We start from the raw sequence: 57,671 nt of genomic DNA on the forward strand, positions 1-57,671 counted from the left end.
GAATGGTGCATCCAGGAGGATTCGAACCTCCGACCGCTCGGTTCGTAGCCGAGTACTCTATCCAGCTGAGCTATGGATGCATCGAGTTAATTCTTGTACAACGCAGGGTGCTGACAACTCACCATGAAAGGAACTGCTCGTTCACTCTTACTTCAGTTTTCCGAATGGTGCATCCAGGAGGATTCGAACCTCCGACCGCTCGGTTCGTAGCCGAGTACTCTATCCAGCTGAGCTATGGATGCATCGGAAATGGCGGTGAGGCGGGGATTCGAACCCCGGATGCAGCTTTTGACCGCATACTCCCTTAGCAGGGGAGCGCCTTCAGCCTCTCGGCCACCTCACCTTACGCGTTCTTCCGAACCGTGCTTCTGAACTTGTTTCTGCTCATCGGCACTGCGTGGCGCACATATTACTTTCCCGCACTTATAAGTCAAACAATTTTTCCCGACTTTTTCTGGATATCGTTCTGTTTGCACAAATGACGCGCAATTAGGATGTTTTGCCGACAAAAAGAGTGATTAATCAACAGCGAAAGCACGTTGCAGTTAACAAAATGGGAAGAAAGAAAATGAGGTTCAGGGCGGAAAAAATGAAGATGGGAGGATAAAAGCGGTAGCGCCTCGCAGGATGCGAGGCGCTGAATCCGTTAGTAACTCGTTTGCTGAGTTTTTTCGGCCTGGATACGCTGATAGATTTCTTCGCGATGCACCGAAACTTCTTTAGGCGCATTGACGCCAATACGGACCTGGTTACCTTTAACACCCAGCACCGTTACAGTCACCTCATCGCCAATCATGAGGGTTTCACCAACTCGACGAGTTAGAATAAGCATTCTTTGCTCCTTGAAAGATTAAAAGAGTCGGGCCTGTTCGGTCTCCCGGCCATATCCATCATATAACGCTGAACAATGTCTATGACAAATACACCATTGTGCATCGCCACGCCAATACATTCTGCTGATAGTTAGTTTAGCCGAAATACACTACATCAACCGGACTTTGTCATTATCGGGTGCACACCGCGTTAAAAAGCGCCAGAACACGGGGGTTCTGGCGCTATTCACGATGCTGAATTTTAATTCGTTACAGTCGGTTACTCACCCACTCCGACACGCCAGCCAGTGCGCCAGCCAGTGCCTCAGGGTTTGTACCACCCGCCTGAGCCATATCAGGACGACCGCCACCTTTTCCGCCAACCTGAGCGGCCAGTTCGCCGACCAGCTCACCCGCTTTGACGCGGTCAGTCAGGTCTTTAGTCACCCCAGCAATCAGTGAAACCTTACCTTCAGCGACCGTTGCCAGCACAATGATGGCCGAGCCGAGCTGATTCTTCAGGTCATCCATCATGGTGCGAAGCATCTTCGGCTCAACGTTGTTAAGCTCGCTGACCAGCAGTTTGGTCCCCTTCACGTCCATCGCTTTACTGCTCAGCGAGGCACTCTCTTGCGCCGCTTGCTGATCGCGTAGCTGCTGCAGTTCTTTTTCCAGCGCGCGGACATGATCAACCAGGCCGCGCACTTTCTCATTCAGATTACTGCTGTTGGCTTTAACCACCTGAGCAATCTCAGATATCTGATCGCTCTGCGCATGCAGCTGAGCAATCGCGCCTTCACCCGTCAGCGCTTCAATACGACGCACACCTGCCGCCGTGCCGGATTCAGACTGAATGCGGAACAGGCCAATGTCGCCAGTGCGCGCTGCGTGCGTACCACCGCACAGCTCAACGGAATATTCACCCATGCTAACCACGCGCACACGCTGTTCATACTTCTCACCGAACAACGCCGTTGCGCCGCGCGCTTTCGCTTCATCCAGATCCATTACTTCAGTCTGGATGAGTAAATTGCGACGAATCTGGGTATTAACGATATCTTCAACGGTGCGAATCTGCTCTGGCTTCATCGCTTCGGTATGAGAGAAGTCGAAGCGCAGGTATTTATCGTTGTTGAGTGAGCCTTTCTGACCGACATGATCGCCCAATACTTCACGTAACGCTTCATGCATCAGATGCGTTGCGGAGTGGTTGAGAATAATACGAGCACGGCGCTCTTCATCCACTTGTGCATTGAGGCGGTCACCCACACGTAGCTCACCGCTGTTGAGCTTACCGATATGACCAAAGGCTTTGCCATACTTCTGTGTATCCTGGACACTGAATTCAGCATTCTGCCCAGTTAGCACACCGGTATCGCCCACCTGGCCACCTGACTCGCCATAGAATGGTGTTTGATCCAGAATCACTACCGCTTCCTGGCCAGCCGCGATCTGCTCAACCTGCTGACCGCCAACGAACAGCGCCAGCACGGTGCCTTCAGCCTGCAGTTGGTCATAGCCTTTGAAGTCAGTGGCGGCATCAAAGCGAATCACACTGTTGTAGTCCGCGCCAAAACCACTGGCCTCACGCGCACGCTGGCGCTGCTGTTCCATGGCTGTTTCGAAACCCGCTTCATCAATCTTCAGATTGCGCTCGCGGCAGACGTCAGCGGTCAAATCCGCCGGGAAACCAAAGGTGTCATACAGACGGAAGACCGTTTCGCCATCCAGCGTATCACCTTGCAGATTGGCCAACTCTTCATCCAGTAAAGCCAGGCCGCGTTCCAGCGTTTTAGCGAACTGCTCTTCTTCATTTTTCAGGGCATTTTCAACATGCTTCTGCTGACGTTTCAGGTCTTCACCGGCATCACCCATGACATCGATCAATGGCGCAACCAGTTTGTAGAAGAAGGCTTCTTTAGCTCCCAACATATTGCCATGACGCACTGCACGACGAATGATACGGCGCAGCACGTAGCCACGGTTTTCATTCGACGGGATGACGCCATCAGCGATCAGGAATGCACAGGAACGGATGTGGTCAGCGATGACGCGCAACGATTTATTGTTGAGGTCGGTCGCACCGGTTACCTGAGCAACAGCCTTGATCAGCTTGGCAAACAGATCGATTTCATAGTTGGAGTTAACGTGCTGCAGTACCGCAGCGATGCGCTCCAGGCCCATACCGGTATCAACAGAAGGCTTCGGCAGAGGTTCCATGGTGCCGTCGGCCTGACGGTTGAACTGCATGAAGACGATGTTCCAGATCTCAATATAGCGATCGCCATCTTCTTCCGGGCTGCCCGGTGGGCCCCCCCAGATATGGTCGCCGTGATCGTAGAAAATTTCGGTGCACGGACCACAAGGACCGGTATCACCCATCTGCCAGAAGTTATCAGACGCGTAGGCGCTGCCTTTGTTATCGCCGATGCGAATGATGCGCTCGCGCGGCACACCGACATCGTTAGCCCAGATTTCGAAGGCTTCATCATCGGTTTCATAAACGGTGACCCACAGACGTTCTTTCGGCAGCTTGAACCACTGCTCACCCGTCAGCAGTTCCCAGGCATAAGCAATCGCTTCTTTCTTGAAGTAGTCGCCAAAGCTGAAGTTACCCAGCATTTCAAAGAAGGTGTGGTGACGAGCGGTGTAACCAACGTTCTCAAGATCGTTGTGCTTACCACCGGCACGCACGCAACGCTGAGACGTGGTTGCGCGTGCATAATCGCGTTTATCCTGACCGAGGAAAACGTCTTTAAACTGCACCATTCCCGCATTGGTAAACAGCAACGTTGGGTCGTTGTTCGGTACGAGGGAGCTGCTGGCTACAACCTGATGTCCCTTGCTATGAAAAAAGTCGAGAAACGCTTGACGGATCTCAGCAGTGCTCTTGCTCATATAATTCCTGGAATCACGCTAACGAACGTTCCCTTTCGCGGGCAAACCACATCTGCAGGTTTACCGCTGATTGAGGAACAAAAAGTGGGAATAAGATAAATTTTCTTCAGTGGGAAGTAAAATCCCATCGCCTTTCAGTCGTCAATATTTCTGAAAACTGCCTGAATATCTTCCATCATAAAGCCTTTAGACATTAAAAAGCGCTGTACTTTGCTTTTCTCAGCCCAGGTTTGCGGCAGAGGATCACCAAACTTACGCTTAGCCAAATCGGCCGCACATTGACTCCAGTCCACTTCAGTATCCATCATCGCCTGATTGATCTCATCGCGGCTGATGCCCTTCTGTTGCAATTCCATACGCACGCGCTGTGAGCCGTAACCTTTCCGTGCGCGACTTTGGATAAAGCGTTCGGTGAAGCGCTGGTCGTTGAGCCAGCCACTCTCCTGGCACCAGTCGAGGACCTTTTCCAGCAGCTCATCCGGTATCGGCACATTTTCTTCTTGCTTCAGATAAGCCGCACGCTGAGAAGAGAGTTGCAGCTTACGCTTCAATTCGTCACGGCTGTGGTCACGCTGCGATAGCACACGCATGGCACGATCCAGCAAACGGGAAAATGTCGGCACCGAAGCCGTTGAAGGTGATGATGACATGAATTTGACCTTGTTCTGACTGTTGCGCAGGGTAAAGCAAGAAGACGATCAGGGGAAGTGTTGACGGGGAAAAGCAAACGGGAGCATCGCTGCTCCCGTGGTGGGTATCTTAGAAATCTTCGTTGGTTTCGCTAGCTTCTTCGTAGTCATCAGCAGAGATTTCTGCTGCACCCGCTCCAGCCGTTGCACCCGTCAGCAGCAGATCGCGTAACTTCTTATCGATCTCGTTAGCAATCGCTGGGTTCTCTTTCAGGAAGTTGGTCGAGTTCGCTTTACCTTGACCAATCTTTTCGCCGTTGTAGCTGTACCACGCACCGGCTTTCTCAACCAGTTTGTGTTTCACGCCGAGATCCACCAACTCGCCAAAGGTGTTGATGCCTTCACCGTACATAATCTGGAATTCAGCCTGCTTAAATGGCGCAGCGATTTTGTTCTTCACCACTTTTACGCGGGTTTCGCTACCGACCACTTCATCGCCCTCTTTAATCGCACCGATACGGCGGATATCAAGACGAACAGAAGCATAGAATTTCAGCGCGTTACCACCGGTGGTGGTTTCTGGGTTACCAAACATCACACCAATTTTCATACGAATCTGGTTGATAAAGATCAGCAGCGTGTTGGACTGCTTCAGGTTACCCGCTAACTTACGCATCGCCTGGCTCATCATACGTGCGGCCAGACCCATGTGCGAATCACCGATTTCACCTTCGATTTCCGCTTTCGGCGTCAGTGCCGCAACGGAGTCCACGATGATCACATCAACGGCACCGGAGCGAGCTAACGCATCACAAATCTCCAGCGCTTGTTCACCGGTGTCCGGCTGCGAACACAGCAGATTGTCGATATCAACGCCGAGTTTTTTGGCATACACCGGATCAAGCGCATGTTCAGCATCGATAAAGGCACAGGTTTTACCTTTACGCTGTGCAGCGGCAATCACCTGCAGCGTCAGCGTGGTTTTACCGGAAGATTCTGGTCCGTAGATCTCAACGATACGCCCCATCGGCAAGCCACCAGCACCCAACGCGATATCCAGTGACAGTGAACCGGTTGAGATGGTTTCTACGTCCATTGAGCGGTCTTCACCCAGGCGCATGATCGAGCCTTTGCCAAATTGTTTCTCAATCTGGCCCAGCGCGGCAGCTAAAGCTTTCTGTTTGTTCTCGTCAATCGCCATTTCCACTCCTAATCATGCTGGGTAAGCCGACATCATTGTGTGCCTGCTCGTTCTGTTGCCGGTAATTATACTGTATGACCATACAGTATCAAGTTTAATTTGTCAGAAATTCATCAAGCAGTGTTTGCAGCGCCCAGCTGACGGATTGCCGACGCACCGCGTCACGGTCTCCGGCAAAGATCTGCCGCTGCGCCAGAACACGATCGCCAGGTCCGGCAATGGCAAACCACACTGTACCCACTGGCTTTTCTGCCGAACCACCATCTGGCCCCGCAATCCCGCTCACAGCAATGCCAAACTCGGCGGCGGCGGCATTGCAGGCACCTTGAGCCATCTCACGCACAGTTTGCTCACTGACCGCGCCATACTGCGCCAGAGTCGCTGCCTGCACGCCCACCATCTGCTGTTTGGCTTCGTTGCTGTAGGTCACGAAACCCCGCTCAAACCAGGCAGAGCTGCCACTGATATCGGTAAACACTTTGGCGATCCAGCCACCGGTGCAAGATTCCGCCGCGGTCACCGTTGCCTTGCGTTTCTTCAGCTGTTCGCCAATACGCTGGCTGAGCTGCTGCAACTGTTGGTCGTTCATCGCCTTCTCCTGTTTTGGCGCTGCGCGTTAGCCATAAATGGTGCAACAGAGCGCCCTTTTCAACCTCTGTCGCACCAATTTGCGCAACCGCTTCCAGCAATTTTAACGCGTTCTCACTGCCACCATGAATAAACGCGGGAAAGCCAGCAAAACCTGACCATTGCTGCGTGGGGGATAAGCCGGCATTAATGCCTGATGATAGTCATGCAGAAAATCCGCTTGTTGCTGTTCGGTCAATCCAGCGAGGAAAGGACGCAAGCCCGTGGCACGGAGCCAGGTAATGATGGCCTGCGCATCGGCCATCGGGTGATAGTACGTGGTACGCCAGATATCCACCTGACAGCCTGCATCACTCAGCAAGTCATAATACTGTTCCGTGCTCAGCAGGCGTTTGCGATCCGCGGCCTGTGGCGAGATATGTGCCTGCCAGCGTTCACTAGACGCAACCTTACGCATCAAGCTGTGAGAGGCTTCTTCAAGATTGTCCGGCATCTGAATCGCCAGAGCGCCACCGATATCCAGCTGTTCAACCAAATGCGGCAGCAGCGTGTAGTGATTGGTTAACCACTGCAGCGAAGCATTCGCATAGATGACCTGCTGTGGCTGGCTCGCCTGCCAGGTACGAATATCCGCCTGCAGAAAAGTGCAGGCAGGTAACCGCTCTTGCGCTTGTTCCAGCATGGCTGCAGAGCTATCGATGCCTGTAATCACCGCGCCTGGCCACGCTTGCGCCAGCAGCTCAGTGCTGTTGCCGGGACCGCATCCGAGGTCAGTCGCGAAATGCACGTCGGTAAGAGGAATACGTTCTAACAGTTCACGCGCAGGGCGCGTGCGTTCCGATTCAAATTGACGATACAGCTGTGGATTCCAGTCTTGCATGGCAACGCTCCTGTCTGGCTGAAGAGCATCACACTACCTGTTTTCTCAATCGCTAAGCGAAGAGAAAAGTGCGATGTCTCACCTTTTTACCCTTTGTCACTGGTTAATGTCAGTTACGAGCTCTAAGTTAAAACAATGTTTCATTTTTAAAAAACGAGGATCGCGTTATGGCTTCACAACCTGAATTAACCGGCGTCTGGTGTCCTTCACTTACCCCTTTCGATCAAGATAATAAGCTCGACATTGATGCGCTGGGCCGCCACTTTGCGCGCCTGAACGCCTCGGGGATTGATACGCTGTTGCTGATGGGCAGTATCGGGGAGTTTGCTTCGCTGACCCAACAGGAACGGCTGATGCTGATTCGCGAAGCTCGTCAGCTTTCGCCACTGACCATGGTCGCGAATATTTCAAGTACCTGCGTTCCCGACATGTTGCAGCTCGCTGAAGCCGCCTGGCAAAACGGTTATGACGCCGTGATGGTTTTGCCGCCCTACTACTATGGGCAAACGCAGAAACAGCTGTTGAGCTACTTTAAAGCACTGGATAAACAGTTAGGCGGCAAGTGGTTTGCCTACAACTTTCCGGCGCGTACCGGTTGCGATTTAACGCCGGCATTGGTAGCAGAATTAGCCGCTGAACTGCCGCAGTTTATCGGCATTAAAGACACCATGGATTGTCTTTCACACAATCGGGCCCTGATTGAAGAAACCAAAAAGGTTCGCCCTGATTTCACCGTGCTTTCAGGGTATGACGAATATCTTCTGCCTAATTTGCTGGCCGGCGGTGCCGGGGTGATTTCCGGCTTAAACAACATAGTGCCGGAGTTGTTTGCCGAGGCGATGCACGCATGGCGAGCGGGAGAGTTAGCGCAGTTGGCACAAATTCAACAGCGTATTGGTAAGCTGATGGCGATTTACACCATCGGCGATGACTTTGTCACGACCATCAAAACCGCAGTGGCGCGCAAATATGATTCTATGAGCAGCCATTCACGTAATTATGGCGGTGAACTCACGGTTGAGCAGTGCGCAGAGCTGGATCGTTTGCTGATGTGATCACATTAAGGGACGGCCGGGCAGCCGTCCCGTTCTCAGTTCTTTTTAACAAACTCAGATTTGAGTTTCATCGGGCCAAAACCATCGATTTTGCAATCAATGTTGTGGTCGCCTTCAACCAGACGAATGCTTTTCACTTTGGTGCCAATCTTCAGGGTTGAAGAACTGCCTTTCACCTTGAGATCTTTGACTACGGTAACGCTGTCCCCATCAGCCAGCAGATTGCCATTGGCATCCCGCACCACCAAACCATCCGATGCTGCATCAGCACTCGGTGACCAGATATGGCCACAAGATGGGCAGTTCAGGTTCTCACCATCCTGCCAGGTATAATCAGCCTGGCACACAGGGCAAGCAGGTAATGTTGTCATGAGCATTCCTCAGAAGTCGAAAGGCGGTGAAGATGGCACCGCAAAAGGGGCGCCATCTTATACCCTCACTCTTTATAAGGACAGCATTAAAGCATGTTGCCCTGACGCGCTTTCGCCACTGCCTGACCCAACTGCCATACCGCCATGGCATAGTGTGTGCTGTGGTTATAACGCGTGATGACATAGAAGTTAGGCAGGCCATACCAATATTGATAACTGGTGCCAAGATCAAGGCGCAGCAGACTCGCCTGGTTATTACCATCCAGCGATCCTTGCGGCGTCAGGCCACTCGCCATCAGCGTATTCACCGGATAAAGCGTTTTAAACCCATTTTCCAGTGCAGGAGCCTGCCCGCTCGCCGGTACGGCAACATTCTGCCCTGCCCGCCAGCCGTGCTCTTTAAAGTAATTTGCTACGCTACCAATCGCATCCACAGGATCCCACAGGTTAATGTGGCCATCACCATTGAAGTCGACCGCATACTCTTTATAGGAAGACGGCATAAACTGGCCATACCCCATTGCACCCGCAAAGGAACCGCGCAGATCCAGCGGATCATCCTGTTCAGTGCGCGCCATCAGCAGGAAGGTTTCCAGTTCGCCGCTGAAGTAGGCCGCGCGACGAGGATAGCTAAAGGATAAGGTGGCCAACGCATCCAGCAGACGCGTTTTGCCCATCACCCGACCCCAGCGTGTTTCCACACCAATGATTCCGACAATGATCTCCGGCGGCACACCATAAACCTGCTGAGCGCGTTGCAGCGCGTCCTGATATTGATCCCAGAACGCCACACCATTTTGCACATTATCTGGCGTGATGAATTTATTACGGTAGCGGATCCAGGCGCCGTTTGGCCCCGTCGGAGGCGTGTAGCTTGGTGCTTGTTGATCCATCAGGCGCAGCACGTAATCAAGACGCTTCGCCTGGCCAATCACGGCATGCAGTTGATCACGGTTAAAACCGTGTTTTGCCACCATTTGATCAATAAACTGCTCAGCCGCTGGATTCCCTGCGAAATCACCAAACATCGGCTGAACGGCGTGTGAAGGTTCCAGTAAAAAACCACCTTTTGGTGCAGGCACAACGGCGGTTTGTTGCTGGGTTGCAGGCTTACTGCTGCAGGCAGCAAGCAAGGCGATAAGTGGAAGAAAAGCAACCTTAAAACGCATTAGATATCCATAAGCCAGATGAAACCGGAAGCCAACATGGTAATCGTTCATCAAAGCGGGATACAGAGCAATATCTTAAATTTACGCCGCTATACCCTGGTTTCAGTGGGTTGCAGCGAAAATTTGCGGAACAGCTCCACACTTTATCTTTATCGCCCAATTTTACTTTTTACTGCTTATCGCAATTTGTTAAGGTCGGCAGCCAGAATCCATTGCAGCCGGATGAGGCGCGCAGGGCAAAATGTTAATATCTGCGCCTTGGTTATCCGTCTGTGAGATAACGCACCACACTGGCCTGCTCATATCGGGCAGCCATGATTGAACGAGTGAATTTTGAGCGAAAACGAGATGAAAGGAGCAGCGCAAATGGACTTTACTGGCCACACGCCCATGATGCAGCAATACCTGCGCCTGAAGGCTGACCATCCCGAAATCCTGCTGTTTTATCGCATGGGCGATTTTTACGAGCTGTTCTACGACGACGCCAGGCGAGCCTCACAACTGCTGGAGATTTCACTCACGAAACGCGGCGCGTCAGCGGGTGAACCCATCCCGATGGCGGGCGTGCCCTATCATGCTGTTGAAGGTTATCTGGCAAAACTGGTCCAGCTCGGTGAATCCGTGGCGATCTGCGAACAGATTGGCGACCCGGCACTGAGCAAAGGACCGGTTGAGCGTAAAGTCGTGCGCATTGTGACACCAGGCACCATCAGTGATGAAGCGCTGCTGCAGGAGCGTCAGGACAACTTACTGGCGGCCATCTTCCAGAGCCAGCGCGGGTTTGGTTATGCCACCCTCGATATCAGCTCGGGGCGTTTTCGCCTGAGCGAACCTGTCGACCAGGAGACCATGGCGGCAGAACTCCAACGCACTAATCCTGCTGAACTGCTCTATCCCGAAGATTTCCAGGCCATGGCGCTGATCGATCAGCGTCGTGGTCTGCGCCGTCGTCCGCTATGGGAATATGAAATCGACACCGCACGCCAGCAGTTAAACCTGCAATTCGGCACGCGTGATCTTAGCGGCTTTGGTGTTGAACAGGCTCATCTGGCGCTACGCGCTGCGGGTTGTCTGCTTCAATATGTTAAGGATACCCAACGCACCTCCCTGCCACATATTCGCTCGTTAAGTATGGAGCGCCAGCAGGACAGCGTCATCATGGATGCAGCCACTCGCCGCAACCTGGAAATCACGCAAAACCTGGCCGGGGGCACCGAAAATACCCTGGCGGCAGTGTTGGATAAAACCGTTACCCCGATGGGCAGCCGTATGCTGAAGCGCTGGCTGCATATGCCGCTGCGCGATGTCACCACCATCAGTCGTCGCCAGGAATCGATTGCCGAACTGCAATCTCTGAGTGAAGCATTACAGCCAGTACTGCGCCAGGTGGGCGATTTGGAACGCATCCTGGCGCGTCTGGCACTGCGCACCGCGCGCCCGCGTGATTTAGCTCGCATGCGGCATGCCTTCCAGCAGTTGCCGGAATTAAACCATCAGCTGGAAGGTGTCGAGGCGACTCAACTGGTCAATCTGCGTTCGCAGATGGGTGAATTTACTGAACTACGCGAGCTGCTGGAACTAGCCGTCATTGAATCCCCTCCCGTGCTGGTGCGTGACGGGGGTGTGATTGCGCCCGGCTATAACGCTGAATTAGATGAATGGCGTGCGCTGGCCGACGGTGCCACTGATTATCTCGACCGCCTGGAAATTCGCGAACGAGAGAAGCTAGGGCTGGATACTTTAAAGGTGGGTTTTAACGCAATTCATGGTTACTACATTCAGGTCAGCCGCGGCCAAAGCCACCTGGTGCCGATTCACTATGTACGCCGTCAGACGCTGAAGAACGCCGAGCGCTACATCATTCCTGAATTGAAAGAGTATGAAGACAAAGTACTGACCTCAAAAGGCAAAGCGCTGGCGCTGGAAAAAGGCCTGTACGAAGCGTTACTCGATCAGTTGCTGCCACATCTTGAAGCACTGCAGATCAGTGCCGCGGCGCTGGCTGAACTGGATGTGTTGGCTAACCTGGCAGAACGTGCCTGGACGCTGAATTACTGCCGCCCGGTACTGCAGGAAAAAGCCGGTATCCGCATCACCGCGGGTCGCCACCCTGTCGTGGAGCAGGTTCTGAAAGAACCGTTTATTGCTAACCCGCTATCGCTGTCAAATCAGCGCCGCATGTTGATCATCACCGGTCCGAATATGGGCGGTAAAAGTACCTACATGCGTCAGACTGCGTTGATTGCGCTAATGGCGTGGATCGGCAGCTATGTGCCAGCCGAAGAAACCGTGATTGGTCCTATCGATCGCATTTTCACTCGTGTCGGTGCGGCTGATGACCTGGCTTCAGGGCGCTCAACCTTTATGGTTGAAATGACCGAAACGGCCAATATCTTGCACAACGCCACGGAGAACAGCCTGGTGTTGATGGATGAAATCGGTCGCGGCACATCGACCTACGATGGGCTGTCGCTGGCATGGGCTTGTGCGGAGAGCCTGGCAAACCGCATCAAAGCGATGACACTGTTTGCCACCCACTACTTCGAACTTACGACCCTGCCGGAAAAAATGGAAGGCGTAGTGAATGTGCATCTTGATGCCATGGAGCATGGCGATACCATTGCATTTATGCACAGCGTACAAGATGGTGCAGCCAGCAAAAGCTATGGTTTAGCAGTTGCTGCATTAGCGGGTGTGCCGAAGGACGTGATCAAACGTGCGCGCAACAAGCTGAAAGAGTTGGAAGCGCTCTCCGGCAGTTCTGCGGCATCCACTGTAGAAGGATCGCAAATGCAGCTGCTGGTGGCAGAAACATCGCCAGCCGTAGACGCACTGGAAGCGTTGGACCCTGATAGTCTCACGCCAAAACAGGCGCTGGAGTGGATTTACCGCCTTAAAACATTGGTCTAGTTCAATTTTAATGAGCGGCGGGTAATGACGTCGCTCATTAGCGTAACGGCCTGATAACGCACATAAAAAAACGGTGACCCAAGGGTCACCGTTTTTTATTGCCGATTACGGCTTATTCGCGAAACAGTGCTTCAATGTTGAGGCCCTGAGTCTGCAGGATTTCACGCAGACGGCGCAGACCTTCAACCTGAATCTGACGGACGCGCTCACGGGTCAACCCGATCTCACGGCCCACATCTTCCAGCGTTGCCGCTTCATAGCCTAACAGGCCGAAACGACGCGCCAGCACTTCACGCTGCTTGGCATTCAATTCAAACAACCACTTAACGATGCTTTGTTTCATATCATCGTCCTGCGTGGTGTCTTCCGGGCCGTTGTCTTTTTCATCGGCCAGGATATCCAGCAGCGCTTTTTCGGAATCTCCACCCAGCGGTGTGTCAACCGAGGTAATACGCTCGTTGAGACGCAGCATACGGCTTACATCATCAACCGGCTTGTCTAACTGCTCGGCAATCTCTTCAGCACTCGGCTCATGGTCAAGCTTATGCGAAAGTTCACGCGCGGTACGCAGATAAACATTCAACTCTTTAACGATGTGGATCGGCAGACGAATAGTACGGGTTTGATTCATGATCGCCCGTTCAATAGTCTGACGAATCCACCAGGTGGCATAGGTTGAGAAACGGAACCCACGTTCTGGGTCAAACTTCTCCACGGCACGAATCAGGCCGAGATTACCCTCTTCAATCAGATCCAGCAGTGCCAGACCACGATTGCTATAACGACGGGCAATTTTCACCACCAGGCGTAAATTACTTTCAATCATGCGGCGGCGAGAAGGAATGTCACCACGTAGTGCACGACGAGCGAAGAACACTTCTTCTTCCGCTGTCAGTAGTGGAGAGTAACCGATCTCACCAAGGTAAAGCTGCGTCGCATCCAAAACGCGTTGCGTCGCACCCTGTGACAACAGCTCTTCTTCAGCTACTTCGTTATCACCAGGTTCGTTCTCAACGAGAGCCTTCTCATCAAAAACCTCAGCTCCGTTCTCCTCGAATTCCGCATCTTCATGTAACTCGTTAACTTTCAGCGTATTCTGGTTCATAAGCGGCTCCTACCCGTGATCCAAGGGCAGAACACCTAAGGTTCTGCCGGATTATCGCTGCGGTAAATAACGCAACGGGTTTACGGATTTCCCCTTGTAACGAATTTCAAAATGTAATCTAACCGAACTGGTTCCGGTACTACCCATGGTAGCGATTTTTTGCCCCGCCTTAACTTCCTGTTGTTCCCGGACCAGCATGGAATCGTTATGGGCGTAAGCACTCAGATAATCATCATTGTGTTTGATGATGATTAAATTACCGTACCCACGGAGCGCGTTGCCTGCGTATACCACCCTTCCTGAAGCAGTGGCGACAACAGGTTGTCCACGCGAACCGGCGATATCGATCCCTTTGTTTCCGCCTTCCGCAGCGGAGAAGTTATCGATGATCTTCCCATCAGTCGGCCAACGCCAGCTTCCCACTGGGGTTGTGCTGTTAGTCGTGCTGCTGACTGTAGGCGGTACGGTAACCGGAGCTGTGGTCGTTGCCACATTATTTGCCCCTTTCGACGGCAGCATTTTACCGCCTGTCGAACCCGAATCATCAGAATACGTAATAACAGGTTGCTGTGCAACAGGGGCCGATTTAATTTGCGTTTGGTTGGATGCCACCGGCACGCCGCCCTGTGTCGCATCCGCTGCGGTTATCGCATTGCCACCGGTGATGGTCTGGCCATTACCGTTGCCAACCTGCAGGACTTGCCCCGCTTCCAGGCCATACGGGGCCGGGACGTTATTGCGTTGCGCCAGATCGCGGAAGTCATTGCCGGTAATCCAGGCAATGTAGAACAGGGTATCTCCACGTTTAACGGTGTAAGTCTCACCACCGTAACTACCTTTAGGAATATTCCCATAATTACGGTTGTACACGATACGACCATTTTGCGTGACAACATTATTATTGCCACTAACCATTCCCCCGGAGGGTGCAGCTGATGGTGTACCGCCGCTTAACATTCCGCCGTGTGGCATGGCTGGTACGGTACTGTTCTGCGATGAGAGCATGCCACCGCTGCTCGGTGAGGAGGTCATGCCGCCGCCAGAGGACATCATACCGCTGTCGCCACCGCCGCCAATCTGGCTAATCGGAGCTTGCGTGTTGTCGCCTGAGCTACAGCCCGCCAGCCAAAAACCTACCAGTGAGAGTGCCGCCAAACGGCGTAATTGAAATACTGTGCTTCCCGTGCTCATTGATCCCCCGTTATGGCAATCCTGGATGTAACTGTGTCGTGGTTGTGACCGCATGATTCACTGCGCAACAGGCGGAATACGGTCTTTCACATTGATTAACAAGGATAGTAACAATATCAACTGCGCCATGCCATGTAACAGTTGTGAAGATTTACGTAGCAATGGCTCAGGCCAGATCGCCCTGAACTAACGGCACAAAGCGGACGGGTTCGATGATTTCTTCAATTAATTCACCACCCTGACGACGTAAACGCTTTAAAACCTGCTGATCTTCGCCGACTGGCAGCACCATTTTGCCACCCTCACCTAATTGCGCTATCAGCGCAGTCGGAATTTCAGGGGGTGCAGCGGTGACAATGATGGCATCAAACGGGCCACGTGCGGCCCAGCCTTGCCAACCGTCACCATGACGAGTCGAAATATTGTGCAGGTCGAGTTGTTTCAGGCGACGCTTAGCCTGCCATTGCAGCCCTTTAATGCGTTCAACGGAATAAACGTGATTGACCAGATGGGCCAGAATAGCGGTCTGATAGCCCGAACCGGTGCCGATTTCCAGCACGCGCGATTCCGGGCTCAGTTCAAGTAACGCGGTCATCCGCGCTACCATGTAGGGCTGTGAAATCGTCTGCCCACTGCCAATCGGCAGCGCAACGTTTTCCCAGGCTTTATGCTCAAACGCCTCATCGATAAAGCGTTCACGCGGGACATCAGCGATGGCTTTTAACAGGTGCTCATCGTGAATACCCTGCGCACGCAGTTGCTCTAACAGCGTTTCGATGCGCCGGTTCACCATGCGAGATTTACCTCAGCCTCGATCAACCAGTCGCTTAATACTTCCTGCGCCGCATGTGCCGTAAGATCGACATGCAATGCCGTCAACGACACGTAACCTGCATCTACCGCAGCGAAATCGGTGTCGGGGCCCGCATCCAGTTTGTCCCCCGGCGGGCCAATCCAGTACAGGGTATGGCCGCGCGGATCTTCCGTGCAAATCACCTGATCGGCCGGATGGCGGCTGCCACAACGCGTCACACGGAAACCTTTGATTTCCGCTAGCGGTAGATCAGGCACATTGATGTTCAGGATACGCCCGGTGCGCAGCGGTGCGCGGGACAACGCACGCAGCAGCGTGCAGGTCACTGCCGCAGCGGTGGCATAGTGTTGATGGCCATTGAGTGAAACCGCCAGCGCAGGCAGTCCAAGATGGCGTCCTTCCATCGCGGCGGCCACGGTGCCAGAGTAAATCACGTCATCACCCAGATTGGGGCCAGCGTTGATGCCTGAAACCACAATGTCCGGACGCGGCTGCATCAGTTTGTTAACCCCAAGAAACACGCAATCCGTCGGCGTGCCCATCTGTACAGCGATGTCACCATTCTCATGGGTAAAAGTACGCAGCGGGGTTTCTAACGTCAGAGAATTTGATGCGCCACTTCGATTGCGATCGGGCGCGACAACCTGCACCTCCGCAAACTCACGCAGTGCGCGAGCCAGCGTCTGAATGCCGGGGGCATGAATTCCATCGTCGTTGCTGAGCAATATCCGCATCTGTTCCTGACCTTTGTTCATTCAACGGGCCCTCAACTCGCCGGGCATCCGCTGTTGGGGTGCCGCACAAACAAGATTTGGCGAGACGAAGATGTTTGCATTCTAGCGGTGAGGCGCGGGAAGTGGTAGGCGTAAATCACGGAACTTCCGGCGTTTGCCGCAACATTATGCAGCCGGAGCAGATATTTACCCGGCGTTGAGGCCGGGTAAAGTGGGGTTATTCATCGCTGATTGGCGCAGCGGCACCGTTACTCAGTAGTTCGCGCACCACGCTGGTGGCGAAACTCCCGGCTGGCAGCCAGAACTGCATCTCCAGCGTGACGTCATCCCACCAGTTCCAGCGCAGATCTTTCGGCACCACCAGCATGGCGCGGCGGGCTGCATCAACGCGCTCACGTTCCAGCAGCGCCAGCAAATCCGCAGCCGGTGCCAGATTAGCCTGCTCAAAGGCCAGCGCGTCACCCTGGGGGCCCAGATCACCTCGCCCGGCGAGCGGCGCGGTGATGCGCAGTTCATGATGATTCACACGCTGCTGCAATTCCGCCAGCTCTTCCGCCTGCGCCACAAACCAACTGCCGCGACCGGCCAGCTGCAGTGCATCACCCGCTTGTACCTGATCCAACACGCCATCACGCTGCAAACGCGCACTGGTGACCTGATTAAACAGTTGGCTGCGCGCAGCAGACAGCAAAATACCTTTCATGCTGCGATCGCGCGGGCGGAATTTCTCTTCAGCCCACAGTTTTGCCTGCGTCAGGTTATTACCGCCGCGGCCAAAGCGTTGTTCACCAAAGTAGTTAGGCACGCCGTTTTGCTGGATTTGCTGCAAGCGCGCATCCACTTCTGCGCGATCCGAAATCTGACGCACAACCAAACGGAACGCATTACCTGCCAGCGCGCCAGTGCGCAATTTGCGCTTATGGCGGATCACCTGCAGAATTTCCACGCCTTCCAGCTGGAAACCGGCCAAATTCGGCATCGCGTTACCCGGCACGCGGAAACACAGCGTCTGCTCAGTCACCGCATGGCGGTCTTTCATCCCGGCATAGCTCATATCACGTTGATGCACGCCGAGGAATTTCGCGATAGCTTCGGCGACAAAGCGTGTATTGCAGCCTATCTTGCGGATGCGCACCAGCACCTGCTCGCCTTCGCCATCATAGGGATAGCCGAGGTCTTCAATCACCACGAAATCTTCGGGATTGGCCTTGATCACGCCGGTGGCGCTTGGAACGCCGTGCAGGTAAAGCAGTTCACTCATACTTAATCGGCCTTCACCAGCAGCGCCACGGCTTCACAGGCAATGCCTTCGCCACGGCCGGTAAAGCCAAGCTTCTCAGTCGTGGTCGCTTTGACGTTGACATCATCCATATGGCAACCGAGATCTTCAGCGATGTTGACGCGCATCTGCGGCACATGCGGCAGCATTTTCGGCGCTTGCGCGATGATGGTCACGTCGACATTACCAATGCGATAACCTTTCTGCTGAATACGACGCCAGGCTTCACGCAGCAAGCCACGGCTGTCCGCCCCTTTGAAGGCGGGATCGGTGTCCGGGAATAGCTTGCCGATATCGCCCATCGCCACCGCGCCCAGCAGCGCATCCGTTAATGCATGCAGTGCCACATCGCCATCTGAATGGGCAATAAAACCGTGTTCGAAGGGAATACGCACCCCGCCAATCACTAACGGACCTTCGCCGCCAAAAGCGTGAACGTCAAAACCGTGACCGATACGCATCATGCGCTCTCCTTTAACTGAATCTGGGTGAGATAGAAGGCCGCCAGCGCCAGATCTTCTGGCCGCGTCACCTTAATATTGTCGCTGCGTCCGCTGACGAGCTCTGGATGATAGCCGCAGTATTCCAACGCCGACGCTTCATCGGTAATGGTAGCGCCTTCATGGAGTGCACGCGTTAAACACGCCGTCAGCAGTTGATGCGGGAAAAATTGTGGCGTGAGTGCGTGCCAGAGATCTTCGCGTTCAACGGTATGCGCAATCGCCGTTTTGCGAGGTTCAGCACGCTTCATGGTGTCACGCACCGGTGCCGCCAGAATCGCACCCACTTTACTGTGCTCACGAACTGCCAGCAGGCGTGCCAGATCATCCGGGTGCAAGCATGGCCGCGCGGCATCGTGCACCAGTACCCATTCGCTATGCTTAATCGCCTGCAAACCTGCCAGCACCGACTCAGCACGCGTGTCGCCACCTGTCACGCGCAGTACGCGTGAATCCTGCGCCAGTGGCAGCGAATCAAACCAGCCATCATCAGGACTAATGGGCACGATCACTTGTTTAACGGCTGGATGAGCCAGCAAGCGCGCAACGCTGTGTTCAAGAAGGGTAAATTGACCAATGGTCAGATACTGTTTTGGGCAGGCAGCCTGCATACGGCTGCCCACGCCTGCGGCAGGCACCACGGCAATCACATCCGCAAGGGAAGAGAGGTTGTTCATGGTTTATCGTTGTTGATTTTGCGCAGCTTGTTGCGCGTTACGTTTATTCTGGTCTGGCACCAGACGATAGAAAGTCTCACCGGGCTTAATCATACCCAGTTCATTACGTGCACGTTCCTCAATTGCTTCTGAACCGCCATTGAGGTCATCAATTTCGGCAAACAACTGATCGTTACGTGCTTTGAGTTTGGCGTTATTCGCCTGTTGCGACGCGACGTCTTCATTGACGCGCGTATAGTCATGAATACCGTTCTTACCCAGCCACAAGGAATATTGAAGCCATCCCAGCAGCACGAGCAACAGTAACGTCAGTTTTCCCATCCCCGCCCCCTGAAAAACGGCCTAATCATCCCATAACTTCGCACAGGACTCCACAGCGACAGCGAAAATGCCAGCAGCAGACGATTGTCTGTACAAAAAAACGGCAAGGCTAAAAGCGGGACGGCAGGTAAAGTTTTGTAACCTGCCGATGCGTTTGCACATCAGGATCGGACTACCAACCCGAGAGAAATGAGAACAGCAGCCAGAACAGGCACACCACCACGATAGCGGTGATCACCCCACTCCAGAACAGGCGTCCGCGAATCATTAAGCTCAGTACAATACCAATCAGCACCGATACCGGTAGCAGCGCCAAAAAGAACGGCCAGGTGTAGAGGAAGAAGAATAGCGTGTTGGAACCGTAGAGCATGAACGGAATCGCCAGCGCGCACCAGTACGAGAGAAAGCCAATCACGCCGCCCGGCAGTGATGAGCGGGACTCATCTGGGGTGCGTTCATCTTTGCGTGCCAGCATGGGGGTAACGTTCTGCATAGAGATCCTGTTGACGCTAAAAAGCGGCAAACCAATCGAGATTTGCCGCTGTCGGTTCAGGATCTGATGATATCGCGGTGACGCAGGAGGTCTAACAATTGGGCGGTCAAGTTTGTAACTAATTGTTCGCCATCTAAGTGAATTTCCGGCGCGTCTGGCGCCTCATAAACACTGTCGATACCGGTAAAATTGCGCAGCTCACCGGCACGCGCTTTTTTATACAAACCTTTGGGGTCACGCGCTTCACACACGGCCAGCGGCGTATCGACAAACACTTCGACAAATTGCCCGGTGCCGAGCAAATCACGCACCATCTGACGCTCCGTGCGATGCGGCGAAATAAAGGCAGTTAATACCACTAAACCGGCATCCACCATCAGTTTCGCCACTTCTCCCACGCGCCGGATGTTCTCTTTGCGATCGTCATCGCTGAAGCCGAGGTCACGGCACAGGCCGTGACGCACGTTGTCACCATCCAGCAGATAGGTGCTGACGCCCGCGCGATGCAGCGCCTGCTCCAGTGCACCCGCTACGGTGGATTTACCCGAGCCTGATAGCCCGGTAAACCACAGCACCACGCCCTGATGGCCGTGCTGCTGTTCTCGCTCTTCACGCGTTACCGGATGATCGTGCCACACCACGTTTTCGTCGTGTTGTGCCATTACTTGCCACCCAGCAGGTCGCGCGCATTCCAGTGAGGGAAGTGACGACGCACCAGCGCATTCAACTCCAGTTCGAATTCACTGAACTGGCCAGCCTGCCCACGCACATCACTCAGTGGCTGATTGATCATTCCCGCACCGACTGTGACATTGCTCAGACGATCGATAAAGATCATGCCACCGGTCACCGGGTTCTGCTGATAGGCATCCAGTACCATCGGCTCATCAAACGTGATCTCGACTAAGCCGATGCCGTTCAGCGGCAGACTTTCCACCGCAAGTTTCTCCAGCGTGTTGATCTCCACCTGATGAATGATCTTTTCCACGCGGCCACGCGCTTTCTTACCGGCGATCTTCACTTCATAGCTCTGACCCGGCTGCAGTGGCTGTTCTGCCATCCACACCACATCCACGGTGGCAGATTGCACTGCCTGCAATTCTGCAGCGGCATCGACAAGTAGGTCGCCACGGCTGATGTCGATCTCATCTTTCAGCACCAGCGTAATCGCTTCACCCGCTGCTGCTTCCTGCAGATCGCCATCGAAAGTGACGATACGTGAAACCGAAGACTCGACGCCTGAAGGCAATACTTTCACGCGCTGTCCGACCTGCACCGCACCAGAGGCCAGCGTACCGGCATAACCACGGAAATCGAGGTTTGGACGGTTCACATACTGCACCGGGAAGCGCATCGGCTGATGATCCACCACGCGGTTCAGTTCCACGGTTTCCAGCACGTCGAGCAGCGTAGGGCCGCTGTACCATGGCATGGTCACACTTGGCGTCGCCACGTTATCGCCTTCCAGCGCAGACATCGGCACAAAGCGAATATCCAGATCTTCAGGGAGCTGGCCAGCAAAATCGAGGTAAGACTGTTTGATCTGTTCAAACGTCTCCTGTTTATACTCCACCAGATCCATCTTGTTGATGGCGACCACCAGGTGTTTGATACCCAGCAGCGTAGAGATAAAGCTGTGACGACGCGTCTGATCCAGCACGCCTTTACGCGCATCGATCAGCAGAATCGCCAGATCACAAGTGGATGCGCCGGTCGCCATGTTGCGGGTGTACTGCTCGTGTCCCGGCGTGTCGGCGATGATAAATTTGCGCTTCTCGGTGGAGAAGTAGCGATATGCCACGTCGATGGTGATGCCCTGCTCACGCTCGGCCTGCAAGCCATCCACCAGCAGCGCCAGATCGAGTTTCTCGCCCTGGGTGCCATGACGCTTGCTGTCGTTGTGCAGCGAAGAGAGCTGATCTTCATAAATCTGACGGGTATCGTGCAGCAGGCGACCAATCAGCGTACTTTTGCCGTCGTCGACGCTACCGCAGGTCAGGAAACGCAGCAGGCTCTTATGTTGTTGCGCGGTCAGCCAGGCTTCTACGCCGCCCTGATCGGCAATCTGTTGTGCAATTACGGTGTTCATCTGCGTCTCCTTAGAAATAACCCTGACGTTTCTTCATTTCCATCGAACCGGCCTGGTCGCGGTCAATCACACGGCCCTGGCGTTCACTGGTGGTGGAGACCAGCATCTCTTCAATAATTTCCGGCAGCGTTTGCGCTTCGGATTCCACCGCACCGGTCAGCGGCCAGCAGCCGAGGGTACGGAAACGCACCATACGCTGTTTGATCACTTCGCCAGGCTGCAGATCAATGCGATCGTCATCAATCATCATCAGCATGCCATCACGCTCCAGCACCGGACGCGGTGCCGCAAGGTACAGCGGAACGATCTCGATGTTTTCCAGGAAGATGTACTGCCAGATATCCAGCTCGGTCCAGTTGGAGAGCGGGAACACGCGGATGCTTTCGCCTTTGTTGATCTGGCCGTTGTAGTTGTGCCACAGCTCTGGACGCTGATTTTTCGGATCCCAACGATGGAAACGGTCACGGAACGAGTAAATACGCTCTTTGGCGCGTGACTTCTCTTCGTCACGACGCGCACCACCGAAAGCGGCATCAAACCCGTACTTATTCAGCGCCTGCTTCAGGCCCTCGGTTTTCATGATGTCGGTGTGTTTGGCGCTACCGTGGACAAACGGATTGATGCCCATCGCCACGCCTTCCGGGTTGCGGTGAACCAGCAGTTCCGCGCCCATGTTTTTCACGGTGCGATCGCGAAACTCGTACATTTCACGGAATTTCCAGCCGGTATCAACGTGCAGCAGCGGAAATGGCAGCGTGCCAGGATAGAAGGCCTTACGCGCCAGATGCAGCATTACCGAGGAGTCTTTACCGATGGAGTACATCATCACCGGATTGCTGAACTCGGCCGCCACCTCGCGGATGATATGGATACTCTCTGCCTCCAGCTGGCGCAGATGAGTAAGACGATTTTGGTCCATAATTTTTCCTCAAGCCAAATTGACAACGGCGGACTCACGAGCCCCCTGCTGTGCCGAATGTTGGAACCAGGCTAATTGCCCGTGCAAATTCACCACTTCACCCACCACAATCAGGGCCGGTGTGGGCGCGGCAACCGCCAGCGCCTCAAGCTGATCTAAGGTACCGGTCAGCACTTGTTGATTCTGACGCGTGCCGCAGCCAATGACGGCTACCGGCGTTGATGCCGCGCGTCCATGTTTGATAAGGCCCGCCGCAATTTCTGCCGCTTTCAACGTGCCCATATAAATCGCTAAGGTCTGACGCGCACGCGCCAGCGTCGGCCAGTCAATGCCCTCGCTATCACTGCGTAAGTGGCCGGTAACAAACAGCACGCTCTGCGCGTGATCGCGATGGGTTAACGGAATCCCGGCATAAGCAGTGGCTCCCGCTGCAGCAGTAATGCCCGGCACCACCTGGAAAGGAATGCCCGCCGCTTTCGCCGCCTGCAGCTCTTCGCCGCCGCGACCGAAGATGAACGGATCGCCGCCTTTCAGACGCACCACGCGTTTACCCTGCTGCGCCAGCTCGACCAGCATCGCATTGGTCTCTTCCTGGGATACGGAGTGTGCTCCAGCACGTTTACCGACGCAGATGCGGTCAGCATCACGGCGCACCAGCTCCAGCACTTCGTCACTCACCAGATGGTCATACAGCACCACATCCGCCAGCTGCATCACCTGCAGGCCACGTAACGTCAGTAAACCGCTGTCACCTGGACCCGCGCCCACCAGGGTGATTTCACCCTGATTGTCGCTGCTGTTCTCTAACTCGCGATCCAGCGTGCGGCGGGCCTCATTGACGTTACCGGCTGACATCTGGCTGGCGAACAAACCGTTAAATGCCCGCTCCCAAAAACGACGACGTTCCGACATGCTGTGATAGCGCTGTTTAACTTTGTCACGCCACTGTCCTGCCACTTCAGCCATCTGACCGAGGTTGGCAGGTAACAGCGACTCAATTTTTTCACGTAATAAGCGGGCCAGCACTGGCGCCGTACCACTAGAGGAGATCGCCACCACCAAGGGGGAGCGGTCGACAATAGAGGGGAAGATAAAACTGCACTTGGGCTGATCGTCGACAACGTTGACCAGCTTGTGGCGGGCATTGGCGGCGTCAAAGACTTGCGCATTGAGCGCGTTATCGTCAGTGGCAGCGATGACTAAAAAGACGCCATCCAGCTGAACCGGATCGAAGTGATGTGCAATCCACTCGATGGCGTCGATTTCCAGCAGCGCCTGCAACTCATGGCCAAGGTCGCGCGCAGCTACCCGCACGCGCGCACCGGCACGTCGCAGCAGTTCGATTTTACGCGCCGCGATTTCACCACCGCCGACAACTAGCACCGGACGGTTTTTGAGATCGGCAAAGAGAGGCAGATAATCCACGTTAACCTTGCTAGTTTTACAATAAGTTAACGCGACTATACGTCCCTGCCTTCTGGCAGATGAAATTACGAATTGGCATTAGTAGTTACCGAATGGAATAACGCCCCAGGATTGCTGATAACAATTTGTGCTTAACAAATGATATTGCTGGTGTTTCGGAGCAATTCAAATTGTGCAATCGCGGTCACAGTTTCATACTAATCCAGAATTTTTTTAGCCTGACGGGATGTCACAAAAGGACCTTAACTATGTTTGCCACCCTCCGCCGCACCGTGCTGGCTGCACTGATCGCGGGCGGTTTGCCTTTCTTTGCCCAAGCCGCAACCTATGCGCCGGGGCATTTTGCCGAACAGCAGCTGCGCCACATCGCCACCTATTTTCCTGGCCGTATGAGCGGCAGCCCTGCTGAGCTGATGACGGCCGATTATCTGCAACAGCAATTCACCGAGCTGGGTTACAAGAGTAATACCCGCCAGTTCAATACCAGCTACAACTGGTTAGAGCGCAAGGGTGAGACGCGCCCGCGCAAGGTATCCGCCACCTCGGTCATTGCCGCGCGGGCCGGCGCGGTGCCGCAAGAGATCCTGATCGTCACGCATCTCGACACCTGGACGCCACTCAGCCGTCATGAAGCGGATAACAATCTGGGCGGCCTGCGTTTACAAGGCGTCGATGACAATGCTTCTGGCCTTGGCGTAATGCTGGAGCTGGCTCAGCAGTTGAGTAAAACCCCGCTGCACTACGGTGTGCGTTTTGTCGCGCTTAGCGCTGGTGAAGCCGGGCTGCAAGGGATGGATGACTACCTGTCGCGGATGAGTGCGCAGGAGAAAAAGAACACGCTGCTGGTGATTGATCTCAACAGTCTGATCGTCGGCGATCACCTCTATTTTAACAGTGGTGCCAATACGCCCTCAGCGGTACGCAAGCAGACCAGCGCGCGCGCCGTGCAGCTCGCGCATCGCTACGGTATTTCCGCCGCCAGCCACACGCTGACGGCACGCGACTATCCGGGCGTGAATCCGTTTGATAAAGCCGGCATGCCGCTGCTGGATGTCACCGCCGCCAACTGGGCGCTGGGTAATAAAGATGGACAGCAGCAGCGGGCGCACAGCAGCCACTTCCCGGAGGGCAACGTACGCCACCAGACGGACCGCGATAACCTCAATTATCTGGATCGCTGGCTACCGGGCCGGATTACGCAACGCACGCGTGATAGCGTAAAGATCTTACTGCCGCTGGTCACTGAGCTGGCTAACCCAACAACTTAAGGATTTGCGATGTACGTGGTGTATCTCAACTATTTCCGACCGGCAGAAGAAGCCGATGCGCTGCTGGCGCCACACATTGAGTGGCTGGATCGTTACTTTGACAGCGGTGACTTCATTGCCGCAGGCCGTAAAGATCCGCGCACTGGCGGTATGGTGCTGGTGAAGGAGATGGATCGCGCCCGTTTGGATACTATCCTCGCGGAAGATCCCTTTGTCGCGGTGGCGCACTATGACGTGACCAAAGTGAACGTGACGCGTGCAGCGGAGGCGTTTGAAGGGTTAAAAGGGATTTAAAGGACAATTGGGAAGCGGCACGATTTATCGTGCACCTGCCAGCGTTAGAGGCGCTGCAGGGAGGCACGATAAATCACGCCGCAACCCTTTTATTGATGCATCAACCTTCGTGCAATCCACACTCGCGCTTCAGGCCAAAGAAGCGTGTCTCTTCTTCTGCCATGCCCGGTTCCCACTTTTTGGTGGTGTGCGTATCGCCCACTGACAAATAGCCCTCATCCCACAGAGGATGATACTTGAGGCCATGTTGTTTCAGGTACTGGTGCACCTGACGGTTATCCCAGTCAATGATTGGCAGAATCTTGAACACACCGCGCTGTACCGCCAGCACAGGCAAACTGGCGCGGCTGCCTGACTGGTCACGGCGTAGACCCGCAAACCAGGTCTGCGCACCCAGGGTTTGTAGCGCGCGATTCATCGGTTCGACCTTGTTGATTTGGTTGTACTGCTCAATCCCCTCGACGCCCTGCTCCCACAGCTTGCCGTAGCGCGCTTCCTGCCATGCTGGAGAAGTCTCAGCACGGAAGATTTGCAGATTGAGATTGAGCTTCTCGGTCAGCTCATCAATAAAGCGATAAGTTTCCGGGAACAGATAGCCGGTATCGGTCAGGATCACCGGCGTATCCGGTTTCTGCTGCGTCACCATATGCAGCAGAACCGCCGCCTGAATACCAAAGCTGGATGACAGCACAAACGCGCCCGGCATATTCTCCAGCGCCCAGCTCACGCGTTGCTCAGCGGAGAGTTTCTCCAGCTGCACGTTGCTTTCGGCCAGTGCCATGATGCGATCGACTTTGCTGCCACTATTCAGTGCTGCGAGATCAAGTACCGTCATACTGCCTCCGAGTCCCAAAAATCACGGGCGGGATCCACCACGGCTTTGATGATGCCAGCGCGAATCACGAAGTCACCGAAGCCTTCATCGGCCTGGCGCTCGGTTGCCCAGCGCGCCACCAGCTCATCGATGCTGGCCAGAATTTCGCCTTCGTTGATGTTCTCGCGGTACATACGCGGAATGCGCGTACCCATGCGGTTGCCGCCAATGTGTAAGTTGTAGCGGCCTGGTGCTTTACCCACCAGACCTAACTCCGCCAGCAAAGCACGGCCACAGCCGTTTGGGCAACCGGTAACGCGTAGCACGATGTGCTCTTCACCGACGCCGTGCTTATGCATGATCTCTTCCACCTTGGTGACAAACGAAGGCAGGAAGCGCTCGGCTTCGGCCATCGCTAATGGGCACGTTGGGAAGGCCACACAGGCCATCGAGTTTTCACGCTGTGGCGTCACCGCTTCCATCAAACCGTGTTCACGGGCGATAGCTTCGATCTGCGCTTTTTGCTTCTCTGGCACACCGGCTACGATCAGGTTCTGGTTGGCGGTTAAACGGAAATCACCCTGATGGATTTTGGCAATTTCAGCGATGCCGCGTTTCAACGGACGGCCTGGATAATCCAGCAGACGGCCGTTTTCAATAAACAGCGTCAGGTGCCATTTCTTATCAATGCCTTTCACCCAGCCCACGCGATCGCCACGGGTCGTGAACGCATAAGGACGAATCGGTTCAAACGTCAGGCCAGCACGCTTTTCTACTTCCGCTTTAAAGGTTTCGACGCCAACACGCTCCAGCGTGTATTTGGTTTTGGCGTTTTTACGATCGGTACGGTTACCCCAGTCACGCTGCGTAGTTACTACCGCAGCCGCCACATCAAGGATCTTCTCTACCGGCAGGAAGCCAAACTCACTCGCAGTACGCGCATAAGTCGCTTTATTACCGTGGTCGATCGACAACCCACCGCCAACCAACAGGTTAAAGCCAATCAGCTTGCCGTTCTCCGCAATGGCGATAAAGTTCAGGTCATTCGCATGCAGGTCGACATCGTTATGCGGTGGCACCACCACGGTAGTTTTGAACTTACGCGGCAGATAGGTTTCGCCCAGAATTGGTTCTTTATCCGTTGTGGCAACCTTCTCTTTATCCCACCAAATCTCAGCGTATGCGCGGGTTTGCGGCAGCAGGTGCTCGGAGAGCTTTTTCGCCCACTCGTAGGCTTCCTGATGCAGTTCCGACTCGACTGGATTCGAAGTGCACAACACGTTACGGTTCACGTCGTTGGCGGTGGCCAGCGCGTCGAGACCCACTTCATGCAGCATTTGGTGCGTCGGCTTCACGTTCTTTTTCAGAATGCCGTGGAACTGGAAGGTCTGACGGTTAGTCAGACGGATGCTGCCATAAATGGTTTTATCGGTCGCAAACTTATCAATCGCCAGCCATTGCGTTGGCGTGATAATCCCGCCCGGCAGACGGCAACGCAGCATCATCGCGTGGCGCGGCTCAAGTTTCTGCGCCGCACGCTCCGCACGAATATCGCGGTCGTCCTGCTGGTACATGCCGTGGAAACGGATCAACAGGAAATTATCGCCACTGAAGCCGCCGGTCAGGCCATCATCGAGATCCTCGAGAATGGTGCCGCGCAGGTAGTTACTCTGTTTTTTCAGACGCTCGGCGTCGGTCAGCTTGCCTTCAACGACCAGCGGTCCAGGATGTTTTTCGCTCATTAGTAAACGTCTCGCTGATAACGGCGCTCAATGCGCAGCTCACTTAAAAATTCGTCAGCCGTTTCACGATCCATGCCGCCGTGTTCGACCACCACATCCAGTAATGCCTGCTCAACGTCTTTCGCCATGCGATTAGCGTCGCCGCAGACGTAAAGGTGCGCGCCTTCTTCAATCCAGCGCCACACTTCCGCCCCTTTGGCGCGGATTTTATCTTGTACGTATATTTTCTCAGCCTGGTCACGTGACCACGCTAAATCAATGTTGGTCAGCAAGCCGTCTTTGACGTATTTCTGCCATTCCACCTGATAGAGGAAATCATCGGTGAAGTGCGGATTACCAAAGAACAGCCAGTTTTTACCGCCTGCTCCGTCGTTATCACGCTGCTGCATAAAGGAGCGGAACGGCGCGATACCGGTGCCTGGGCCGACCATGATCACTGGCGTTTCCGGGTTAGCCGGCAAGCGGAAGTTGTCGTTGTGTTCGATAAACACGCGGATGTCGCCGTCTTCTTCGATGCGATCCGCCAGCCAGGTTGACGCACCGCCGCCGCGCTGACGACCATCAATCTCATAACGCACCGCACCGACAGTAATATGTACTTCGGTATCCGTTTCCGCTTGCGATGAAGCAATCGAATAGAGGCGCGGTGTTAAAGGACGCAACAGGCCAGTGAGCTGTTCTGCATTGAGTTCAGTCGGTGCCTGACGCACCATATCGACAATCGGGAAGCTCTGCGCATAGCTCTGTAATTTCGGCTTATCACCCGACAGCGCCAGCAGCGCATCATTGCGTGACAGCGCAGCATACTGTTCAACGATCTGCGGCGTGTTCACCGTCAACTCATAATGCTTTTGCAAGGCTTCTGCGAGCGGCAGGTTTTCACCGTTAACATCAACCGGCTCATCGCCCTTCAGCCACACCAGTTGCAACAGTTCATGTACCAGTTCCGCGTCGTTTTCAAACCACACGCCCAGCGCATCGCCGGGCTGATAGCGCAGACCAGAATCGCCCAGATCGATTTCGATATGGCGAACATCTTTATCCGAATCACGACCGGTGATTTTTTGATTAGCGGCAAAACTGGCGGTCAGCGGCGCTTCTTTGGTGTAAGGGCTGCTGTGGATATCGTTCACCACGCCAGAAGCCGTCACAGCCGCGACCACTGAGGATTCACTTGGCACGCGTGCTTTTAGAATCTCGGTCAGCTGTTGACGCCAGGCCGTAGCCTGCTCTTTGTACTCCACGTCGGCATCAACACGATCCAGCAGACGTTCTGCGCCCAGTTCCGCCAGACGCTCATCAAAGTCTTTACCGGCTTTGCTGAAAAATTCGTAAGAGGTATCGCCCAGGCCGAACACCGCAAACGCGGAGCCAGTCGCAAATTTCGGCGCCTTCTTCGACAGCAGGAATTTGTGCAGCGCCACGGCTTCTTCCGGTGGCTCACCTTCACCTTGCGTCGAAGTGACAACAACCAGTAATTTCTCCTGACCGATTTGCTTAAACTTGTAGTCACCGGCGTTCACCAGATTGACGCTCAGTTTGGCGGCCAGCAGATCATCGCGCAGCTGTTCCGCCAGACGACGAGCATTACCGGTTTGTGACGCGGAAATCAGCGTGATGGTTGGCACCTCGGCCTGCACCGGTGCAGGTGCGGCAACGGCGCCCGGCGTCTGATTGACCATGCCCCAGAAGTAGCCGGAAAGCCAGGCCATCTGCGTGGTGTTGAAATCCGTGGTCGCTGCCTGTAAGCGCGCGAGTTGCTCCGGATTAAGCGGGAGCATTGAACCTGGTGCCTGAGTCGTCATCGCGTTAAAAATTCCAGTGTCTGAAGTCCGGACCGATAAATGGCGGAAGAGTGGGTAGGTTACCGGGCTGTATATTAACGATTAAATACGCCTTCGACATAATTAATAACCAAAATGACTAAGTGGTTTTTCGGGTAATGTTAATCGGCAAAAGTGGTAAATAAAGTCGCCTTTATTCAATACGTTAATCAACATGTTGCGGTATAGGCGTGCGTAAAATGCCCTTTTCATCGTAAGCGGGTGCGAAAAATCTGTGATTCAGGTAGAATTCGGCGGTTTTTAAGTCTGAGAGCCATTATGTCTACCACGCTGTTTAAAGAGTTCCAGTTCGAATCTGCCCACCGTCTGCCGCATGTGCCTGAAGGGCATAAATGTGGTCGTCTGCATGGCCATTCGTTCCTGGTGCGATTAGAAATTACCGGTGAAGTGGATGCGCATACCGGTTGGGTCATGGATTTTGCCGAACTGAAGGCGGCGTTTATGCCGATTTATGATCGTCTCGATCATCACTATCTGAATGATATTCCAGGCCTGGAAAATCCAACCAGCGAAGTGCTGGCAAAATGGATTTGGGATCAGATGAAACCGATCCTGCCAGAACTGAGTGCAGTGATGATCAAGGAAACCTGTACCGCAGGTTGTACTTATAAAGGTTAATCACTGTTGACGGGCTGCCGCTGTGCAGCCTGACTTTTAGCTATACGCTTCTTTACGTTCACTTCATCTCCCTGTCATCCGCCCCCTCTACGTTGTTGTCTCCTTCATTAAAGATCAAGAGAATCAACAATGAACTTCGTTAAACGCCTTTCTGTTATTGCTTTGCTGGTTTCCGCCTCTGCCGCCGTTCAGGCGCAAAACGTACTGGATTTTCCGCAGCCTGAAAAAGTACCGGATGAGTTCTATGCCGTGACTGAAATTCCGGCGGGCGGCATGATCAAATATGAAACCGATGCAAAAACCGGTTTTATCGTGGCTGACCGTTTCCAGTCGATGCCGGTTGCCTATCCCGCAAACTACGGCTCACTGACCCAGTCACTGGGCGGTGATGGCGATCCGCTGGATGTGATCTTCTATACTCGTGCACCGCTGCAGCCGGGTACGCTGATCAAACTGCGTCCGATTGGTGTACTGAAGATGATCGACGGTGGCGAAGTCGATGACAAGATCGTCGCAGTGCCGACCAGCAAAATCGATCCGACTTATGACGACATCAAAGAGATGAAAGACCTGCCGAAAATGGAGCAGGAACGTCTGGAAGCCTTCTTCCGCGTGTATAAGCAGTTGCCAGATGGCCGTAAGAAAGTTGAGCTGAATGGTTTTGAAGATGCGGCGAAAGCTAAGGCTGAGATCAAACAGGCCTTCGACGCGTATAAAGCAAAGCAATAAAACCTAAGCATGCGTCGGCGGGGTAATGGAAAAAGTCGCTATCCATATCGTTTAGCCGGTGCGGTAATGAACAGGGTCGCCATCAATGGCGACCCTTCAAACAGGTTTGAGTCAGGTGCCGCAGGGATGCACACCTGATCAATCAGGCGATATTCAGATACTTATGTGTCTGCATCGAAAGGCGCCAGTTACGCGCAATGCAGGTCTCAATGCACAGTTTGGTGGCGGCATCGCCACGACTGATCGGTTGCAGCGCCACAATGCGCTTCTTATCATCATCATGCAGACCCGCCAGCAGCACATCTAACGCTTCGACATCACGCTCACGCGCCACCGGATGTTTAATCTCATCCGCACGCTGCAACGCCTGCGGCAGCACATCGTAACCGCCGCGCATATTGACCTTCGGTGAAACCGTCACCCAGGTGCTGTCAGAACAGTGCACTTCATGTGTACCGCTGGTCTCAATCTGGCACTCAAATCCGGCCGCTTCCAACGCCTCGGTCAACGGGCGCAAATCAAAAATAGCCGGTTCACCGCCGGTGATCACCACATGGCGCGCGGTCCAGCCCTGACGTTGAATGGTCTCGATCAGCATTGCTGCATCGGCACTGCCCCAGGCGTCACTCTCCACGGTTTTCACCAGAATGTCGCCCAGCGAGGTCTCCCGATCGGCCAGTTTTTCCCACGTATGCTTGGTATCACACCAGCTACAGCCCACCGGACATCCTTGTAAGCGGATGAACAGCGCCGGAACACCGGTGTAAAATCCTTCGCCCTGCAGGGTCTGGAACATTTCGTTAATCGGGTAGAACATTTTTTACTCACGTCTTAAATTCGAGGCGCAGATTATGGCAGATTTTCACCATCGGTTCACAGCTGCTTCGTGCCAAAAAAACAAAAGCCCCGCACGAGGCGGGGCTTTATCAGCGATGATGCGGCCCATCGGGACACATCAACAGAGCCTTACTGGCCTTTAACTTCTTTCAGACCGTTGAACGGAGCTTTGTCGCCCAGCGCTTCTTCGATACGAATCAGCTGGTTGTACTTAGCAACACGGTCAGAACGGCTCATAGAACCGGTTTTGATCTGGCCAGCAGCAGTACCGACCGCCAGGTCAGCGATGGTCGCATCTTCAGTTTCACCTGAACGGTGTGAAATCACCGCGGTGTAACCTGCATCTTTTGCCATCTTGATTGCAGCCAGAGTTTCGGTCAGAGAACCGATCTGGTTGAATTTGATCAGGATGGAGTTAGCGATACCTTTATCGATACCTTCTTTCAGGATCTTGGTGTTGGTCACGAACAGGTCGTCACCTACCAGCTGAATTTTGTCGCCCAGCACTTTGGTCTGGTAAGCGAAGCCCGCCCAGTCAGACTCGTCCAGACCGTCTTCGATAGAGACGATTGGGTACTGTTTGGTCAGATCTTCCAGGAAGTGCGTGAACTCTTCAGAGGTGAAAGCTTTGTTGCCTTCGCCAGCCAGCACATATTTGCCGTCTTTGTAGAATTCAGACGCTGCACAGTCCATCGCCAGGGTGATGTCTTTGCCCAGCTCGTAGCCTGCTGCTTTAACCGCTTCAGCGATAACAGCCAGGGCTTCGGCGTTAGAACCCAGGTTAGGCGCATAGCCACCTTCGTCACCGACCGCAGTGCTCATGCCTTTGGCTTTCAGCACTTTTGCCAGGTTGTGGAAAACTTCAGAACCCATGCGAATGGCTTCTTTCACGTTTTTCGCGCCAACAGGCTGGATCATGAATTCCTGGATATCAACGTTGTTATCCGCGTGCTCACCACCGTTGATGATGTTCATCATCGGCAGTGGCATAGAGAATTTGCCTGGGGTGCCGTTCAGTTCAGCGATGTGCGCGTACAGTGGCAGGCCTTTAGAAGCCGCAGCCGCTTTAGCCGCAGCCAGCGAAACCGCCAGAATGGCGTTAGCGCCGAAGTTGGATTTGTTCTCAGTACCGTCCAGCTCGATCATGATCTTATCGATGTTCGCCTGGTCTTTGGCATCTTTACCGGTTACCGCGGCAGCGATAGGACCGTTAACAGCGGCAACCGCTTTGGTCACGCCTTTGCCCAGGAAACGAGATTTGTCACCGTCACGCAGCTCCAGTGCTTCGCGAGAACCGGTTGAAGCACCTGATGGCGCTGCAGCCAGACCAACGAAACCGCCTTCCAGATGCACTTCTGCTTCTACAGTCGGGTTGCCACGGGAGTCGATGATTTCGCGACCGATGACTTTTACGATTTTGGACATTCGATTTTCCTCAGTACAAGTTAGTCAATCCTAAGACAAACAACGCGCGAAAAGTTCGCGCGCTGTTCGTTAAACTCTTACTTCGCTAACCGCTTCTGGTGCTCCTGCGCGGCTTTAACAAAGCCAGCGAACAGCGGATGACCATCACGCGGGGTCGACGTGAATTCCGGGTGGAACTGACAAGCTACAAACCACGGATGGTTCGGGAGTTCGATGATCTCCACCAGCTGGTCGTCGCCGGAACGGCCCGCAATATGCAGACCCGCCGCTTCAATCGGCTTCAACAGCAGATTGTTCACTTCATAACGATGACGGTGACGTTCAGTAATCACGTCAGAACCGTATAGCTGGCGCACTTTACTTTCCGGCGTCAGCTGGCACTGCTGGCTACCCAGACGCATGGTGCCGCCCAGATCGCTCTGCTCAGTACGTTGCTCAACGTTGCCTTCTTCATCACGCCATTCAGTGATCAGCGCGACCACTGGGTACTTACAGTCTGGCACAAATTCCGTTGAGTTGGCGTCTGCCATCCCGGCCACGTTGCGTGCGAATTCCATCAACGCAACCTGCATACCCAGGCAGATACCGAGGTAAGGGATGTTGTTCTCACGCGCGTATTGCGCCGTGAGCATTTTGCCTTCCACACCACGGTAGCCGAAGCCGCCCGGGATCAGGATAGCATCCAGATCTTTCAGAATTTCGACACCGCGAGATTCCACATCCTGCGAATCGATCAGCTTGATGTTCACGGTTACACGATTTTTCAGGCCACCGTGCTTCAGTGCTTCAATCACTGACTTGTACGCATCTGGCAGTTCGACATATTTGCCGACCATACCGATGGTCACTTCGCCACCCGGATTGGCTTCTTCATAGATAACCTGTTCCCATTCGGCCAGGTTCGCTTCCGGTGCGCTCAGATTGAAACGCTTACAGATATAGTCATCCAGACCCTGTGATTTCAACAGGCCAGGAATCTTGTAGATGGAATCCACATCTTTCAGGGAAATAACCGCTTTCTCTGGCACGTTACAGAACAGGGCGATCTTCGCACGTTCATTGGCCGGCACAGCGCGGTCAGAACGGCAGATCAGCACATCAGGCTGGATACCGATCGACAGCAGCTCTTTCACTGAATGCTGGGTTGGCTTGGTTTTCACTTCGCCTGCAGCCGCCATATACGGCACCAAAGTCAGGTGCATATACATGGTGTGTTCACGGCCCACATCAACCGCCATCTGGCGAATCGCTTCGAGGAACGGCAGGGATTCAATATCACCTACGGTACCGCCGATTTCCACCAGTACGACATCATGACCTTCGCCGCCTTCGATAATACGTTCTTTAATGGCGTTGGTGATGTGTGGGATAACCTGAATCGTGGCACCCAGATAGTCACCGCGACGTTCTTTGCGCAGCACTTCTGAGTAGATACGACCGGTCGTAAAGTTGTTGCGGCGCGACATTTTGGTACGGATGAAGCGCTCGTAGTGACCCAAGTCCAGATCGGTTTCGGCCCCATCATCGGTAACAAACACTTCACCGTGCTGCGTTGGGCTCATGGTACCCGGATCGACGTTAATGTACGGATCGAGTTTCATGATGGTCACATTCAGACCACGTGCTTCAAGGATGGCTGCGAGGGAGGCTGCGGCAATGCCTTTGCCCAGAGAGGATACGACCCCGCCGGTCACAAAAATATAATTCGTTGTCATGCTGAACCTGAGAGTTTAGGTTTAAAGACGGTGGAATAACCAAGACGGGAAAATAGTATACCCGAAGTCGTCCTCAGCCACAATTGATGAATCACATCACCCCCCCGCATTGCAGCCGATAACATAGCGAATAGACGAGGGTGAAATGTTGACGTGCGTCACAAAGTTGCCGCTTGGCTGAATCGAGTAAGCTCAAGCGGACAATTTATGCGCAATGCAGGAATAATCGACAATTTGAAGAATAACCGCTTAGTCTTTGTTCTCACGGCATTTCACCTGCTGCCAGGCGGCTTCCATTTGATCCAGGGTCGCATCCTGCATCGCCAGTCCCTGAACGCTGATGATGGATTCAACCTGACGGAAGCGACGCTCAAATTTATCATTGGCTTTTTGTAAGGCGATTTCGGCTTTGCTGCCCAGATGGCGCGAAAGGTTGACGGTGGCAAACAGCAAATCGCCAATCTCCTCTTCCAGCTTGTCATTGTCGACCACCGCCTGCTGCGCTTCGTGCATCACTTCATCGATCTCTTCATGCACTTTATCCAGCACTGGCCCCAGGTTGTTCCAGTCGAATCCCACCGTGCTACAGCGCTTCTGGATTTTGTAAGCACGCATCAGTGCAGGCAAGGCTTTAGGAATGTCATCCAGCACCGAATGCTGTGACTTCTCTGCGCGCTCGCTGTGTTTGATCGCTTCCCAGTTTTTCAGTACTTCCTGCGTGGTGTCGGCCTGCACATCACCAAAGATGTGCGGATGACGGCGCTCCAGCTTGTCGCTAATCGCATTGCAGATGTCATCGAAGTTGAAACGCTGTTGCTCATCGGCCATTTGCGCGTAAAACACCACCTGAAACAGCAGATCGCCGAGTTCACCGCGCAGGTCATCAAAGTCCTCGCGCTGAATCGCGTCGATCACTTCGTAGGTCTCTTCCAGCGTGTAAGGGGCGATGGAGGCGAAGGTCTGCTGACGATCCCACGGGCAGCCACGTTCCGGGTCGCGCAAGGTTTGCATGATGGTGAGCAGACGATTCAGGGCTGTCATGGGGAAATCCTTAGGGGTTAAAATGGAAAAGGTCGCCAAAATGGCGACCCTGAGGCGCACCGAAATCTGGTCGACGCGCAGAGCAACCTGGACGTGCCATTTCGGGCGTACAGTAAATGCCAGGCTGCCCTTTCATGGCGGCCTGGCCACATCAGTTCAGACGGCGTGCGTCGATGATATCCGGCACCTGATTAAGACGCGCCAGCACGCGACCCAGCACCTGCTGGTTGTAGATTTCGATATCCATATCAATGGTTGCCAACTGCTTTTTGGTGTCGCTGCGGCTGGAAACGCCCAGCACGTTAACCTTCTCATTCGCCAGAATGGTAGTGATATCGCGCAGTAACCCGCTGCGATCGTTGGCGGTGACGCGTACCACCAGCGAATAGCCGCTCGAATAATCTTCGCCCCACACCGCATCGACAATACGTTCCGGCGCATGGGAGATCAGTTCGCTTAACTGGTCACAGTCGGCTCGGTGAATGGAAATACCGCGCCCCTGGGTGATAAAGCCCACGATATCGTCACCCGGGATCGGCTGGCAGCAGCGCGCAATGTGGTGCAGCAGATTGCCCACGCCTTCCACCACCACGCGTCCACTTTCTCTGCGCGCAGATGAAGGCTGATGTGATTTTTGCGTCAGCTGGCGCAGCGCTTCACGATCTTCCTCTTCCGCACTCGGCTTATTGAGTTTGGCCTGCAGGAAGTTGACCATCTGATTGAGGCGAATATCGCCGCCGCCAATCATCGCCAACAGCTCATCCTGCGAGCTGACGTTATAACGCGGCAGCAGAATTTTTTCTGCATCGCGGAAACTGATATCCAGCTGGCTCAACTCGCTTTCAAGAATCTGGCGGCCAGCCAGAATGTTCTTGTCGCGATCTTGTTTGCGGAACCAGGCGTGAATTTTTGAACGGCCACGGCTGGTGGTGATATAGCCAAGGTTCGGGTTCAGCCAGTCGCGGCTCGGGTTCGGCTGCTTCTGGGTAATCACCTCAATCTGATCGCCCATCTGCAATTGATAGGTGAACGGCACAATGCGACCGCTGATTTTGGCACCAATGCAGCGATGTCCGATATCACTGTGAATGTGATAAGCGAAGTCCAGTGGTGTTGAGCCAGATGGCAGATCGACCACGTCGCCTTTCGGGGTAAACACGTACACCCGATCGTCAAATACCTGACTGCGCACCTCTTCCAGCATCTCGCCGGAATCCGCCATCTCTTCCTGCCAGGTAATCAGCTTACGCAGCCACGCAATGCGTTCCTCGTGCCCTGCCGCACCGCGCGCGTTACTGGAAGTCGGGCCTTCTTTGTACTTCCAGTGCGCGGCCACGCCCAACTCCGCATCTTCATGCATCTGGCGAGTACGAATCTGGATCTCTACCGTCTTGCCCTGCGGACCGAGCACCACGGTGTGAATGGATTGATAACCGTTGGGTTTTGGATTGGCAACGTAGTCGTCGAACTCGCTGGGAAGATGGCGATACAGTGTGTGCACGGTGCCTAACGCGCCGTAGCAATCCTGCAAACGTTCTGCCACGATGCGCACCGCGCGCACATCGAACAGCTCATCAAACGCCAGCGACTTTTTCTGCATCTTGCGCCAGATGCTGTAGATATGTTTCGGGCGGCCATAGACTTCAGCACGCACGCCCTCCTTCTGCATCTCTGCACGTAAGTTACTCACGAAATTATCAATGTAACCTTCGCGGTCAATACGGCGTTCATGCAGCAGTTTGGCGATGCGTTTGTACTCATCGGGGTGCAGATAGCGGAAGCAGTAATCTTCCAGCTCCCATTTGAGCTGACCGATACCCAGACGATTGGCTAACGGCGCATAGATGTTGGTGCTCTCTTTGGCGGCGAGAACACGTTCGTCTTCTGGTGCATCCTTCATTTCACGCAGGTGGGCAATACGCTCTGCCAGCTTGATAACCACGCAGCGGAAATCTTCCACCATCGCCAGCAGCATGCGGCGCACGTTATCCACCTGCTCGGAGGCCATAGAATCATTGTGGATGGCTTTCAGCTGGCGGATCGCGTCCATATCGCGCACACCGTGTACCAGCGAGACAATGCCTTTGCCGAACGACTTTTCCAGCTCTTCTTCACTGACCACATCCGCGTTGGCCAGCGGGAACAGTAAGGCCGCGCGCAGGCTATCGTTGTCCATACTGAGCATGGTGAGTATTTCCACCATCTCAATACCGCGCCACAGCAGCAGAGCCTGATCTGGATGGTTGTGCGTTTCGGTTTCACAGTAGCGCCAGGTGTCCGCCAATCGCTGACAGGATTGCGGATTATTGATATTTAAACTGGCGATCCACTGGTCAAGGGCAAACTCCCCTTCCGTATTTAAATGCGCACTTCTAACCGCAACCATATCCTCTCCTGCCATAACGACGAAAACGCCGCTTATGCTTTGCTAAACAGCACCATGGACTCGAGATGACTGGTATGTGGGAACATATCCAGCATCGCGACCCTTTCCAAATGGTAGCCCGCCGACAGTAATGCCTGACTGTCGCGCGCAAGTGTTGTTGGGTTACAGGAAACATAGACCACGCGTTGCGGCGCAAGTTTAACGATATGCGACATCACACCCGCGGCCCCAGCACGTGCTGGATCCAGTAACACCTTGTTAAATCCCTGCGCTGCCCAAGGCTGGTGGGCAACGTCTTCCTCCAGGTTGTGCTGGAAAAAGCGGACATTTTTAAGATTATTCAGCTCAGCATTATACGCTGCCTGGTGGACTAATGCTGCAACACCCTCCACACCCACAGCATTTTGTACGAACTTTCCTACAGGCAAAGTGAAATTACCCATACCGCAAAACAGATCCAGCACCCGATCTTCGGGCTGTAAATCGAGCCATTCAATGGCTTTTGTCACCATCTGCTGATTCACGCCATCATTCACCTGGATGAAATCCTGCGGGCTGAAAGTCAGTTTCAAATCAAACGATTGGTAGAAAGGTGCGTAATCCCCCAGCGGCTGCAAATGCTCGCTGCCGTCCGCCAGATACAACATCAGCTGATGCTCATGCGAAAAGCGTTCCAGTTTTACACGATCGCCTGCGGACAATGCATCAAGATGACGCAGCACCATCACCGGGCCATTATCTGCCAGCACTAACTCGACATGCCCCAGTCGCCGTGCGGCCTGTAAGCTGCTAAGACACTGGTGCAACGGCTGCAGTAACGCTTCAAGCTCGGGCACCAAAATGGGGCATTGAGTTAACTCAACCAAATCGTTGCTGGCCGCCTGGCGGAACCCCATTTGTAAACGCTGCTGTTTAGGCTGCCATTGCAGTCCCAGACGGGCGCGACGGCGATAGCCCCAGGTGTTGCCGCTGATGATCTCATTCACCTGCACCGGCAAAGGCGCATCCCGGCTCAACATTCGGCTCAGCGCACGTGCTTTACTGTCCTCCTGTAACGCGATCGCGGCATGCTGTTGCTGGCAGCCACCACACACGCCAAAGTGCACACAGCGCGGTTTTTCCCGCTGTGCGCTTGGCTGCATAATCTTTTTGGCTTTGGCCCGCGAGAACTGACGTTTATCTTCCTCGACCATAACTTCGGCCTGTTCACCCGGCAGTGCGCCGCTGACAAACATCGCTTTGCCATTATGGCGCGCAACACCTTGTCCAAAGGGGTCAAGGTCTTCGATAGTGACGGTAATACGCTGCTTTGTCGCCACACGCTGTTTTGCGGAGTAAAATTGCGCCATAGTGTTGTGAATTCTCTAAATTAATGGGGTGTGCCATCGCAAGCGGATTGTGCACAGGGATATCAATGCCAGGAGTTGCCAGGCCACAATTATGACCAAATATAGCCTGCGGGCGCGAATGATGATTTTGATACTGGCGCCAACGTTAATGATTGGTCTGCTGCTCAGTACCTTCTTCGTGGTGCACCGTTATAACGAATTACAACATCAGGTGCGCGATGCCGGATCGAACATTATCGAACCGCTGGCAGTCTCCAGCGAATACGGCATGACCTGGCACAATCGTGATGCGATTCGCGAGCTGGTCAGCCTGCTGCATCGTCGTCATTCCGATATTGTCCGTGCCATTACCGTTTTCGACAACAACAATCACATCTACGTCACTTCGAACAACAACCAAAATCTGGCGTTGTTGCAGAAAGAAGACATCTCGACGCTGGAAGATGGTGTCTCCGTCGAGCGCCACGGCAATTTGATGGTGCTGCGAACCCCAATTATCTCCGAACGCTATTCCGTAGACGAACTGCCCGGAGAAGATGCCAAACCGGCGGGTAATCCATTGGGGTATGTGGCTATTGAACTCGATCTGCAATCGGTGCGGCTGGAGCAGTACAAAGAGGTGTTTGTGGCCACTTTGCTCTTACTGTTTTGTTTGTGCATCGCCATGCTGTTTGCCTATCGTCTGATGCGCGACGTCACCGGGCCAATTCGTAACATGGTTTCCACCGTGGACCGCATTCGTCGCGGCCAACTCGACAGCCGCGTTGATGGCTACATGCTGGGCGAACTGAGCATCCTGAAAAACGGCATCAATGCCATGGCGATGTCGCTCACCGCTTATCACGAAGAGATGCAGCAGAATATCGATCAGGCCACCTACGATCTGCGTGAAACCCTGGAGCAGCTGGAGATTCAAAACGTCGAGCTGGATTTGGCGAAGAAGCGCGCGCAGGAAGCGGCGCGTATTAAATCAGAATTTCTCGCCAATATGTCGCATGAGTTACGAACACCGCTCAACGGAGTGATTGGCTTTACCCGTCAGATGCTGAAAACCGGACTGAGCACCAACCAACGCGATTATATGAGCACCATTGAACGCTCGGCCAATAACCTGCTGAGCATCATCAACGATGTGCTGGATTTCTCAAAGCTCGAAGCCGGCAAACTGGTGCTGGAATCGATCCCCTTCCCGCTGCGCGCCACGCTGGATGAAACGCTGGTGCTGCTGGCACCTTCGGCACATGACAAAGGACTCGAGATCACCGTTTGTCTGGAAAAACAGGTGCCGGATAATGTGATTGGCGATCCGCTACGTTTACAGCAGATCATGATTAACCTGATTGGTAATGCCATTAAGTTTACTGAGCAGGGGCACATCGATTTGCGTGTTGAGCTGCGTAGCCTGAGCACCACGCGCGTTGAACTGGAAATTCAGGTACACGACACCGGCATTGGCATTTCTGAGCAGCAACAGTCACAGCTGTTCCAGGCGTTTCGTCAGGCCGATGCGAGTATTTCCCGCCGCCACGGCGGCACTGGTTTGGGTCTGGTGATCACGCAAAAACTGGTGTCGGAGATGGGCGGAGAGATCGCGTTCCACAGCCGTCAGAATCAGGGATCCACTTTCTGGGTGCACGTTCATCTCGATCTCAATCCCAACGCGCCGCCCATTCCGCGTATGCTGGAAGATCTGCGCGCCATCCCGTTAGCCTATATCGAACCCCATGCGGCGGTGGCGAAAGCGGTGCAGGAGATGCTTAGCATCACGCCGCTGCAGGTTCAGCATTTCACTTCACTGGAAGCGCTGCCGGATACCCGCTTCCCGCTGTTGTTGATGGGATTGCCGGTGAACGATCCTCACCCCTCCACGCTGCCGGATGCTTTAATTCAACGGCTGCGCGCCCATGCCGATTCGGTACTGCTGGCGCTGCCCAGCGAGATGATGCTGTTCGCCGACGATTTGCGCGCACGAGGCATCGCCGGCTGTATCGCCAAACCCGTCTCACTGACGCGCTTGTTGCCGATGCTGCTGGATTTGCACAGTTTGCATAACGATGCCTTACCGCACAGTACCCGCCAGCCGCTGACGGTGATGGCGGTGGATGACAATCCTGCCAATCTGAAGTTAATCGGTGCGCTGCTGGAGGAGCAGGTTCAGCACATCATTCTGTGCGACAACGCGGAACAGGCTATCCGCCAGGCGCGTTTACACAAGCTGGATGTGATTTTGATGGATATCCAGATGCCGGATATCGATGGCATTCGCGCCAGTGAAATTATCCGTAGCCTGCCGCTGCATGCCAATACCCCGATTGTCGCGGTGACCGCGCATGCGCTGGATGGCGAGCGCCAGCAGCTGATTGGCGCCGGGATGAATGATTATCTGGCGAAGCCGATAGACGAAGGCAAACTGAGCCAGCTGTTGCAGCGCTATGCCCCGAACCCCACGGCGGCATCCACACTACTGCCGGATGTTGCGCCATCGCTCGACTGGGCGCTGGCACTGCGTCAGGCCGCCAACAAACCGGATCTGGCGCGCGATCTGCTGCAGATGCTGCTGGATTTCCTGCCGGAGGTGGAAGCGCGCGTGGAGGGTTCCATGGCCAGTAACGATGTTAATGGCCTACGCGAGATCATCCATAAGCTGCACGGCAGTGCCAGCTACAGCGGCGTGCCCCGACTGAAACAGCTGTGTCAGCAGCTGGAAAAGAGCCTGCATCAGGAGAGTGATATCGAAGCGCTGGAGCCGGAATTGCTGGAGTTGAGTGATGAGATGGCGAACGTGGCGCGTGAGGCCAGGAAAGTGTTGGGCGTGGGATAACGGAACGTTTCATGCCCTCTCTTAAGCACAAGAGAGCGCTAATCGAGCATGGTTAAAGAATGACTCGTCGTCTCAATCATCGCCACCAACGGTCCCCTCGCCCGATAACGGGAGAGGGTTAGGATGAGAGGGGCGCGCCTGTAAGGCCTGCCCCACATTGTTCGCTGCCACGACATTGCGCGCGATTAGCCGCATCTATAAGGCCTGCCCCACCTTGATTGTTGCCGCCACATTGCGCGCGGTCAGTCGCACATTCTGCGCCGCATTGGCTAACGCATCCTCCAGTGAGCCAATGCTAAACAACACGCTGAATACCGCATCCAGCCCGTGCTGATGCACCACGCCAACATCTGCGGTTAAACTGCCCGCAATGCCAATCACCGGCTTGTTAAACTGCTTTGCCACCTTCGCCACACCAATCGGCACTTTGCCGTTAATGGTCTGGCTATCAATACGCCCTTCGCCGGTAATCACCAGATCGGCATCCTGCACCTGATCCGCTAACGCAAGGGCTTCCGTGACGATCTCAATACCGCGACGTAGCTCGGCCTGGCAAAACGCATGCAGTGCCGCGCCCATGCCCCCCGCCGCACCGCCGCCCGCAATGTGCAGCACATCAATGTCTAAATCGCGATGGATAATCTCAGCGTAATGCGCCAGCGCTTTATCCAGCTGCTGCACCAGTTCCGGCGTGGCCCCTTTTTGAGGACCAAAAATCGCCGAAGCCCCCTCTTCGCCGGTCAGGGGATTAGTGACATCGCAGGCCACTTCAATGCGGCACTGCTGAATACGTTTATCCAGCTGATCGATTTCAATCCGCGCCAGCTGCGGCAGTGCGCCGCCGCCAAAGGCAATCTCATTGCCCTGCTGGTCCAGCAAGCGAGCGCCCAGCGCCTGCATCATGCCGGATCCCCCATCGTTGGTGGCGCTGCCGCCAATGCCAATAATGATGTGGTCAACACCGCGATCGAGCGCGTTTTTAATCAGCTCGCCAGTGCCATAAGAGTTGGTGATCAACGGGTCACGCTGCGCGGCCGGCACCAATTCCAGGCCGCTGGCTGCCGCCATTTCAATAAAGGCGCTGCGCTCATCACCCGATAATCCATAAAATGCCTCAACCGGCGCGCCGAGCGGTCCGGTCACGGTCAATCTGACAATACTTCCCTGCGTCGCCGCCACCATGGCTTCTACCGTGCCTTCGCCACCGTCGGCGACCGGTATTTTCACGTATTCGGCGTCGGGAAAAATTTCGCTAAATCCCGCTTCAATCGCCGCAGCCACTTCCAGGGCGGACAAACTCTCTTTATATGAATCCGGTGCGATGACAATTTTCATAGGCAATCCGAGCGCGATGGATGACGGAGTTCCGTCCTGCTAATGCAGTAAGCTGCCCGGCATCCGCAGACACCGGACAGGCAAACTACCGGGTGATCTCGACCTGAGCTAATTTTTCATAATAGCAAGCCAGTGCACTATGGTCAGATGTGCCCTTGCCGTCGACTTTCAGCGCTTGCATCATTTCCATCACCGCAGCCGTCAGCGGCAGATGCGCGCCAATGCCGTGTGAAGTGTCCAGCGCATTCGCCAAATCCTTGATGTGCAAGTCGATGCGGAAGCCTGGCTTGAAGTTACGATCCAGCACCATCGGCGCTTTGGCATCGAGTACAGTGCTGCCTGCCAGCCCACCACGAATCGCCTGATAAACCAGTTCTGGGTTCACACCGGCTTTGGTTGCCAGCGACAGCGCTTCGGACATCGCCGCGATGTTCAGCGCCACAATCACCTGGTTTGCCAACTTAGTGACGTTACCTGCACCGATATCGCCGGTGTGCACCACCGAACCGGCCATGGCTTTCATGATGTCATAGCACTGGTCGAATACCGCTTTATCGCCGCCAACCATCACAGACAGCGTGCCCTCAATCGCTTTTGGCTCGCCGCCGCTGACCGGCGCATCCAGCATCTTGATGCCTTTTTCTGCCAGCGCATCGTGCACTTCACGGCTGGCCAGCGGCGCAATCGAACTCATGTCGATCACAATCAGTCCTGGCTTCGCACCTTCGATAATCCCGTTGGCGCCGAGGCAAACCTCTTTCACCTGCGGTGAGTTCGGCACCATGGTGATCACCACATCAACCTGTTCGGCGACCTCTTTTGGCGTTTTCGCCACGGTAGCGCCCAGCTCCACCAGCTCGGCTTCATTGCTGACGTTGTGGTCACGTACCACCAGTGAATAACCGGCTTTCACCAGGTTTTTACTCATCGGTTTGCCCATAATACCGAGGCCGATAAATCCAATTTTCATTGCCTTTCCTCTTCGTCAGTTATTTCTTAAATTTGTCACACAGCGCCTGCGTGGCGTTGCGGAAAACACCGAGATCGCTGCCCACGGCAACGAATGTGGCGCCCCATTCGAGATAACGGCGCGCGTCGGCTTCCACCGGCGCCAGAATGCCGCTTGGCTTGCCCGCCGCTTTGGCACGTTCAAAGATGTGTTTGATTACTTTCAGCACTTCAGGATGTGCAGGCTGACCGAGATAGCCCATCGCCGCCGAGAGATCGCCCGGTCCGACAAAAATGCCATCCACGCCGTCAACGGCAGCAATCGCATCGATGTTATCCACCGCCTGCTGCGTTTCGATCTGCACCAGCACTGTGATGTTGTCATTGATGGTGGCGTTGTAATCCGGCAGCGTGCCGTACATATTGCTGCGATGCGAAACCGACACGCCGCGAATGCCCGCTGGCGGATAACGCGTTGACGCCACGGCGCGAATCGCCTCTTCCTCGGTCTCCACAAACGGCACCAGGAAGTTGTAGAAACCGATATCCAGCAGGCGTTTGATGATGATGGGTTCGTTGCACGGCGGACGCACCACCGGCGCACTGTGGCTGCCCTTCAGCGCCATCAACTGCGGGATAAAGGTGGTGATGTCGTTGGGCGCGTGTTCGCCATCCAGCACCAGCCAGTCAAAACCCGCCAGACCCAGAACTTCGGTGGAAATCGGGCTGGCAAGTGCGCACCAGCTACCAATCAGGGTTTCCCCTGCCTGCAAACGGCGACGAAAGTGGTTCGGCCAGGCATTGCTCATTGTCTTTACTCCTGTCTGTTACAACAGGCGCCCGCACGGGGCGCCGGAAACATTAGCGCACCAGGCACGGACGCTTGTTATCGAAGGTCCAGTTCGGCACGAGGTACTGCATCGCCTGCGCATCGTCGCGCGCGCCCAAACCGTGTTTCTGATACAGCGCATTGGCCTGCATGACCTGATCCATATCCAGCTCGACACCAAGACCCGGTTTTTGCGGTACCTGTACCATGCCGCCCTTGATCTGGAACGGCTCTTTGGTCAGGCGCTGATTGCCCTCCTGCCAGATCCAGTGAGTATCGATGGCGGTAATCGCGCCCGGCGCGGCAGCGGCCACGTGGGTGAACATCGCCAGCGAAATATCGAAGTGGTTGTTAGAGTGCGAACCCCAGGTCAGGCCGAAGTCATGACACATCTGCGCCACGCGCACTGAACCTTGCATGGTCCAGAAGTGTGGATCCGCCAGCGGGATATCCACCGATTGCAGCGACAGCGTGTGGCCCATTTGGCGCCAGTCGGTGGCGATCATGTTGGTGGCGGTCGGCAAACCGGTTGCGCGACGGAATTCCGCCATCACTTCGCGGCCGGAATAACCCTGCTCGGCCCCGCATGGATCTTCTGCGTAAGCCAGCACGCCTTTGAGTTGTTTACCGAGCAGAATTGCCTCGTTCAGCGACCAGGCACCGTTGGGATCGAGGGTAACGCGTGCCTGCGGGAAGCGTTTAGCCAGCGCCGTGACCGCTTCGGCCTCTTCGCCACCGCGCAGCACGCCGCCTTTCAGTTTGAAATCGTTGAAGCCATATTTTTCATAGGCGGCTTCCGCCAGTCGCACCACGGTATCCGGCGTCAGTGCCTCTTCATGACGCAGGCGATACCAGTCGCACTTGTCTGTTTCCTGGCTCTGATAAGGCAGCGACGTTTTCTTGCGGTCGCCGACGTAGAACAGATACCCAAGCATCTCCACGCGGTCACGCTGTTGGCCATCGCCGAGCAGCGAGGCAACGTTGACGCCCAGGTGCTGACCGAGCAGATCCAGCAGCGCCGCTTCAATGCCAGTCACCACATGGATGGTAGTACGCAGGTCGAAGGTCTGATTGCCGCGTCCGCTGGAATCGCGGTCGGCAAAAGTACTGCGAACCAGGTTAAGGATGTTTTTGTACTCACCCACGGTCTTCTGCACCACCAGCGCCGCCGCATCTTCCAGCGTCTGACGAATTTTCTCACCGCCGGGAATTTCACCCACGCCGGTGTGGCCCGCGTTATCCTTGATAATGACGATGTTACGAGTGAAGAACGGTGAATGGGCGCCGCTCAGATTCAGCAACATGCTGTCGTGACCGGCCACCGGAATGACCTGCAGCGATATGATTTTTGGTGTCTGACTCATTTCCTGCTCCTTATGCATGACGGCGACCGAAGGCCGGACGCTTACGGTCGAATGACCAACCGGGAACCAGATACTGCATCGCCGTGGCGTCGTTACGCGCACCTGCCGGCAGAGATTTGTAGAGGGCATTGGCTTGATGCAGACGATCCCAATCCAGCTCGACGCCGAGGCCGGGCTTATCCGGTACGGCAATCTTGCCGTTGCGGATTTGCAGCGGCTCTTTGGTGAGGCGCTGATCGCCTTCCTGCCAAATCCAGTGGGTATCGATAGCCGTCGGTTTGCCCGGTGCGGCAGCGCCAACGTGGGTAAACATCGCCAGCGAAATATCGAAGTGGTTGTTAGAGTGGCAACCCCAGGTTAAGCCCCAGTCGTCGCACAGTTGCGCCACGCGCACCGCACCGCTCAGCGTCCAGAAGTGCGGATCGGCCAGCGGGATATCGACTGAGTTGAGCATCACCGCGTGATTCATCTCGCGCCAGTTGGTGGCAATCATATTGGTGGCGACCGGCAAGCCGGTGGCACGGCGGAACTCCGCCATCACTTCGCGGCCGGAATAGCCCTGTTCGGCCCCGCAAGGATCTTCAGCATAGGTCAGCACCTCGCCCATGCCTTTGCACAGACGGATGGCTTCATCAAGCGTCCAGGCACCATTGGGATCGACGGTGATACGCGCATCCGGGAAACGCTTTTTCAGCGCGGCCGCGGATTCCATCTCCTGCTCGCCCGGCAATACGCCGCCTTTCAATTTGAAATCTTTGAAACCGTATTTGTCCTGTGCCGCTTCCGCCAGGCGCACCACCGCATCTGGCGTCAGTGCTTCCTGATGACGCAGGTGATACCAGTCATGGCTGGCACCTTCGCCCGTCAGATACGGTAAATCGGTTTTGCGACGATCGCCGAGATAGAACAGATAACCGAGCACGGTGACTTCATCGCGCTGTTGTCCCGGACCGAGCAACTCGGCTACCGGTACGCCCAGACATTGACCCAGCAAATCCAGCAGTGCCGCTTCCAGCGCCGCCACCGCATTGACACGCAGTTCGAAGGTCCAGGCCCCTTTACCGAAGGTATCGAAATCCGCTGACTGATTACCTTTGTGCACCTGCTGCACCAGGCGGTTCATGCGCGCCACCTGCTGGCCTTTGACCTGTGGAATCGCCTCCACCAGCGTTTGACAGATCGTTTCGCCACCCGGCGCTTCACCGACGCCGGTATGACCATCACTGTCGGTCAGTACCACAATGTTGCGGGTGAAGCAGGCGCTGTGCGCTCCACCAATGTTCAGCAACATGCTGTCGTAACCGGCAACCGGAATCACCTGCATATCGGTGATCACCGGGCTACTTTGCGTATTCATAGTTCGTCCTTATGCTCGGTGTTTCAGTTCAATACGTTTGATATCACCCGTGATGAACAGGAAGCTAAACGCAGCGACGAAGGCGTGGATCCCGACATAAATCAGCGCTCCTTCGAAAGAGCCAGAAGCGGCGATGATGTAACCGATAGCAATAGGCGTCACGATGCCGGAGAAGTTGCCGAACATGTTGAACAAGCCACCGCTCAATCCACTGATCTCTTTCGGTGCGGTATCCGCCATCACTGCCCAGCCCAGCGCACCAATACCTTTGCCGAAGAACGCCAGCGCCATAAACAGCACCACTACCCACTCAGTTTCGGTGTAGTTACACATCACCATGCTGATAGAGAGCAGCATGCCAACCACGATGGGAGTCTTACGTGCAACGTTCAGCGAACCAGTTTTGCGCATCAGGTAATCGGAAATCACGCCACCTAACACACCACCGAGGAAGCCACAGATGGCCGGAATCGAGGCGATCATGCCCGCTTTAAGAATCGACATGCCGCGCGCCTGCACCAGATAAACCGGGAACCAGGTAATAAAGAAGTAGGTCAGCGCGTTAACGCAATATTGTCCGAGATAGATACCCCACATCATGCGGGTCAAAAGCAGCTGTTTGATTTGATACCACTTCTCATCCCAGCTCACTTTGCGGTCGGCTTTTTTGGCATCCATGTTGATCAACGCGCCGCCCTGCTCCATGTACTCCAGCTCAGCTTTGTTCACACCCGGATGGTTGTTCGGATCGTGCATGAACTTCAGCCAGACGAAGCTGAGGATGATGCCCAGTCCGCCCATAAACCAGAACACGTGCGCCCAGCCCACTTCAGCCACCAGCCAGCCCATAATCGGGGCGAAGATCACCGTGGCGAAATACTGCGCCGAGTTGAAAATGGCGACGGCGGTGCCACGCTCCTGTGCCGGGAACCAGGCCGCAACAATACGGCTGTTACCCGGGAAGGAAGGCGCTTCTGCCAGGCCGACCATAAAGCGCAACAGAAACAGTGAAACGACGATGCCGAAGCCGCTGAACAGATCGACAAAGCCCTGCAGCAAGGTAAACAGCGACCAGAGGAAAATACTCCAGAAGTAAACGCGTTTTGAGCCAAAGCGGTCAAGCAGCCAGCCGCCAGGTATTTGTCCAATAACGTAAGCCCATGAGAAGGCGGAGAAGATATATCCCAGACCGACCGAATCGAGGCCGATATCTTTAGACATCGCGGAACCGGCAATCGAGATGGTTGCACGGTCACCGTAGTTGAATGATGTGACGATAAATAACATCACCACAATCCAGTAACGGGCGTTGGTGCGTTTTTGCACCGCTTCCGCTGTCTGGCTGAAACTATTCATGATGCACTCCTGAAATATAGCGAACGCTACATTCACTCTGACTGCATACACATCGCGTTGGGTATCAGAATGATGTCGGGTTAAACACGGCGATTGTTGTTATGGCAAAACGATGATGCGTCGTGACGAATAACCAAACGTTGAAGAACGAGAATCAGTATAGGAACAGCCCAACCACGAGGCATTGGAAGAACGCATGATGATGAACATTGATTCATGCTGATTTTATGGCAATTGCACATATCCCTGCGGCGTAGCTCACGGAACCTGATTTTTCACCCGTAGATTGATTAAGAAGCAGCCAGCCAACGTGCGCTTTGTGAGTCTGTTCACTTGTATTTGGATAAACGAACCAAACTCAGGTAATAAAACCCCAAAAAGCCAGTCAGTTGCACAATGCGCAGGCCAATACCCCTGCATATACTGAGGCTGGCAAAAAAATGATGACGTGACGGAAGCATTTACAACGCGCTGCCATGTACAGCGCGACGAACTGGAAGGTGAGCAATGAACCGACCGCTAACAGAGAAACCGCTTTATATAAAAGTACACGACGCCGACAACGTGGCGATCGTGGTGAATAATCAGGGTTTGCCTGCGGGTACCCGCTTTGAGGATGGCCTGCAGCTCACCGAACACGTGCCGCAAGGACATAAAGTGGCGCTGGTGGACATTTCTCAAAACGGCGTCATCCTGCGCTACGGCGAAGTGATTGGCACCGCCTTGCGCCCGATTGCGCAAGGGAGCTGGATTGAAGAATCGCTGGTGGCGCTACCCGAAGCGCCTCCGCTCAACAGTTTGCCACTGGCGAACAATGTGCCCCCCACTCTGCCACCGCTCGAAGGATACACCTTTGAGGGTTATCGCAACGCCGATGGCAGCGTAGGAACACGCAATCTGCTCGGTATCACCACCAGCGTGCACTGTGTGGCTGGCGTCGTGGATTACGTGGTGCAAATGATCGAGCGCGATCTGCTGCCACGCTATCCCAACGTAGATGGTGTAGTGGCACTGAATCATCTTTATGGCTGTGGTGTGGCGATCAATGCGCCCGCTGCGGTGGTGCCGATTCGCACTATCCATAACCTCGCGCTGAACCCCAATTTTGGGGGCGAAGTGATGATTGTCAGTCTCGGCTGCGAGAAATTACAGCCGGAGCGTCTGCTGACCGGCACGCCGGATGTGCAGGCCATCTCGCTGGATGATCATGACATTGTGCGTTTGCAGGATGAACGGCATGTTGGTTTCGGCGCGATGGTCGATGAAATTCTTCAGGTGGCTGAGCGCCATCTGAAAAAACTGAATTTGCGCCAGCGCGAGACCTGCCCGGCATCAGAACTGGTGATTGGCACGCAGTGCGGCGGCAGCGATGCATTTTCCGGCGTGACGGCCAATCCGGCAGTCGGCTTTGCTTCTGATTTGCTGGTGCGCTGCGGCGCCACCGTGATGTTCTCCGAGGTCACCGAAGTACGCGATGCAATACATCTGCTGACGCCGCGCGTGGTCGATGAAAATGTGGGTAAACGCCTACTGGAAGAGATGGCGTGGTATGACGATTATCTTAGCCAGGGCCAAACCGACCGCAGCGCCAATCCCTCGCCGGGTAATAAGAAAGGCGGGCTGGCGAACGTGGTGGAGAAAGCGCTGGGATCGATTGCCAAATCAGGACGCAGTCCGATTGTAGAAGTGCTGTCACCAGGGCAGCGCCCAACAAAGCGCGGTTTGATCTATGCAGCGACACCGGCCAGTGATTTTGTCTGCGGCACCCAACAGATGGCCTCGGGCATTACCTTGCAGGTGTTCACCACCGGTCGTGGCACACCCTACGGTTTGGCTGCGATTCCGGTGATTAAAATGGCGACGCGCAATGCCTTGGCTGAACGCTGGCACGATTTGATGGATATTAATGCGGGCACCATTGCGACAGGTGAAGAGAGTATTGAGCAGGTGGGCTGGCGGTTGTTTGAGTTGATACTGGAGATTGCCAGTGGTCGCAAACAAACCTGGTCTGATCGCTGGGGCATTCGCAATCAGCTGGCGGTGTTTAATCCGGCGCCGGTGACCTGAGTGCGATCTCACCCTCTCCCAACAAGGGAGAGGATGCAATCTGGCGCGCCTGAAACATCATCATCTTATTTTCAGGCCGTTCAGATTGCCGCTTGCCAAAGACGAAGCGAAGGCAGAATTACAGCAGCTTACCCCAGCTCTCAACCCAAGGCGTGGTCACTGACTCAGGCTCAGGATCTTCAGTGGCATCCACCAGCAGCACATCACCGATGCGTTTGGCACTTTGCTCCTGCAAGGTGGCATCAAAAGTTTTACCCGCGCCGCAGAAGTTCTCATAGCTGCTATCACCCAGTGCAATCACGCCGTAGCGAAGCTCTGGTTGATAACCCACTTCATCGCGTATCTGCACATACAAGCGGGCAATATTGTCCGGGAAGTCGCCCTGGCCGGTGGTGGAGGTGACAATCAGAATGACCTCCTTGCTGTAAGCCTGCCAATCCGCCAGTGACGCATCCTCAAAAACTTTCACTTCGTGGCCCTGCGCTTCCAGTACCGGCTGCGCTTCTTCCGCCACCAGCAATGCATTGCCGTAAACCGTACCTGTAAAAATGCCAATCTTTGCCATCTTGCCGCTCCTTTATTCTGTTGGCTTATCCTGGACTGCCTCGTCGGCAAACTCAACCCTGGGAACCTCAGGGATCTGATCCTGCCAGCCAAAATGTTCCAGCATGCCTTGCCAGACGCGATCGAGCCCGGCGCGAATCACCAGAGGTTCTCCGGTGACCGGATGCGTCAGACTCAGCGCACTGGCATGCAGCATCAATCGATTCATACCAAAGTGCTCTGCTGCCCCCCGATTCTGCCGCAAATCACCATGGGCGCTATCGCCAATAATCGGGTGGCGCAGATGCACCATATGGCGGCGAAGCTGATGTTTACGGCCGGTATGCGGCGACATCTCCACCAGGGTATAACGCGCGCTGTTGTAACGGCTGATCGCCACCGGCATTTCTAATTGCGCCAGTGAGCGATAATCAGTGACGGCAGGCTGCGCGGTACGTTCCTGAGTCGCGAACTTATCGGCAATCTTATCCAGCTCTTCGACCAGCGGATAATCGAGCGTCGCGCTGCCATCCAGCCAACCGCGCACCACTGCGTGATAGGTCTTCTGCATTTTATGCTGCTCGAACTGCTGTGACAGTAGATGCGCCACTTCGCTGGAGAGCGCCATTAACAGTACGCCGGAGGTGGGGCGATCGAGGCGATGCACAGTAAATACGTGCTGACCAATTTGATCGCGTACCGTTTGCATCACCACCACTTTTTCGTCGCGATCGAGCCAACTACGATGCACCAGCCAGCCGGACGGTTTGTTGACGGCGACCAGCCATTCATCTTGATAAAGGATTTCCAGCATTAAGGGGTCGGATCCTGAAAAAGCGCGTCGAACTGGCCCAATGTCAGCAACAGGACCGCATGGCCTGGCGTGGTCGCAGGTAACGCGACTTCATAATAAGGCGTCACAGAGAAATTTTGCGGCAGTGGCGCGCCGGCTTCGATTAGCGCATGGAAACGTGGAATGAGTACCCACTGCAGCCACTCCAGCGGCTCCATGGTATTGAGACAAAAAGGCTCGGTGCTGGCGAAGGCTGCCACCTCAGGGGATTGCGTCTGCCAGTGGCCGTGTTCGCGCATCACCGCTTCGATTTGCTGCAGCTGTTGAATAACCATTTGCGACGACATACGCCACCTCCAGAGAAAAATTGGGCGGCAAGCATACCACTAGTCGTTCAACGTGCAAAAAAGCATAAAAAAAGGGAGCACTGTGATTACAGTGCTCCCGGTTTCGTTCGCAGCATTCCCGCCACCGCTGTGCTCCCTGCTCATCCATGACAACTCTTCCTCTGCTTTCCATTGCCTGTCATCGTGACAGTTATCCTTAGCATCCTGGCCCACCACCATCCACGTGGCTCTCATTCTCCGTCCTGGAGGTGTCCCTGACTCAATCCTGAGTGTCCTGCTTCATCCTGAAGCCTTCCATGTGCCGTAAACTCCGTTACGTTCCTGCCTCCTGGCTGACATTCTCCTGAACGTCTCTTTATCCCCAGCATCCTGCCAGTGGTGACTATTCTGTCAGAAACCATCGTAATAACAAGTTAGTAAGACGCGTTAATAGATTTCTCACACCACTAATTTTAGGAGTGATGCCATAACCTTATGATTCACAATATTTTTACATCTTTGTTTTCCGGATGGCTGCAAGATGATCTAGCGATCTCTCACACCTGATGTGAGAGATCTCTTACAAACCTAACCTGTGAAATCTGCTAATCAGGCTTTAACCGGTTGTAAATCATTAAGAAATGTCTGAATACTTGCCGCCAGCACCTGGCGCTTTTTACTACCAGGCTGTTCCAGAATCACTTCACCGGAAAGATTACACAGAGCAATCACATCCTGCTCCGATTCAGTAGTCGCAATAAATAATGTTGGACTCTGTTTTAACCGGCGCTTCATGACCAGATGGCCAATCAGATTCTCCTGCAAGCGGGTAAAGTCTGATTCGCTCCACACCTGTAACAACGTTATCGGCTGCTGTTGAAAGGTTGCGGTCATATCGCCGGCAAACTGCGAGGTGTAAAAAGCACTGATTTCCGATTGCAACTGAATATCCAGTGCCCGCTCGACGGCTTCCAGCGTGGCTGGCAAGGTGAAGGGCTGTGGTTGCCACAGCACACAATCATCCAGCGTGCTGACAATACAAGGGGATGGCACACCCAGCAGATCCGAACTGGCGGGCAGATGTCCAGCCTGCTGCTGCCAATGTTGCACATAACGGGCGGTAAACTCACGCAGGGCATCTGCGGTTTGCTGCATCATTCTTCTTCTCGCTTGTGATCGGTTACACTTAGCCACTTTGATGGAATTTAGTGGTAACCGATATGTCTTCTGAAAACCGCGATCAGGCGTTAAGCGGCCTGACGTTAGGTAAGCCCACGGCTTATGTTGATCGCTACGATAACACGCTGCTGCAATCGGTGCCGCGCAGCCTGAATCGCGAACCGCTGGGGCTCTACCCGGATAATCTGCCGTTCCAGGGCGCAGATATCTGGACGCTGTACGAACTCTCCTGGCTCAACAGCAAAGGCGTGCCGCAGGTGGCGGTAGGCGAAGTGGTACTGCGCGCGGACAGCGAAAACCTGATCGAGTCCAAGAGCTTTAAGCTCTATCTTAACAGTTTTAACCAGACGCGTTTCGCTGACTGGGGCGAAGTGCGCCAGACACTCGAGCGCGATTTGCGCGCCTGCGCCAATGGCGAGGTCAGCGTGGCGCTGTTCCGTCTGGGCGAAGTGGAAGGACAGCCAATCGGCCATTTCAATGGCGATGTCATTGACGAGCAGGATATCGAGATTCACGACTATGCTTTTAACGCCGATTATTTAGTGCAGGCTGCGGGCAGTGAAGTGGTGGAAGAAACGCTGGTGAGCCATTTGCTGAAATCCAACTGTCTGATCACCCATCAGCCCGATTGGGGCTCTGTGATGATTCGCTACAAAGGCCCACGTATCGATCGTGAAGCCCTGCTGCGTTACCTGATCTCATTCCGTCAGCACAATGAATTCCATGAACAATGCGTTGAGCGCATTTTCAACGACATTCAACGCTTTTGCCAACCAGAAGCCCTCACTGTTTATGCACGTTATACGCGCCGTGGAGGACTGGATATTAATCCGTGGCGCAGCAACGTCCCCTTCTCTCCCGGGTTTTCCCGCCTGGTCCGTCAGTAACAGATTGCGAGACGCCTCGCAGGCCGCAGCACGGATGCGCGGTTCCACTTGAGCATTCACTGCGTACAACGTTACTCTGTCAAAGGCGCTAAGGTCTAAACCTGCGCCCCGAAGGATTTTCGTCACTGCGTTCAGCAAGTTAAGCGCAGCGTCACCCGCCACGCATTTGCGTGTAAAGGAGTTCTCTTGATTACACATATCAGCCCGCTTGGCTCAATGGATCTGCTCTCCCAGTTGGAAGTCGACATGCTGAAGCAAACGGCCAGCAGCGACCTTTACCAGCTTTTTCGCAACTGCTCACTCGCAGTGCTCAACTCCGGCAGCCAGACCGACAGTAGTCAGGAACTGCTCTCCCGTTTTGAAAATTTCGACATCAACGTGCTGCGCCGTGAGCGCGGCGTCAAACTCGAACTGATTAACCCGCCGGAAGAAGCCTTTGTTGATGGCCGTATTATCCGCTCATTGCAGGCCAACCTGTTTGCCGTGTTGCGCGATATTCTGTTTGTGAATGGCCAGCTTGAGCGCAGCGATCAGAAAAACGCTGATGATTCCGCTCACATCACGAATCAGGTGTTTTCGATTCTGCGTAACGCGCGTGCGCTGCACATTGGCGAATATCCCAACACCGTGGTGTGCTGGGGTGGTCACTCGATTAACGCGGTGGAGTATCAGTATTGCCGCAATGTCGGCACGCAAATGGGCCTGCGTGAACTCAACATCTGCACCGGCTGTGGGCCTGGCGTGATGGAAGCGCCGATGAAAGGCGCCGCGGTGGGTCATGCCCAGCAGCGTTATCATGACAGCCGTTTCATTGGTCTGACCGAACCGTCGATTATCGCGGCTGAGCCACCGAATCCGCTGGTGAATGAACTGATCATCATGCCGGATATCGAAAAACGCCTTGAAGCCTTTGTGCGTATTGCCCATGGCATCGTGATTTTCCCAGGCGGCGTCGGTACGGCAGAAGAGCTGCTGTATCTGCTGGGCATTCTGATGAATCCCCATAACAGCGATCAGGTGTTGCCGCTGATTCTGACCGGCCCGAAAGAGAGCGCCGACTACTTCCGCGTTCTGGATGATTTCATTGTTAATACGCTGGGTGAAACCGCGCGTAAGCACTACAAGATCATCATTGATGATGCTGCTGAAGTAGCGCGTCTGATGAAGAAAGCCATGCCGCAGGTGAAAGAGTATCGCCGCGAAACTGGCGATGCCTACAGCTTTAACTGGTCAATCCGCATCGCGCCAGAGTTGCAGGTGCCGTTTGTTCCAACACACGAAAACATGGCCAATCTGAAACTGTTCCCGAACCAGCCTGCCGAGAAACTGGCCGCTGATTTGCGTCGCGCCTTCTCAGGTATCGTGGCAGGAAACGTGAAGGAAGTGGGCATCCGCGAAATTCGTGAAAAAGGTCCGTACAAACTGCACGGCGACGCCGACATCATGCATCGCATGGATGAACTGCTGCAGGGCTTCGTCGCACAACAACGTATGAAACTGCCGGGCAGCGCCTACATCCCCTGCTACGAAATCATTAAATAACCCACCAGGAAGGCAGCCTGCGGGCTGCCGCTATCATTATGTCGTTTCATCTTCTGATTATTGATGCTCTAAACCTGATCCGCCGTTTGCATGCGGTGCAAGGCACGCCCTGCCGCGAAGCCTGCGTCGCCGCGCTGCATCAGCTTTTAGGCCACACGCAACCGACGCACGTCGTGGCGGTATTCGATAGCCACGATCGTCA

At 54.5% G+C, this 57,671-nt stretch carries 51 protein-coding genes and 3 tRNA genes (1 of these 54 cut by a window edge); 11 read left to right on the forward strand and 43 right to left on the reverse strand.

Going from position 1 to position 57,671, the window contains the following annotated elements; all coding sequences use genetic code 11:
- Positions 1 to 3: 3 nt before the first annotated feature.
- From CRO33_RS09280 to tam, 9 genes are all read right to left on the reverse strand, one after another.
- Positions 4 to 80: transfer RNA gene (locus CRO33_RS09280), tRNA-Arg, on the reverse strand.
- A gap of 85 nt (positions 81 to 165) precedes the next feature.
- Positions 166 to 242, reverse strand: a tRNA-Arg gene (locus CRO33_RS09285).
- An 8-nt stretch (positions 243 to 250) separates the two neighbouring features.
- Positions 251 to 343 (reverse strand) — tRNA-Ser (locus CRO33_RS09290).
- A 303-nt stretch (positions 344 to 646) separates the two neighbouring features.
- A complete protein-coding gene (gene csrA / locus CRO33_RS09295) occupies positions 647 to 832 on the reverse strand; it encodes a carbon storage regulator CsrA (RefSeq protein ID WP_004155916.1) in 186 nt (61 codons plus the stop codon).
- A 250-nt stretch (positions 833 to 1,082) separates the two neighbouring features.
- The gene (gene alaS / locus CRO33_RS09300) at positions 1,083 to 3,710 is read right to left on the reverse strand and encodes an alanine--tRNA ligase (protein WP_097117951.1); all 2,628 of its coding nucleotides are present in this window, start codon (positions 3,708 to 3,710) and stop codon (positions 1,083 to 1,085) included.
- Positions 3,711 to 3,844: 134 nt separating this feature from the next.
- Positions 3,845 to 4,360 (reverse strand): regulatory protein RecX, encoded by a 516-nt coding sequence (locus CRO33_RS09305; protein WP_176505750.1) that lies wholly within the window; start codon positions 4,358 to 4,360, stop codon positions 3,845 to 3,847.
- Between the two features lie 109 nt (positions 4,361 to 4,469).
- Complete coding sequence (gene recA / locus CRO33_RS09310; protein WP_034822205.1) at positions 4,470 to 5,540, reverse strand: recombinase RecA; 1,071 nt, start codon at positions 5,538 to 5,540, stop codon at positions 4,470 to 4,472.
- A gap of 94 nt (positions 5,541 to 5,634) precedes the next feature.
- Entirely contained in the window at positions 5,635 to 6,129 is a 495-nt protein-coding gene (gene pncC, locus CRO33_RS09315) for a nicotinamide-nucleotide amidase (RefSeq protein ID WP_097117952.1), read from the reverse strand.
- Positions 6,130 to 6,231: 102 nt separating this feature from the next.
- Positions 6,232 to 7,008: a trans-aconitate 2-methyltransferase gene (gene tam, locus CRO33_RS09320; RefSeq protein ID WP_097117953.1), complete on the reverse strand. Its 777-nt coding sequence runs from the start codon at positions 7,006 to 7,008 to the stop codon at positions 6,232 to 6,234.
- A gap of 167 nt (positions 7,009 to 7,175) precedes the next feature.
- Between tam and CRO33_RS09325 the strand changes: the two genes are divergently transcribed.
- A complete protein-coding gene (locus CRO33_RS09325; protein WP_097117954.1) occupies positions 7,176 to 8,063 on the forward strand; it encodes a dihydrodipicolinate synthase family protein in 888 nt (295 codons plus the stop codon).
- A 35-nt stretch (positions 8,064 to 8,098) separates the two neighbouring features.
- Here the strand turns inward: CRO33_RS09325 and CRO33_RS09330 are convergent, their stop codons facing one another.
- Complete coding sequence (locus CRO33_RS09330) at positions 8,099 to 8,434, reverse strand: zinc ribbon domain-containing protein YjdM (RefSeq protein WP_034822198.1); 336 nt, start codon at positions 8,432 to 8,434, stop codon at positions 8,099 to 8,101.
- An 86-nt stretch (positions 8,435 to 8,520) separates the two neighbouring features.
- Entirely contained in the window at positions 8,521 to 9,603 is a 1,083-nt protein-coding gene (mltB, locus tag CRO33_RS09335) for a lytic murein transglycosylase B (protein ID WP_034822196.1), read from the reverse strand.
- A 348-nt stretch (positions 9,604 to 9,951) separates the two neighbouring features.
- On the opposite strand from mltB, the gene mutS reads away from it, so the two are divergent.
- A complete protein-coding gene (mutS, locus tag CRO33_RS09340; protein ID WP_409566145.1) occupies positions 9,952 to 12,513 on the forward strand; it encodes a DNA mismatch repair protein MutS in 2,562 nt (853 codons plus the stop codon).
- A 112-nt stretch (positions 12,514 to 12,625) separates the two neighbouring features.
- Here mutS and rpoS read toward each other — a convergent pair whose 3' ends face one another.
- The 13 genes from rpoS to cysG form a co-directional block, all read right to left on the reverse strand.
- Positions 12,626 to 13,618, reverse strand: coding sequence for an RNA polymerase sigma factor RpoS (rpoS, locus tag CRO33_RS09345; RefSeq protein ID WP_034822992.1), 993 nt, complete (start codon positions 13,616 to 13,618; stop codon positions 12,626 to 12,628).
- A gap of 51 nt (positions 13,619 to 13,669) precedes the next feature.
- Entirely contained in the window at positions 13,670 to 14,809 is a 1,140-nt protein-coding gene (gene nlpD / locus CRO33_RS09350) for a murein hydrolase activator NlpD (RefSeq protein ID WP_097117956.1), read from the reverse strand.
- Between the two features lie 166 nt (positions 14,810 to 14,975).
- Positions 14,976 to 15,602 carry a protein-L-isoaspartate(D-aspartate) O-methyltransferase gene (locus CRO33_RS09355; protein ID WP_097117957.1) on the reverse strand — a complete coding sequence of 209 codons (627 nt, stop codon included), beginning with the start codon at positions 15,600 to 15,602 and terminating at the stop codon, positions 14,976 to 14,978.
- Positions 15,596 to 16,357: a 5'/3'-nucleotidase SurE gene (gene surE, locus CRO33_RS09360; protein ID WP_097118184.1), complete on the reverse strand. Its 762-nt coding sequence runs from the start codon at positions 16,355 to 16,357 to the stop codon at positions 15,596 to 15,598. Before surE ends, CRO33_RS09355 begins: the two co-directional genes overlap by 7 nt.
- 217 nt (positions 16,358 to 16,574) lie before the next feature.
- On the reverse strand, positions 16,575 to 17,618 hold the full coding sequence (truD, locus tag CRO33_RS09365) for a tRNA pseudouridine(13) synthase TruD (RefSeq protein WP_097117958.1): 1,044 nt from the start codon (positions 17,616 to 17,618) through the stop codon (positions 16,575 to 16,577).
- 2 nt (positions 17,619 to 17,620) lie between these two features.
- A complete protein-coding gene (gene ispF, locus CRO33_RS09370) occupies positions 17,621 to 18,097 on the reverse strand; it encodes a 2-C-methyl-D-erythritol 2,4-cyclodiphosphate synthase (RefSeq protein ID WP_045816453.1) in 477 nt (158 codons plus the stop codon).
- Positions 18,097 to 18,813 carry a 2-C-methyl-D-erythritol 4-phosphate cytidylyltransferase gene (gene ispD / locus CRO33_RS09375; protein WP_058961494.1) on the reverse strand — a complete coding sequence of 239 codons (717 nt, stop codon included), beginning with the start codon at positions 18,811 to 18,813 and terminating at the stop codon, positions 18,097 to 18,099. The genes ispF and ispD overlap by 1 nt, the downstream gene beginning before the upstream one ends.
- 3 nt (positions 18,814 to 18,816) lie before the next feature.
- A complete protein-coding gene (gene ftsB / locus CRO33_RS09380; RefSeq protein ID WP_007893240.1) occupies positions 18,817 to 19,134 on the reverse strand; it encodes a cell division protein FtsB in 318 nt (105 codons plus the stop codon).
- Between the two features lie 172 nt (positions 19,135 to 19,306).
- Complete coding sequence (locus CRO33_RS09385; protein ID WP_058961495.1) at positions 19,307 to 19,627, reverse strand: DUF3561 family protein; 321 nt, start codon at positions 19,625 to 19,627, stop codon at positions 19,307 to 19,309.
- A gap of 56 nt (positions 19,628 to 19,683) precedes the next feature.
- Positions 19,684 to 20,289 carry an adenylyl-sulfate kinase gene (cysC, locus tag CRO33_RS09390; protein ID WP_097117959.1) on the reverse strand — a complete coding sequence of 202 codons (606 nt, stop codon included), beginning with the start codon at positions 20,287 to 20,289 and terminating at the stop codon, positions 19,684 to 19,686.
- Positions 20,289 to 21,716, reverse strand: coding sequence for a sulfate adenylyltransferase subunit CysN (gene cysN, locus CRO33_RS09395; RefSeq protein WP_097117960.1), 1,428 nt, complete (start codon positions 21,714 to 21,716; stop codon positions 20,289 to 20,291). Before cysN ends, cysC begins: the two co-directional genes overlap by 1 nt.
- 10 nt (positions 21,717 to 21,726) lie before the next feature.
- A complete protein-coding gene (gene cysD, locus CRO33_RS09400) occupies positions 21,727 to 22,635 on the reverse strand; it encodes a sulfate adenylyltransferase subunit CysD (RefSeq protein ID WP_034823008.1) in 909 nt (302 codons plus the stop codon).
- A 9-nt stretch (positions 22,636 to 22,644) separates the two neighbouring features.
- On the reverse strand, positions 22,645 to 24,060 hold the full coding sequence (gene cysG / locus CRO33_RS09405; protein ID WP_097117961.1) for a siroheme synthase CysG: 1,416 nt from the start codon (positions 24,058 to 24,060) through the stop codon (positions 22,645 to 22,647).
- 248 nt (positions 24,061 to 24,308) lie between these two features.
- Between cysG and CRO33_RS09410 the strand changes: the two genes are divergently transcribed.
- Positions 24,309 to 25,328: an aminopeptidase gene (locus tag CRO33_RS09410; RefSeq protein WP_097117962.1), complete on the forward strand. Its 1,020-nt coding sequence runs from the start codon at positions 24,309 to 24,311 to the stop codon at positions 25,326 to 25,328.
- Between the two features lie 9 nt (positions 25,329 to 25,337).
- Positions 25,338 to 25,622 carry a YciI family protein gene (locus CRO33_RS09415; RefSeq protein ID WP_038645154.1) on the forward strand — a complete coding sequence of 95 codons (285 nt, stop codon included), beginning with the start codon at positions 25,338 to 25,340 and terminating at the stop codon, positions 25,620 to 25,622.
- Positions 25,623 to 25,722: 100 nt separating this feature from the next.
- On the opposite strand, the gene CRO33_RS09420 is transcribed toward CRO33_RS09415, so the two are convergent.
- Genes CRO33_RS09420 through cysJ form a run of 3 tightly spaced genes read right to left on the reverse strand, consistent with a single transcriptional unit; the run spans position 25,723 to position 29,983 of the window.
- On the reverse strand, positions 25,723 to 26,457 hold the full coding sequence (locus CRO33_RS09420; RefSeq protein WP_097117963.1) for a phosphoadenylyl-sulfate reductase: 735 nt from the start codon (positions 26,455 to 26,457) through the stop codon (positions 25,723 to 25,725).
- Positions 26,454 to 28,178 carry an assimilatory sulfite reductase (NADPH) hemoprotein subunit gene (cysI, locus tag CRO33_RS09425; protein ID WP_034823019.1) on the reverse strand — a complete coding sequence of 575 codons (1,725 nt, stop codon included), beginning with the start codon at positions 28,176 to 28,178 and terminating at the stop codon, positions 26,454 to 26,456. Before cysI ends, CRO33_RS09420 begins: the two co-directional genes overlap by 4 nt.
- The gene (cysJ, locus tag CRO33_RS09430; protein WP_097117964.1) at positions 28,178 to 29,983 is read right to left on the reverse strand and encodes an NADPH-dependent assimilatory sulfite reductase flavoprotein subunit; all 1,806 of its coding nucleotides are present in this window, start codon (positions 29,981 to 29,983) and stop codon (positions 28,178 to 28,180) included. Before cysJ ends, cysI begins: the two co-directional genes overlap by 1 nt.
- Positions 29,984 to 30,277: 294 nt before the next feature.
- Between cysJ and queD the strand changes: the two genes are divergently transcribed.
- Entirely contained in the window at positions 30,278 to 30,640 is a 363-nt protein-coding gene (gene queD, locus CRO33_RS09435; RefSeq protein WP_176505758.1) for a 6-carboxytetrahydropterin synthase QueD, read from the forward strand.
- A gap of 129 nt (positions 30,641 to 30,769) precedes the next feature.
- On the forward strand, positions 30,770 to 31,369 hold the full coding sequence (locus tag CRO33_RS09440) for an inorganic diphosphatase (protein WP_097117965.1): 600 nt from the start codon (positions 30,770 to 30,772) through the stop codon (positions 31,367 to 31,369).
- Positions 31,370 to 31,511: 142 nt separating this feature from the next.
- On the opposite strand, the gene queE is transcribed toward CRO33_RS09440, so the two are convergent.
- The 6 genes from queE to rlmD all read right to left on the reverse strand — a co-directional run bounded on the left by queE (position 31,512) and on the right by rlmD (position 40,122).
- A complete protein-coding gene (gene queE, locus CRO33_RS09445; RefSeq protein ID WP_097117966.1) occupies positions 31,512 to 32,186 on the reverse strand; it encodes a 7-carboxy-7-deazaguanine synthase QueE in 675 nt (224 codons plus the stop codon).
- 149 nt (positions 32,187 to 32,335) lie between these two features.
- Complete coding sequence (gene eno / locus CRO33_RS09450) at positions 32,336 to 33,631, reverse strand: phosphopyruvate hydratase (protein WP_034823037.1); 1,296 nt, start codon at positions 33,629 to 33,631, stop codon at positions 32,336 to 32,338.
- Between the two features lie 77 nt (positions 33,632 to 33,708).
- Positions 33,709 to 35,346 (reverse strand): glutamine hydrolyzing CTP synthase, encoded by a 1,638-nt coding sequence (pyrG, locus tag CRO33_RS09455; protein ID WP_034823046.1) that lies wholly within the window; start codon positions 35,344 to 35,346, stop codon positions 33,709 to 33,711.
- Between the two features lie 249 nt (positions 35,347 to 35,595).
- The gene (gene mazG / locus CRO33_RS09460; protein ID WP_097117967.1) at positions 35,596 to 36,387 is read right to left on the reverse strand and encodes a nucleoside triphosphate pyrophosphohydrolase; all 792 of its coding nucleotides are present in this window, start codon (positions 36,385 to 36,387) and stop codon (positions 35,596 to 35,598) included.
- A 151-nt stretch (positions 36,388 to 36,538) separates the two neighbouring features.
- Positions 36,539 to 38,773, reverse strand: coding sequence for a GTP diphosphokinase (gene relA, locus CRO33_RS09465; protein ID WP_034823050.1), 2,235 nt, complete (start codon positions 38,771 to 38,773; stop codon positions 36,539 to 36,541).
- A gap of 32 nt (positions 38,774 to 38,805) precedes the next feature.
- On the reverse strand, positions 38,806 to 40,122 hold the full coding sequence (gene rlmD, locus CRO33_RS09470) for a 23S rRNA (uracil(1939)-C(5))-methyltransferase RlmD (RefSeq protein WP_097117968.1): 1,317 nt from the start codon (positions 40,120 to 40,122) through the stop codon (positions 38,806 to 38,808).
- Between the two features lie 91 nt (positions 40,123 to 40,213).
- Here rlmD and barA point away from each other — a divergent pair, with 91 nt between their 5' ends.
- Positions 40,214 to 42,943 carry a two-component sensor histidine kinase BarA gene (gene barA / locus CRO33_RS09475; RefSeq protein WP_097117969.1) on the forward strand — a complete coding sequence of 910 codons (2,730 nt, stop codon included), beginning with the start codon at positions 40,214 to 40,216 and terminating at the stop codon, positions 42,941 to 42,943.
- Positions 42,944 to 43,138: 195 nt separating this feature from the next.
- Here the strand turns inward: barA and CRO33_RS09480 are convergent, their stop codons facing one another.
- The 6 genes from CRO33_RS09480 to CRO33_RS09505 form a co-directional block, all read right to left on the reverse strand.
- Positions 43,139 to 44,278: a glycerate kinase gene (locus CRO33_RS09480; RefSeq protein ID WP_097117970.1), complete on the reverse strand. Its 1,140-nt coding sequence runs from the start codon at positions 44,276 to 44,278 to the stop codon at positions 43,139 to 43,141.
- Positions 44,279 to 44,363: 85 nt separating this feature from the next.
- On the reverse strand, positions 44,364 to 45,248 hold the full coding sequence (gene garR / locus CRO33_RS09485; RefSeq protein ID WP_034823058.1) for a 2-hydroxy-3-oxopropionate reductase: 885 nt from the start codon (positions 45,246 to 45,248) through the stop codon (positions 44,364 to 44,366).
- A gap of 19 nt (positions 45,249 to 45,267) precedes the next feature.
- Complete coding sequence (gene garL, locus CRO33_RS09490; RefSeq protein WP_097117971.1) at positions 45,268 to 46,035, reverse strand: 2-dehydro-3-deoxyglucarate aldolase; 768 nt, start codon at positions 46,033 to 46,035, stop codon at positions 45,268 to 45,270.
- 52 nt (positions 46,036 to 46,087) lie between these two features.
- The gene (gudD, locus tag CRO33_RS09495; RefSeq protein WP_097117972.1) at positions 46,088 to 47,419 is read right to left on the reverse strand and encodes a glucarate dehydratase; all 1,332 of its coding nucleotides are present in this window, start codon (positions 47,417 to 47,419) and stop codon (positions 46,088 to 46,090) included.
- Between the two features lie 10 nt (positions 47,420 to 47,429).
- Positions 47,430 to 48,776, reverse strand: coding sequence for an enolase C-terminal domain-like protein (locus tag CRO33_RS09500; RefSeq protein WP_097117973.1), 1,347 nt, complete (start codon positions 48,774 to 48,776; stop codon positions 47,430 to 47,432).
- 9 nt (positions 48,777 to 48,785) lie between these two features.
- Positions 48,786 to 50,132, reverse strand: coding sequence for an MFS transporter (locus CRO33_RS09505; RefSeq protein WP_097117974.1), 1,347 nt, complete (start codon positions 50,130 to 50,132; stop codon positions 48,786 to 48,788).
- Positions 50,133 to 50,639: 507 nt separating this feature from the next.
- Here CRO33_RS09505 and garD point away from each other — a divergent pair.
- The gene (garD, locus tag CRO33_RS09510; protein WP_097117975.1) at positions 50,640 to 52,199 is read left to right on the forward strand and encodes a galactarate dehydratase; all 1,560 of its coding nucleotides are present in this window, start codon (positions 50,640 to 50,642) and stop codon (positions 52,197 to 52,199) included.
- 118 nt (positions 52,200 to 52,317) lie between these two features.
- Here the strand turns inward: garD and CRO33_RS09515 are convergent, their stop codons facing one another.
- The 4 genes from CRO33_RS09515 to syd all read right to left on the reverse strand — a co-directional run bounded on the left by CRO33_RS09515 (position 52,318) and on the right by syd (position 55,019).
- Positions 52,318 to 52,764, reverse strand: coding sequence for a flavodoxin (locus CRO33_RS09515; protein ID WP_034823070.1), 447 nt, complete (start codon positions 52,762 to 52,764; stop codon positions 52,318 to 52,320).
- 12 nt (positions 52,765 to 52,776) lie between these two features.
- Entirely contained in the window at positions 52,777 to 53,556 is a 780-nt protein-coding gene (gene truC / locus CRO33_RS09520) for a tRNA pseudouridine(65) synthase TruC (protein WP_097117976.1), read from the reverse strand.
- Complete coding sequence (locus tag CRO33_RS09525; protein ID WP_097117977.1) at positions 53,556 to 53,882, reverse strand: YqcC family protein; 327 nt, start codon at positions 53,880 to 53,882, stop codon at positions 53,556 to 53,558. Before CRO33_RS09525 ends, truC begins: the two co-directional genes overlap by 1 nt.
- Before the next feature lie 588 nt (positions 53,883 to 54,470).
- Entirely contained in the window at positions 54,471 to 55,019 is a 549-nt protein-coding gene (syd, locus tag CRO33_RS09535; protein WP_058961517.1) for a SecY-interacting protein, read from the reverse strand.
- Positions 55,020 to 55,081: 62 nt separating this feature from the next.
- On the opposite strand from syd, the gene queF reads away from it, so the two are divergent.
- The 3 genes from queF to xni all read left to right on the forward strand — a co-directional run.
- Entirely contained in the window at positions 55,082 to 55,927 is an 846-nt protein-coding gene (gene queF, locus CRO33_RS09540) for an NADPH-dependent 7-cyano-7-deazaguanine reductase QueF (protein WP_097117979.1), read from the forward strand.
- Positions 55,928 to 56,113: 186 nt separating this feature from the next.
- On the forward strand, positions 56,114 to 57,469 hold the full coding sequence (ppnN, locus tag CRO33_RS09545; protein WP_034823077.1) for a nucleotide 5'-monophosphate nucleosidase PpnN: 1,356 nt from the start codon (positions 56,114 to 56,116) through the stop codon (positions 57,467 to 57,469).
- A 38-nt stretch (positions 57,470 to 57,507) separates the two neighbouring features.
- Positions 57,508 to 57,671: the beginning of a flap endonuclease Xni gene (gene xni / locus CRO33_RS09550; protein WP_097117980.1), read on the forward strand. Its footprint extends 592 nt past the window's final position; only the first 164 of its 756 coding nucleotides appear in the window; it begins with the start codon at positions 57,508 to 57,510; its stop codon lies beyond the right edge, outside the window.

Source organism: Pantoea sp. GL120224-02 (genome assembly GCF_900215395.1).
In the GTDB taxonomy this organism is placed as follows: domain Bacteria; phylum Pseudomonadota; class Gammaproteobacteria; order Enterobacterales; family Enterobacteriaceae; genus Pantoea; species Pantoea communis.

Bases quoted from the DNA above. Each gene is read 5' to 3' on its own strand.
- csrA (WP_004155916.1), bottom strand. From the start codon at position 832: ATGCTTATTCTAACTCGTCGAGTTGGTGAAACCCTCATGATTGGCGAT.
- alaS (WP_097117951.1), bottom strand. From the start codon at position 3,710: ATGAGCAAGAGCACTGCTGAGATCCGTCAAGCGTTTCTCGACTTTTTT.
- CRO33_RS09305 (WP_176505750.1), bottom strand. From the start codon at position 4,360: ATGTCATCATCACCTTCAACGGCTTCGGTGCCGACATTTTCCCGTTTG.
- recA (WP_034822205.1), bottom strand. From the start codon at position 5,540: ATGGCGATTGACGAGAACAAACAGAAAGCTTTAGCTGCCGCGCTGGGC.
- pncC (WP_097117952.1), bottom strand. From the start codon at position 6,129: ATGAACGACCAACAGTTGCAGCAGCTCAGCCAGCGTATTGGCGAACAG.
- tam (WP_097117953.1), bottom strand. From the start codon at position 7,008: ATGCAAGACTGGAATCCACAGCTGTATCGTCAATTTGAATCGGAACGC.
- CRO33_RS09325 (WP_097117954.1), top strand. From the start codon at position 7,176: ATGGCTTCACAACCTGAATTAACCGGCGTCTGGTGTCCTTCACTTACC.
- CRO33_RS09330 (WP_034822198.1), bottom strand. From the start codon at position 8,434: ATGACAACATTACCTGCTTGCCCTGTGTGCCAGGCTGATTATACCTGG.
- mltB (WP_034822196.1), bottom strand. From the start codon at position 9,603: ATGCGTTTTAAGGTTGCTTTTCTTCCACTTATCGCCTTGCTTGCTGCC.
- mutS (WP_409566145.1), top strand. From the start codon at position 9,952: ATGAAAGGAGCAGCGCAAATGGACTTTACTGGCCACACGCCCATGATG.
- rpoS (WP_034822992.1), bottom strand. From the start codon at position 13,618: ATGAACCAGAATACGCTGAAAGTTAACGAGTTACATGAAGATGCGGAA.
- nlpD (WP_097117956.1), bottom strand. From the start codon at position 14,809: ATGAGCACGGGAAGCACAGTATTTCAATTACGCCGTTTGGCGGCACTC.
- CRO33_RS09355 (WP_097117957.1), bottom strand. From the start codon at position 15,602: ATGGTGAACCGGCGCATCGAAACGCTGTTAGAGCAACTGCGTGCGCAG.
- surE (WP_097118184.1), bottom strand. From the start codon at position 16,357: ATGCGGATATTGCTCAGCAACGACGATGGAATTCATGCCCCCGGCATT.
- truD (WP_097117958.1), bottom strand. From the start codon at position 17,618: ATGAGTGAACTGCTTTACCTGCACGGCGTTCCAAGCGCCACCGGCGTG.
- ispF (WP_045816453.1), bottom strand. From the start codon at position 18,097: ATGCGTATCGGTCACGGTTTTGACGTTCACGCTTTTGGCGGCGAAGGT.
- ispD (WP_058961494.1), bottom strand. From the start codon at position 18,813: ATGAACAACCTCTCTTCCCTTGCGGATGTGATTGCCGTGGTGCCTGCC.
- ftsB (WP_007893240.1), bottom strand. From the start codon at position 19,134: ATGGGAAAACTGACGTTACTGTTGCTCGTGCTGCTGGGATGGCTTCAA.
- CRO33_RS09385 (WP_058961495.1), bottom strand. From the start codon at position 19,627: ATGCAGAACGTTACCCCCATGCTGGCACGCAAAGATGAACGCACCCCA.
- cysC (WP_097117959.1), bottom strand. From the start codon at position 20,289: ATGGCACAACACGACGAAAACGTGGTGTGGCACGATCATCCGGTAACG.
- cysN (WP_097117960.1), bottom strand. From the start codon at position 21,716: ATGAACACCGTAATTGCACAACAGATTGCCGATCAGGGCGGCGTAGAA.
- cysD (WP_034823008.1), bottom strand. From the start codon at position 22,635: ATGGACCAAAATCGTCTTACTCATCTGCGCCAGCTGGAGGCAGAGAGT.
- CRO33_RS09410 (WP_097117962.1), top strand. From the start codon at position 24,309: ATGTTTGCCACCCTCCGCCGCACCGTGCTGGCTGCACTGATCGCGGGC.
- CRO33_RS09415 (WP_038645154.1), top strand. From the start codon at position 25,338: ATGTACGTGGTGTATCTCAACTATTTCCGACCGGCAGAAGAAGCCGAT.
- CRO33_RS09420 (WP_097117963.1), bottom strand. From the start codon at position 26,457: ATGACGGTACTTGATCTCGCAGCACTGAATAGTGGCAGCAAAGTCGAT.
- cysI (WP_034823019.1), bottom strand. From the start codon at position 28,178: ATGAGCGAAAAACATCCTGGACCGCTGGTCGTTGAAGGCAAGCTGACC.
- cysJ (WP_097117964.1), bottom strand. From the start codon at position 29,983: ATGACGACTCAGGCACCAGGTTCAATGCTCCCGCTTAATCCGGAGCAA.
- CRO33_RS09440 (WP_097117965.1), top strand. From the start codon at position 30,770: ATGAACTTCGTTAAACGCCTTTCTGTTATTGCTTTGCTGGTTTCCGCC.
- queE (WP_097117966.1), bottom strand. From the start codon at position 32,186: ATGTTCTACCCGATTAACGAAATGTTCCAGACCCTGCAGGGCGAAGGA.
- eno (WP_034823037.1), bottom strand. From the start codon at position 33,631: ATGTCCAAAATCGTAAAAGTCATCGGTCGCGAAATCATCGACTCCCGT.
- pyrG (WP_034823046.1), bottom strand. From the start codon at position 35,346: ATGACAACGAATTATATTTTTGTGACCGGCGGGGTCGTATCCTCTCTG.
- mazG (WP_097117967.1), bottom strand. From the start codon at position 36,387: ATGACAGCCCTGAATCGTCTGCTCACCATCATGCAAACCTTGCGCGAC.
- relA (WP_034823050.1), bottom strand. From the start codon at position 38,773: ATGGTTGCGGTTAGAAGTGCGCATTTAAATACGGAAGGGGAGTTTGCC.
- rlmD (WP_097117968.1), bottom strand. From the start codon at position 40,122: ATGGCGCAATTTTACTCCGCAAAACAGCGTGTGGCGACAAAGCAGCGT.
- barA (WP_097117969.1), top strand. From the start codon at position 40,214: ATGACCAAATATAGCCTGCGGGCGCGAATGATGATTTTGATACTGGCG.
- CRO33_RS09480 (WP_097117970.1), bottom strand. From the start codon at position 44,278: ATGAAAATTGTCATCGCACCGGATTCATATAAAGAGAGTTTGTCCGCC.
- garR (WP_034823058.1), bottom strand. From the start codon at position 45,248: ATGAAAATTGGATTTATCGGCCTCGGTATTATGGGCAAACCGATGAGT.
- garL (WP_097117971.1), bottom strand. From the start codon at position 46,035: ATGAGCAATGCCTGGCCGAACCACTTTCGTCGCCGTTTGCAGGCAGGG.
- gudD (WP_097117972.1), bottom strand. From the start codon at position 47,419: ATGAGTCAGACACCAAAAATCATATCGCTGCAGGTCATTCCGGTGGCC.
- CRO33_RS09500 (WP_097117973.1), bottom strand. From the start codon at position 48,776: ATGAATACGCAAAGTAGCCCGGTGATCACCGATATGCAGGTGATTCCG.
- CRO33_RS09505 (WP_097117974.1), bottom strand. From the start codon at position 50,132: ATGAATAGTTTCAGCCAGACAGCGGAAGCGGTGCAAAAACGCACCAAC.
- garD (WP_097117975.1), top strand. From the start codon at position 50,640: ATGAACCGACCGCTAACAGAGAAACCGCTTTATATAAAAGTACACGAC.
- CRO33_RS09515 (WP_034823070.1), bottom strand. From the start codon at position 52,764: ATGGCAAAGATTGGCATTTTTACAGGTACGGTTTACGGCAATGCATTG.
- truC (WP_097117976.1), bottom strand. From the start codon at position 53,556: ATGCTGGAAATCCTTTATCAAGATGAATGGCTGGTCGCCGTCAACAAA.
- CRO33_RS09525 (WP_097117977.1), bottom strand. From the start codon at position 53,882: ATGTCGTCGCAAATGGTTATTCAACAGCTGCAGCAAATCGAAGCGGTG.
- syd (WP_058961517.1), bottom strand. From the start codon at position 55,019: ATGATGCAGCAAACCGCAGATGCCCTGCGTGAGTTTACCGCCCGTTAT.
- queF (WP_097117979.1), top strand. From the start codon at position 55,082: ATGTCTTCTGAAAACCGCGATCAGGCGTTAAGCGGCCTGACGTTAGGT.